At 74.8% G+C, this 57,132-nt stretch carries 47 protein-coding genes and 1 riboswitch (1 of these 48 only partly in view); of the genes, 17 read left to right on the plus strand and 30 right to left on the minus strand.

The window, feature by feature from the left end; translation table 11 throughout:
• Together GA0070603_RS12325 and GA0070603_RS12330 are read right to left on the minus strand one after the other, a co-directional pair.
• Positions 1-2,298: the 5' portion of a Na+/H+ antiporter subunit A gene (locus GA0070603_RS12325; RefSeq protein WP_091321884.1), read on the minus strand. It extends 537 nt beyond the left edge of the window; the window shows 2,298 of its 2,835 coding nt (coding positions 1-2,298); its start codon is at positions 2,296-2,298; the stop codon falls past the left edge of the window.
• Positions 2,299-2,419: 121 nt separating this feature from the next.
• Positions 2,420-2,788, minus strand: a complete 369-nt coding sequence (locus tag GA0070603_RS12330) for a hypothetical protein (protein WP_091312042.1) — start codon at positions 2,786-2,788, stop codon at positions 2,420-2,422.
• A gap of 170 nt (positions 2,789-2,958) precedes the next feature.
• Between GA0070603_RS12330 and GA0070603_RS12335 the strand changes: the two genes are divergently transcribed.
• The 5 genes from GA0070603_RS12335 to GA0070603_RS12355 all read left to right on the plus strand — a co-directional run bounded on the left by GA0070603_RS12335 (position 2,959) and on the right by GA0070603_RS12355 (position 14,108).
• Positions 2,959-7,686: an Lhr family helicase gene (locus GA0070603_RS12335; protein WP_091312045.1), complete on the plus strand. Its 4,728-nt coding sequence runs from the start codon at positions 2,959-2,961 to the stop codon at positions 7,684-7,686.
• Positions 7,687-7,996: 310 nt separating this feature from the next.
• Positions 7,997-8,503 (plus strand): GNAT family N-acetyltransferase, encoded by a 507-nt coding sequence (locus GA0070603_RS12340; protein WP_091312050.1) that lies wholly within the window; start codon positions 7,997-7,999, stop codon positions 8,501-8,503.
• Positions 8,500-9,294, plus strand: a complete 795-nt coding sequence (locus tag GA0070603_RS12345; protein WP_091312054.1) for an SAM hydrolase/SAM-dependent halogenase family protein — start codon at positions 8,500-8,502, stop codon at positions 9,292-9,294. Before GA0070603_RS12340 ends, GA0070603_RS12345 begins: the two co-directional genes overlap by 4 nt.
• 79 nt (positions 9,295-9,373) lie before the next feature.
• Positions 9,374-10,294, plus strand: a complete 921-nt coding sequence (locus tag GA0070603_RS12350; RefSeq protein ID WP_091312057.1) for a zinc finger domain-containing protein — start codon at positions 9,374-9,376, stop codon at positions 10,292-10,294.
• Positions 10,295-10,496: 202 nt separating this feature from the next.
• Positions 10,497-14,108, plus strand: coding sequence for a fibronectin type III domain-containing protein (locus tag GA0070603_RS12355; protein WP_091312061.1), 3,612 nt, complete (start codon positions 10,497-10,499; stop codon positions 14,106-14,108).
• A 2-nt stretch (positions 14,109-14,110) separates the two neighbouring features.
• Here GA0070603_RS12355 and pspM read toward each other — a convergent pair whose 3' ends face one another.
• The 7 genes from pspM to GA0070603_RS12390 all read right to left on the minus strand — a co-directional run bounded on the left by pspM (position 14,111) and on the right by GA0070603_RS12390 (position 20,431).
• Positions 14,111-14,890 (minus strand): phage shock envelope stress response protein PspM, encoded by a 780-nt coding sequence (gene pspM / locus GA0070603_RS12360; RefSeq protein ID WP_091312065.1) that lies wholly within the window; start codon positions 14,888-14,890, stop codon positions 14,111-14,113.
• A gap of 16 nt (positions 14,891-14,906) precedes the next feature.
• Entirely contained in the window at positions 14,907-15,758 is an 852-nt protein-coding gene (locus GA0070603_RS12365) for a PspA/IM30 family protein (protein WP_091312067.1), read from the minus strand.
• Between the two features lie 166 nt (positions 15,759-15,924).
• Positions 15,925-16,374: a helix-turn-helix domain-containing protein gene (locus GA0070603_RS12370; RefSeq protein WP_091312071.1), complete on the minus strand. Its 450-nt coding sequence runs from the start codon at positions 16,372-16,374 to the stop codon at positions 15,925-15,927.
• Between the two features lie 226 nt (positions 16,375-16,600).
• On the minus strand, positions 16,601-17,191 hold the full coding sequence (locus GA0070603_RS12375; RefSeq protein WP_091312075.1) for a CinA family protein: 591 nt from the start codon (positions 17,189-17,191) through the stop codon (positions 16,601-16,603).
• A 99-nt stretch (positions 17,192-17,290) separates the two neighbouring features.
• Positions 17,291-17,872, minus strand: coding sequence for a CDP-diacylglycerol--glycerol-3-phosphate 3-phosphatidyltransferase (gene pgsA, locus GA0070603_RS12380; RefSeq protein ID WP_091312078.1), 582 nt, complete (start codon positions 17,870-17,872; stop codon positions 17,291-17,293).
• A gap of 47 nt (positions 17,873-17,919) precedes the next feature.
• Positions 17,920-19,431, minus strand: coding sequence for a 30S ribosomal protein S12 methylthiotransferase RimO (rimO, locus tag GA0070603_RS12385; RefSeq protein ID WP_091312080.1), 1,512 nt, complete (start codon positions 19,429-19,431; stop codon positions 17,920-17,922).
• Between the two features lie 76 nt (positions 19,432-19,507).
• Positions 19,508-20,431, minus strand: coding sequence for an ornithine cyclodeaminase family protein (locus tag GA0070603_RS12390; RefSeq protein WP_091312082.1), 924 nt, complete (start codon positions 20,429-20,431; stop codon positions 19,508-19,510).
• A gap of 95 nt (positions 20,432-20,526) precedes the next feature.
• Positions 20,527-20,592: riboswitch (guanidine-III (ykkC-III) riboswitch) on the plus strand.
• 52 nt (positions 20,593-20,644) lie between these two features.
• Here GA0070603_RS12390 and GA0070603_RS12395 point away from each other — a divergent pair.
• The gene (locus GA0070603_RS12395; RefSeq protein WP_091312084.1) at positions 20,645-20,959 is read left to right on the plus strand and encodes a DMT family transporter; all 315 of its coding nucleotides are present in this window, start codon (positions 20,645-20,647) and stop codon (positions 20,957-20,959) included.
• 98 nt (positions 20,960-21,057) lie between these two features.
• Positions 21,058-21,303, plus strand: coding sequence for a hypothetical protein (locus GA0070603_RS12400; protein WP_091312087.1), 246 nt, complete (start codon positions 21,058-21,060; stop codon positions 21,301-21,303).
• A gap of 61 nt (positions 21,304-21,364) precedes the next feature.
• Here GA0070603_RS12400 and GA0070603_RS12405 read toward each other — a convergent pair whose 3' ends face one another.
• A complete protein-coding gene (locus GA0070603_RS12405; protein WP_091312090.1) occupies positions 21,365-23,809 on the minus strand; it encodes a DNA translocase FtsK in 2,445 nt (814 codons plus the stop codon).
• A 113-nt stretch (positions 23,810-23,922) separates the two neighbouring features.
• Here GA0070603_RS12405 and GA0070603_RS12410 point away from each other — a divergent pair, with 113 nt between their 5' ends.
• Both GA0070603_RS12410 and GA0070603_RS12415 read left to right on the plus strand, forming a co-directional pair.
• A complete protein-coding gene (locus GA0070603_RS12410) occupies positions 23,923-24,402 on the plus strand; it encodes a type III secretion system chaperone family protein (protein ID WP_091312094.1) in 480 nt (159 codons plus the stop codon).
• A complete protein-coding gene (locus GA0070603_RS12415; protein WP_091312097.1) occupies positions 24,399-25,976 on the plus strand; it encodes a type III secretion system chaperone family protein in 1,578 nt (525 codons plus the stop codon). Before GA0070603_RS12410 ends, GA0070603_RS12415 begins: the two co-directional genes overlap by 4 nt.
• Positions 25,977-26,063: 87 nt before the next feature.
• Here GA0070603_RS12415 and GA0070603_RS12420 read toward each other — a convergent pair whose 3' ends face one another.
• From GA0070603_RS12420 to GA0070603_RS12445, 6 genes are all read right to left on the minus strand, one after another.
• A complete protein-coding gene (locus GA0070603_RS12420) occupies positions 26,064-27,626 on the minus strand; it encodes a S1 family peptidase (protein ID WP_091312101.1) in 1,563 nt (520 codons plus the stop codon).
• A 174-nt stretch (positions 27,627-27,800) separates the two neighbouring features.
• Positions 27,801-29,489: a ribonuclease J gene (locus tag GA0070603_RS12425; protein WP_091312104.1), complete on the minus strand. Its 1,689-nt coding sequence runs from the start codon at positions 29,487-29,489 to the stop codon at positions 27,801-27,803.
• Positions 29,490-29,540: 51 nt separating this feature from the next.
• Entirely contained in the window at positions 29,541-30,467 is a 927-nt protein-coding gene (gene dapA / locus GA0070603_RS12430) for a 4-hydroxy-tetrahydrodipicolinate synthase (protein WP_091312107.1), read from the minus strand.
• Between the two features lie 52 nt (positions 30,468-30,519).
• Entirely contained in the window at positions 30,520-31,257 is a 738-nt protein-coding gene (gene thyX / locus GA0070603_RS12435; RefSeq protein ID WP_091321886.1) for an FAD-dependent thymidylate synthase, read from the minus strand.
• 92 nt (positions 31,258-31,349) lie between these two features.
• The gene (locus GA0070603_RS12440) at positions 31,350-31,937 is read right to left on the minus strand and encodes a DUF2752 domain-containing protein (RefSeq protein WP_091321887.1); all 588 of its coding nucleotides are present in this window, start codon (positions 31,935-31,937) and stop codon (positions 31,350-31,352) included.
• On the minus strand, positions 31,927-33,156 hold the full coding sequence (locus GA0070603_RS12445) for a winged helix-turn-helix domain-containing protein (RefSeq protein WP_091312111.1): 1,230 nt from the start codon (positions 33,154-33,156) through the stop codon (positions 31,927-31,929). The genes GA0070603_RS12440 and GA0070603_RS12445 overlap by 11 nt, the downstream gene beginning before the upstream one ends.
• Positions 33,157-33,239: 83 nt before the next feature.
• On the opposite strand from GA0070603_RS12445, the gene GA0070603_RS12450 reads away from it, so the two are divergent.
• Entirely contained in the window at positions 33,240-33,791 is a 552-nt protein-coding gene (locus GA0070603_RS12450; RefSeq protein WP_091312114.1) for a GNAT family N-acetyltransferase, read from the plus strand.
• Here the strand turns inward: GA0070603_RS12450 and GA0070603_RS12455 are convergent.
• On the minus strand, positions 33,690-35,000 hold the full coding sequence (locus GA0070603_RS12455) for a glycosyltransferase family 87 protein (RefSeq protein WP_091312119.1): 1,311 nt from the start codon (positions 34,998-35,000) through the stop codon (positions 33,690-33,692). The two genes, GA0070603_RS12450 and GA0070603_RS12455, sit on opposite strands and share 102 nt — an antisense overlap.
• 35 nt (positions 35,001-35,035) lie before the next feature.
• Between GA0070603_RS12455 and GA0070603_RS12460 the strand changes: the two genes are divergently transcribed.
• From GA0070603_RS12460 to GA0070603_RS12470, 3 genes are read left to right on the plus strand one after another with little or no spacing between them, the layout of a single operon-like run.
• Positions 35,036-35,602, plus strand: a complete 567-nt coding sequence (locus GA0070603_RS12460) for a GNAT family N-acetyltransferase (protein WP_091312124.1) — start codon at positions 35,036-35,038, stop codon at positions 35,600-35,602.
• A gap of 32 nt (positions 35,603-35,634) precedes the next feature.
• Complete coding sequence (locus tag GA0070603_RS12465) at positions 35,635-36,666, plus strand: sigma-70 family RNA polymerase sigma factor (RefSeq protein WP_091312127.1); 1,032 nt, start codon at positions 35,635-35,637, stop codon at positions 36,664-36,666.
• Between the two features lie 10 nt (positions 36,667-36,676).
• The gene (locus tag GA0070603_RS12470; RefSeq protein WP_091312131.1) at positions 36,677-37,057 is read left to right on the plus strand and encodes a VOC family protein; all 381 of its coding nucleotides are present in this window, start codon (positions 36,677-36,679) and stop codon (positions 37,055-37,057) included.
• A gap of 46 nt (positions 37,058-37,103) precedes the next feature.
• On the opposite strand, the gene GA0070603_RS12475 is transcribed toward GA0070603_RS12470, so the two are convergent.
• The 4 genes from GA0070603_RS12475 to GA0070603_RS12490 all read right to left on the minus strand — a co-directional run bounded on the left by GA0070603_RS12475 (position 37,104) and on the right by GA0070603_RS12490 (position 41,442).
• On the minus strand, positions 37,104-37,991 hold the full coding sequence (locus GA0070603_RS12475; protein ID WP_091312135.1) for a carbohydrate ABC transporter permease: 888 nt from the start codon (positions 37,989-37,991) through the stop codon (positions 37,104-37,106).
• A 1-nt stretch (position 37,992) separates the two neighbouring features.
• Complete coding sequence (locus tag GA0070603_RS12480; protein WP_091312138.1) at positions 37,993-39,111, minus strand: carbohydrate ABC transporter permease; 1,119 nt, start codon at positions 39,109-39,111, stop codon at positions 37,993-37,995.
• Between the two features lie 68 nt (positions 39,112-39,179).
• Positions 39,180-40,427, minus strand: a complete 1,248-nt coding sequence (locus tag GA0070603_RS12485) for a sugar ABC transporter substrate-binding protein (RefSeq protein ID WP_091312141.1) — start codon at positions 40,425-40,427, stop codon at positions 39,180-39,182.
• A gap of 25 nt (positions 40,428-40,452) precedes the next feature.
• Positions 40,453-41,442 carry a LacI family DNA-binding transcriptional regulator gene (locus tag GA0070603_RS12490; protein ID WP_091312144.1) on the minus strand — a complete coding sequence of 330 codons (990 nt, stop codon included), beginning with the start codon at positions 41,440-41,442 and terminating at the stop codon, positions 40,453-40,455.
• Between the two features lie 146 nt (positions 41,443-41,588).
• On the opposite strand from GA0070603_RS12490, the gene GA0070603_RS12495 reads away from it, so the two are divergent.
• Positions 41,589-43,688, plus strand: coding sequence for an amylo-alpha-1,6-glucosidase (locus tag GA0070603_RS12495; protein WP_091312148.1), 2,100 nt, complete (start codon positions 41,589-41,591; stop codon positions 43,686-43,688).
• 72 nt (positions 43,689-43,760) lie between these two features.
• Here the strand turns inward: GA0070603_RS12495 and GA0070603_RS12500 are convergent, their stop codons facing one another.
• The 8 genes from GA0070603_RS12500 to truB all read right to left on the minus strand — a co-directional run bounded on the left by GA0070603_RS12500 (position 43,761) and on the right by truB (position 52,884).
• Complete coding sequence (locus GA0070603_RS12500) at positions 43,761-44,237, minus strand: GNAT family N-acetyltransferase (protein WP_091312151.1); 477 nt, start codon at positions 44,235-44,237, stop codon at positions 43,761-43,763.
• A 282-nt stretch (positions 44,238-44,519) separates the two neighbouring features.
• On the minus strand, positions 44,520-45,446 hold the full coding sequence (locus GA0070603_RS12505) for a helix-turn-helix domain-containing protein (protein WP_091312155.1): 927 nt from the start codon (positions 45,444-45,446) through the stop codon (positions 44,520-44,522).
• 229 nt (positions 45,447-45,675) lie between these two features.
• Positions 45,676-46,443, minus strand: a complete 768-nt coding sequence (gene dapB, locus GA0070603_RS12510) for a 4-hydroxy-tetrahydrodipicolinate reductase (protein WP_091312158.1) — start codon at positions 46,441-46,443, stop codon at positions 45,676-45,678.
• Positions 46,444-46,502: 59 nt separating this feature from the next.
• Complete coding sequence (locus GA0070603_RS12515; protein WP_091312162.1) at positions 46,503-47,852, minus strand: M16 family metallopeptidase; 1,350 nt, start codon at positions 47,850-47,852, stop codon at positions 46,503-46,505.
• Positions 47,853-47,996: 144 nt separating this feature from the next.
• A complete protein-coding gene (locus GA0070603_RS12520; RefSeq protein WP_091312164.1) occupies positions 47,997-50,372 on the minus strand; it encodes a polyribonucleotide nucleotidyltransferase in 2,376 nt (791 codons plus the stop codon).
• Between the two features lie 219 nt (positions 50,373-50,591).
• Positions 50,592-50,861, minus strand: a complete 270-nt coding sequence (gene rpsO, locus GA0070603_RS12525; RefSeq protein WP_043962418.1) for a 30S ribosomal protein S15 — start codon at positions 50,859-50,861, stop codon at positions 50,592-50,594.
• Between the two features lie 183 nt (positions 50,862-51,044).
• Entirely contained in the window at positions 51,045-51,971 is a 927-nt protein-coding gene (locus GA0070603_RS12530) for a bifunctional riboflavin kinase/FAD synthetase (RefSeq protein WP_091312167.1), read from the minus strand.
• A gap of 28 nt (positions 51,972-51,999) precedes the next feature.
• Entirely contained in the window at positions 52,000-52,884 is an 885-nt protein-coding gene (gene truB, locus GA0070603_RS12535) for a tRNA pseudouridine(55) synthase TruB (protein WP_091312169.1), read from the minus strand.
• A gap of 145 nt (positions 52,885-53,029) precedes the next feature.
• Here truB and GA0070603_RS12540 point away from each other — a divergent pair, with 145 nt between their 5' ends.
• The 3 genes from GA0070603_RS12540 (at position 53,030) to GA0070603_RS12550 (ending at position 55,445) form a co-directional block, all read left to right on the plus strand.
• Positions 53,030-54,031, plus strand: a complete 1,002-nt coding sequence (locus GA0070603_RS12540) for a hypothetical protein (protein WP_091312172.1) — start codon at positions 53,030-53,032, stop codon at positions 54,029-54,031.
• Positions 54,032-54,156: 125 nt separating this feature from the next.
• Complete coding sequence (locus GA0070603_RS12545; protein WP_091312177.1) at positions 54,157-55,203, plus strand: hypothetical protein; 1,047 nt, start codon at positions 54,157-54,159, stop codon at positions 55,201-55,203.
• Between the two features lie 62 nt (positions 55,204-55,265).
• A complete protein-coding gene (locus GA0070603_RS12550; protein WP_244282508.1) occupies positions 55,266-55,445 on the plus strand; it encodes a hypothetical protein in 180 nt (59 codons plus the stop codon).
• A 114-nt stretch (positions 55,446-55,559) separates the two neighbouring features.
• Here GA0070603_RS12550 and GA0070603_RS12555 read toward each other — a convergent pair whose 3' ends face one another.
• The gene (locus tag GA0070603_RS12555) at positions 55,560-56,885 is read right to left on the minus strand and encodes an MATE family efflux transporter (protein WP_091312180.1); all 1,326 of its coding nucleotides are present in this window, start codon (positions 56,883-56,885) and stop codon (positions 55,560-55,562) included.
• Between the last annotated feature and the right edge of the window lie 247 nt (positions 56,886-57,132).

Below are 57,132 nucleotides of genomic sequence, written 5' to 3' on the forward strand. Positions count from 1 at the left end.
GCGCGACCGGACCGGGCCGGGACGGCGCGGCCGGGGCCCGGTGCGGGAGCGCTCGAAGATCAGGCTCGCCACGCCGGTCGCGGTCACCACCAGCACCGAGATCTCGCCCATGGTGTCCCAGGCCCGGATGTCGACGAGCGTCACGTTCACCACGTTGCGGCCGTAGCCCTGCGCCACGGCCAGTTCGGGGAAGGCCGCCGAGATCGACGGGGTACGCCGGGCGCCCGCCGCGGCCAGCGCCAGGCCCGCCATGACGAGGCCGGCGGCCACCCCGATGCCGCGGCGCACCCAGCGGCTGCGGCGCAGCGGGCGGGCCGAGAAGCGCTCCGGCAGCCGGCGCAGCACCAGCACGAAGACCGCGATGGTGGCGGTCTCCACCAGGAACTGGGTGAGCGCCACGTCGGGCGCGCCGTAGAGGACGAACATCATGGCGGTGCCGTAGCCGGTGACGCCGACCAGCAGCATGGCGGTGAGCCGGCGCCGGGCGCCCACCGCGAGCAGCGCGGCCACCGCGATCACCACGCAGACCACCAGCTGCGTCGGGTTGTCCCAGACGGCGATCCCGGCCCGCCACGGCCGGGTGGCCAGCATCGCGCCGCCCGGCACCAGCACGAGGACGACCAGCACGGTGCCGAGGTACTGCGGCAGGGCGCCGCGCTGGGTGGCGCCGGTGACCTCGATGGCGAACCGGTCGAACCGGTGGGTGACCCACTCGTATCCCTCGTTGCCGCCGACCGGCGAGCGCAGCCGCGTCAGGGCCGGGGCGAGCGGGCCGCGGACCAGGTGCAGCACCACCCCGCCGGCGATCACCACGGCGGAGAGGCCGAGCGCCGCGGTCGGCCCGTGCCAGAGCGCCAGTTTCTCCTCGACCGGGCCGAACAGCTCGGCGTACGGGCGGAGCAGGCCGCCCAGCCAGCCGGCGGCCGGACCGGCGGCGAGCCCGGCGACGGCGAGCAGTGCCGGGGGTACGAGCATCGCGGCGGGCGGCCGCTCCACGTCGGTCACCGGGACGTCCGGCCGCGAGCCGAACGCGCCCCAGAGGAACCGGATGCTGTACGCGACGGTCAGCGCGCTCCCCACCACCAGCACGGCGAGCACCACCGGCCGCCCGGTGAACGCGCCGAGCACCGCCTCCTTCGCCACGAAGCCGAACAGCGGCGGCAGGCCGGCCATCGAGGCGGCGGCCAGCGCGGCGACCGTCGTGAGCACCGGCGCGCTCCGGCCCACCCCGGACAGGTCGCGCAGGTCCCGGCTGCCGGCGCTGTGGTCGAGGATGCCGACGACGAGGAACAGCGCCGCCTTGAACAGGGCGTGCGCCAGCAGCATGGCCACGCCGGCGAGGGCCGCCTTCGGGGTGCCCGCGCCGAGCACCACGGTGAGCAGGCCGAGCTGGCTGACCGTCCCGTACGCCAGCAGCAGTTTGAGGTCGGTCTGCCGCAGCGCCGCCCAGCCCCCGGCGACCAGGGTGACCAGACCGGCGACCACGGTGACCGGCCGCCAGGGCCCGGCCGGCGCGAGCGCCGGGCCGAGCAGCCCGACCAGGAACACCCCGGCCTTCACCATGGCGGCCGCGTGGAGGTAGGCGCTGACCGGGGTGGGCGCCGCCATCGCCACCGGCAGCCAGGAGTTGAACGGGAAGACCGCGGACTTGGCGAGGGCGCCGGTGAGCACGAGCAGCACCGCGACGGCCAGGTAGCCGCCGCCGGGCAGCGGCGCGGCCGTGACGACCGACCAGCGGTAGCTGCCGACGTGGTGGCCGAGCAGCAGGAACCCGACCAGCATGGCCAGCCCGCCCAGGGTGGTGACGGTCAGCGCCTGGGCGGCCGCCCACCGGCTGGACCGCCGCTCGGTGCTGTGCCCGATCAGCAGGTAGGAGAAGACCGTGGTCAGCTCCCAGAAGACGTAGAGCAGCAGCAGGTCGTCCGAGACGACCAGGCCGAGCATCGCCCCGGCGAAGGCGACCATGACGGCCGCGAAGCGGGCCAGGCCCGCCGAGCCGGCGTGGAAGTAGCGGGCCGAGTAGACGAGCACCAGCGCGCCGACGCCGCCGACCAGCAGCAGCATCAGCCAGGACAGGGTGGTGACCCGCAGCGCCACGTCGAGGTGGAGTTCCGGGATCCACGGGTACGTCTCGACGACCGCGCCGCCGTCGCGGACCGCGCCGGTGTGCGCCACCGCCCAGCCGAAGGTGGCCGCCGGGGCGAGGGCGAGCAGCAGGCAGGCACGCGGACCCCACCGGCGGACCAGCAGCGGGGCGGACAGGGCCGCCACCAGGTGCAGGATCAGCAGGACGAGCACGCGCACTCCCGGTCGAGGTGACAGCGCGCGGGGGCACGCTGCGGCCAGGACCGATCACACGCCACATCCCCGCCCAACCGGGCGGTTTTCGGGAAACCCGCCCGGCGACCGGGCCTCCCGCTCAGCGCAGGGCAGGGTCGGCGGTGGACCGGTCCCGGCGCGGCGTCTCGACCAGCAGGTCCGGCCGCCCGAGCTGGCGGACGGCCTTGTTGACCACGCGCTGGGCGGCGGCGAGGGAGCGCACCGGCAGCAGCTTGCCGCGGCTCTCGCGGCGCAGGACGAAGTAGTGCACCGCGGCGCGGACCAGCCCCCGGTCGGCGGCGCTGGAGTGGGCGGTGGCGACGACCAGCTCACGCAGGCAGCGGGCCAGGTCCTCGGCCAGCTCCAACTCGGGGCCGTGCAGGCCGGCGCGGAGCGCGGCGAGGTGACTGTCGACCTTGCGGATGAGCACGTCGGTCCCGGACTCGGCGCCTCGCCCCTGCACGGTCATCCAGGCCCTCCACCCCACGCTGCGTTGCGGGTGAAGTTACTTTATGTTGCGCGGTAGAAGCAAGCAGTTAAGTAAGACTTAACGCATTCAAGGCCACATCCGTCGCTTAAAGCCCCGTCCCGGACAGAACAGCGTCCGGCGAGGACTGGTTGTCACACCGGCGGGGCAGGATGGAGGGCGTGGCGGACGAGGTGACCCGGGGCGCGGCGGTCCTGGCGGATTTCGGCGCGGCGACCCGGGAGTGGTTCACCGCGGCCTTCGCCGCGCCCACCGCCGCCCAGGAGGGCGCCTGGCGGTCGGTCGCCGCCGGGCGCAACGCGCTCGTCGTCGCACCGACCGGCTCCGGCAAGACCCTCGCGGCGTTCCTCTGGTCACTCGACCGGCTGGCCAAGGAACCGCCACCGGCCGACGCCCGGCAGCGCTGCCGGGTCCTCTACGTCAGCCCGCTCAAGGCGCTCGCCGTCGACGTCGAACGCAACCTGCGCGCCCCGCTCACCGGCATCCGGCAGGCCGCCACCCGGCTCGGCCTCACCCCGCCCGACATCACCGTGGGCATGCGCACCGGCGACACCCCGGCCGACGAGCGGCGGGCCTTCGCCCGGACTCCGCCGGACATCCTGATCACCACGCCCGAGTCGCTGTTCCTGCTGCTCACCTCCGCGGCCCGCGACTCGCTGCGCGGGGTCCGCACGGTGATCGTCGACGAGGTGCACGCCGTCGCCGGCACGAAGCGCGGCGCCCACCTGGCGCTCTCCCTGGAACGCCTCGACGCGCTGCTGGAGACGCCCGCGCAGCGGATCGGGCTCTCCGCCACCGTCCGGCCGATCGATGTCTGCGCCCGCTTCCTCGGCGGAGCCCGCCCGGTCGACGTGGTGCAGCCGCCCACCAGCAAGACCATCGAGGTCAGCGTCCAGGTGCCGGTGGAGGACATGACCCGCCTCGACGAGCAGGAGCCGCCGGAGGACGCGCTGGGCGGGATCGGCCCGCGCCGGGCCTCGATCTGGCCGGCCGTCGAGGAGCGGGTCTTCTCGCTGATCCGGTCCCACCGCTCGACAATCGTCTTCACCAACTCCCGGCGCAGCGCCGAGCGGCTCTGCGCCCGGCTCAACGAGCTGGCCGCCGAGGAACTGGAGGCGGCGACCGCCCCGGACGGCGGCCGCATGGCCCGGGGCGGCGAGCCGGTGGGCGTATCCGAGCTGCTGGCGGGAATGGACGGCCCGCCGGCCGGCGACGGCGGTGCAGGGGACGGGCCGGGCCCGGCGCGGCGCGGGGCCGACGCGTTCGGCGGACCGGTGGGGCCGTTGCGCGCGCCCCGGCAACCGGCCGAGGTGATGGCGCAGTCCGGGGCGGCGGCCGGCGCGCCGCCGGTGATCGCCCGGGCCCACCACGGCAGCGTCTCCCGCGAGGAGCGCAAGCACATCGAAGAGGCGCTCAAGTCCGGGCAGCTCCCGGCCGTGGTCGCCACCTCCAGCCTGGAGCTGGGCATCGACATGGGCGCGGTCGACCTGGTCGTGCAGATCGAGGCCCCGCCCAGCGTCGCCGCCGGCCTGCAACGGGTCGGCCGGGCCGGGCACCAGGTCGGCGCGGTCTCCCGGGGCGTGGTCTTCCCGAAGCACCGCGGCGACCTGCTCTCCTGCACCGTGGTCGCCGAGCGGATGGGCGCGGGCGCGATCGAGGAGCTGCACTACCCGCGCAACCCGCTCGACGTGCTGGCCCAGCAGATCGTGGCCATGGTGGCCCTGGAGCCGTGGCGGCTCGGTGACCTCGCCGTGCTGGTCCGCCGCGCCGCGCCCTTCGCCGAGCTGCCCGACTCGGCGCTGCACGCGGTGCTCGACATGCTCTCCGGGCGCTACCCGTCGACCGCCTTCGCCGAGCTGCGGCCCCGACTGGTCTGGGACCGGGCCGCCGACGTGCTCACCGGCCGGCCCGGCGCGCAGCGGCTCGCCGTGACCAGCGGCGGCACCATCCCCGACCGGGGCCTGTTCGGGGTCTTCCTGGCCGGCGCCGAGCGGGCCGCCCGGGTCGGCGAGCTGGACGAGGAGATGGTCTACGAGTCCCGGGTCGGCGACGTGTTCCTGCTCGGCTCGTCGTCCTGGCGGATCGAGGAGATCACCCCCGACCGGGTGCTCGTCTCCCCCGCGCCCGGCCAGGCCGCCCGGATGCCGTTCTGGAAGGGCGACCAGCTCGGCCGTCCGGTCGAGCTGGGCCGGGCCATCGGCGCCCGGGTCCGGGCGCTGCTGCGCCAGTCCGACGCCGACGCCGTGGCCGCGCTGCGCGCCGGCGGGCTGGACGACTGGGCCGCCGGCAACCTCATGAGCTACCTGCGCGAGCAGAAGGAGGCCACCCGGTCGCTGCCCGACGACCGCACCGTGGTGGTCGAGCGGTTCCGCGACGAGCTGGGCGACTGGCGGCTCGCCGTGCACTCGGTGCTCGGCGCCCGGGTCAACGGTCCGTGGGCCCTCGCGATCGGCCGCCGGCTCGCCGAGCGCTACGGGGTAGACGCCCAGGTGATGCCCTCCGACGACGGCATCGTGGTCCGGCTGCCCGACACCGCCGAGGAGCCGCCCGGCGCCGACGTGGTGGTCTTCGACCCCGAGGAGATCGCCCAGCTGGTCGAGGAGTCCGTGGGCACCTCCGCGCTGTTCGCCTCCCGGTTCCGCGAGTGCGCGGCCCGGTCCCTGCTGCTGCCCCGCCGCGACCCGCGCCGCCGGCAGCCGCTCTGGCAGCAGCGCCAGCGCGCCGCACAGCTCCTCGACGTGGCCCGCGAGTACGCCGACTTCCCGGTCACCCTGGAGGCCGCCCGCGAGTGCCTCCAGGACGTCTTCGACCAGCCCGCCCTGGCCGAGCTGATGCGCGACCTCGGCGCCCGCAAGGTCCGCCTGGTCGAGGTGGAGTCCGAGCGCCCGTCGCCGTTCGCCCGCTCGCTGCTCTTCGGCTACGTGGGCGCGTTCCTCTACGAGGGCGACGCACCGCTGGCCGAGCGGCGGGCCGCCGCCCTGGCCCTCGACTCCGGGCTCCTCGGTGAACTGCTCGGGCGGGTCGACCTGCGGGAACTTCTCGACCCCGCGGTGCTGGCCGAGACCGAACGGCAGCTGCGCTGGCGCACCGAGCAGCGCCGCCCCCGCGACGCGGAGGACGTGGTCGAGCTGCTCCGGGTGGTCGGCGACCTGAGCGAGGGCGAGCTGGCCGAGCGGGGCGCACCGGTCGAGTGGCTTGCCGAGCTGGAGGCGGCCCGCCGGGTGCTGCGGGTCCGCGTCGCCGGCGAGGACCGTTGGGTGGTCGTCGAGGACGCCGCGCGGCTGCGCGACGCGCTCGGCGTGGCGCTGCCCGTCGGGATCGCGGAGGCCTACCTGGCCCCGGTGGCCGACCCCCTCGGCGACCTGGTGGCCCGCTACGCCCGCACCCACGGCCCGTTCGCGGCGGCCACCTGCGCCGCCCGGTTCGGGCTGGGCGTGTTCGTCGTGGAGCAGGCGCTGCGCCGGCTCGCGGCCACCGGGCGGGTGGTCTCCGGTGAGTTCGCCCCCGACAGCGTCGGCACCCAGTGGTGCGACGCCGAGGTGCTGCGACTGCTGCGCCGCCGGTCCCTCGCCGCCCTGCGCCGGGAGATCGAGCCGGTGCCGCCCCGCGCGCTCGCCGCGTTCCTCCCCCGCTGGCAGCAGGTCGGCTCGTCGGCCCGGGGCGTCGAGGCGGTCGCCGCCACCGTCGAGCAGTTGCAGGGCACCGCCGTGCCGGCGTCCGCGCTGGAACGCCTCGTGCTGCCCGCCCGCGTCGCCGACTACTCCCCCGCCCAACTCGACGAACTCTGCGCCAGCGGGGAGGTGGTCTGGGCCGGGTCCGGCGCGATCTCCGGGGGCGACGGCTGGGTCACCCTGGCGTACGCCGACGTCGCGCCGCTGCTGCTGCCCCCGCCGGACGAGGCGCTGGCCCTCACCCCGCTGCACGAGGCGGTGCTCGACGCGCTCGCCGACGGGCAGGCGCTCTTCTTCCGGTCGCTCTCCGACCGGGTCGGCTCCACCGACGACACCGCCCTGACGGCGGCGGTGTGGGACCTGGTGTGGGCCGGTCACCTCACCAACGACACCCTCGCCCCACTGCGGGCGGCACTCGGCGGCGGCGGCGCGCACCGATCCCGGCCGACCGCCCCGCGCACCCGCTACCGCCGGCCCGGCCGGGTGGCGCTGCCCAGCCGCGGCGGCCCGCCCACCGTGGCCGGCCGCTGGTCCCGGCTGCCCGACCGTGACCTCGACCCCACCAGGCGGGCCGCCGCCCTCGCCGACCTGCTGCTCGAACGGCACGGCGTGGTCACCCGGGGCGCGGTGATGGCCGAGCAGGTGACCGGCGGCTTCGCGGCGGTCTACCCGGTGCTGTCCGCGCTGGAGGAACGCGGCGCGGCCCGGCGCGGCTACTTCGTCGAAGGGCTGGGCGCGGCCCAGTTCGCCGTGCCCGGTGCTGTCGACCGGATCCGCGCCCTCGCCGACCCCGCCGACGACAGCCGCGGCCGGGGCGGGCCGACAGTCGTCCTCGCCGCCACCGACCCGGCCAACCCCTACGGCGCGGCGCTGCCCTGGCCCGACCGGGTGGTCGACTCGGGCGACGGCGCGGCACCGGCCACCGGGCACCGGGCCGGGCGCAAGGCCGGTGCGCTCGTCGTGCTGGTCGGCGGCGACCTGGTGCTCTACGTCGAACGGGGCGGACGGACCATCCTCTCGTTCACCGACGACACCGACGCCCTCGCCGCGGCCGGCAAGGCCCTCGCCGACGCGGTGCACTCCGGGGCGCTGGGCGCGATCTCGGTGGAACGCGCCGACGGCGAGGCGGTGCACTCCTCGCCGCTGCGGGACGCGCTGACCGCCGCCGGCTTCCGCGCCACCCCACGCGGCCTCCGCCTCCGCGGCTGACCGCAAGCGTCGGCGTCGGCGTCGGCGTCGGCCGCCCGAGATCTTGGACGGAAAGGGCCCCTATGGGGGCCGTTTCGTACCAAGATCTTGCGGGTGTCCCGGGATGCGGACGAGCTTTCCGAATGGCGGAAGGCCAGCTGCGACGGGTCGGTCTGGTCGGGATCGGTGGACCGGATGCATCCGGGTCGGTGCCGGCCTACCTCCCGCGCCTCGGAACCGGTGTGTCGAGGAGTGCCGGGCGCCGGGGGAAGTGTGTGGAGGGAGGTGTCGTGGTCGTTAGGGTGTGCTGCGCGGACGACGAGGGGGACGGATGGCCTCGATCCAGGTACGACCCGCCGAAGCGGGCGACCACGCCGACGTCGCGGCGCTGCACCGGCGCGAGTGGGGCGGCCCGTACGTGGTGGTCCACGACACCCGCTACGACCTGCGCGAACTGCCCACCCTCGTAGCGGTCGACGGGGCGGGCGGGTTCGCCGGGGCGCTGGTGCACCGGCTCGCCGACGGCGGGCTGGAGGTGGTCAGCGTCGCGGCGACGGTCCCGGGAAACGGCGCCGGCAGCGCCCTGCTGACCGCCGCCGAGGCGGTGGCCACGGCCGCCGGGGCGGACCGGCTCTGGCTGGTCACCACCAACGACAACCTCCGGGCGCTCCGCTTCTACCAGCGCCGGGGACTGCGGATCGTGGGGGTGGACCCCGGCGCGGTGGACCGGGCGCGGGCGGTCAAGCCGAGCATCCCGTACCTGGGTGAGGACGACATCCCGCTGCACGACGAGCTGCGGCTGGAGCGGCGGCTGACCGCGTCGGGAGCCCGGGCATGACCAGCCCCACCGGCGGTCCCTGGATCTCGCTGACCACCGACTACGGCCTGGCCGACGGTTTCGTGGCGGCCTGCCACGGCGTGCTGGCCCGGCTCGCCCCGGCCGCCCGGGTGATCGACGTGACGCACCTGGTACCGCCGGCCGACGTACGCCGGGGCGCGGCGGTGCTCGCGCAGACCGTGCCGTACCTGCCGGTGGGCGTGCACATGGCGGTGGTCGACCCGGGCGTCGGCACGGCCCGGCGGGGTGTCGCGCTGGCCACCCCGGGCGGGCTGCTGGTCGGCCCGGACAACGGGCTGCTGCTGGACGCCGCCGAGGCCCTCGGCGGGATCGCCGCGGCCGTCGAGCTGACCAACCCGGCCTGGCTCGCCCCGGCGGTCTCCCGCACCTTCCACGGGCGGGACGTGTTCGCCCCGGTCGCCGCGCGGTTGGCGCTCGGCGCGCCGCTCGCCGAGGCCGGTCCGGCCGTGGACCCGGCCACGCTGGTCCGGCTGCCCGCGCCGCTGGTCCGCGCCGACGACACCGGCTTCACCGCCGAGGTGCTGACCATCGACCACTTCGGCAACGTCCAGCTCGCGGCACCCGGTGAGCTGCTGTCCGGGCTGCCGGCGCGGGTACGGGTGGCCGGCCGGGCGGCGGTGCACGGGCGCACCTTCGGCGACGCGCCGGCCGGTGGGCTGGTGGCGTACGTGGACTCGGCCGGGCTGGTGGCCCTGGCGGTCAACACCGGGCGCGCGGTCGACCTGCTCGGCCTGCGGCCCGGCGACGTGGTGACGGTGACGGGCGACTGAGCGCCCGGCGACGTGGTGACGGTGACGGGCGACTGAGCGCCCGGCGGCGCGACACCGCCGGGCGAGGGAGGATGGAGGGGTGCCCGAAGGCGACACCGTCTGGAACACCGCCCGCGTCCTCCAGCGCGCCCTGGCCGGCGCCCGGCTCACCGGCTCCGACTTCCGCGTGCCGCAGCTCGCCGCGACCGACCTGACCGGCTGGACCGTGCGCGAGTCGGCCAGCCGGGGCAAGCACCTGCTGCTCCGCCTCACCGCACCGCCCGACGCCGCCGCCCCGCCCGGTGCCACCACCGCCACGAGGACCGACGCGACGCGAGCAAACACCACGCGGGCCGGTGCCGCGGAGGCCGACGCGACGCGCGCCGACACCACGCGTGCCGCGGCCGCAACCGGGCGGGACTGGACGTTGCACTCGCACCTGCGGATGGACGGCGCCTGGCGGGCGTACGCCCCGGGCGAGCGCTGGGCGGCCCGGCCCGCGCACCTGATCCGGGTGGTGCTCCGCTCCCCCGGCGCGGTGGCGGTGGGCTACCACCTGCACGAGCTGGCCCTGATCCCGACCGCCGAGGAGGAGTCCCTGGTCGGCCATCTGGGCCCGGACCTGCTCGGCCCCGACTGGGATCCCGACGAGGCGGTCCGCCGGCTGGCCGCCCACCCGGACGAGACCATCGGCGAGGCGCTGCTGGACCAGCGGAACCTGGCGGGGGTGGGCAACCTCTACAAGTGCGAGGTGCTGTTCCTGCGCGGGGTCTCCCCGTGGACGCCGGTGCGGGCGGTGCCGGACCTGGCCGGCACGGTCGGCCTCGCCCAGCGGCTGCTCGCGGCGAACCGGGGCCGCTGGACGCAGAGCACGACCGGCTCACTGCACCGGGGGCAGACCAGCTACGTCTACGGCCGCCGGGCCCAGCCGTGCCGCCGCTGCGGCACCGCGATCCGCAAGGAGGAGCTGGGCGAGCGGGTGACCTACTGGTGCCCGGCGTGCCAGCCGGACCGCTCCTGACGCCGTCCGCGCGGCGGCCGGCCACGAACAAGCGTGGAACTTCCACGAACCATCCAAGATCGCCCGAGATAGGGACGATTGGGTAGTTCCCTCCCGCACGTTCGGCGTCGCATGCTGCGGTGGAGTGCTCACCGATCGTCAGCAGCGCGTACGCCCGCCACGTCGGGGTGACGGCAGGCGCGCCCCGACCCCGGGGAGAGCCATGGTGCTGTTCCGCAGACTCCGGCCGGGATGGACGGACCGGTTCGCCCGGACCGCCGAGGACCACGCGCCGACGGTGCCCGCCGCCCGCGCCGCCGAGGAGGAGACCGGTCCGACCCCGGCCAGCCTCGACCCGGCCGCCGTGCCGCGCTGCTTCGGCCCGGTGCCGAACTTCGCCGCCAGCCCGCTGCCGGCGCTCGACCGGGACGGCCGGCCGGTGCCCGGCACCGGCATCCGGAAGTTCGTCGACCCGCTGCCGGTGCCCGGCCCGCTGGCCACCGCCGGGCTGGGCGCCCGCCTGCCCGTCGCGGTCCCCGACACGATCACCTGGCCGGGCTGCGACTACTACGAGATCGGCCTCCAGGAGTACGCGCAACGCCTGCACCGCGACCTGCCGGCCACCCGGCTGCGCGGTTACCGCCAGCTCAACCTGGGCACCGACGCGTCCGGCCACAACACGGTGAGCCCGCCCGACCGGCCCTGGCACCTCGGTCCGATGATCGTCGCCCGGCGCGGCCGGCCGGTCCGGATCAAGTTCATCAACCAGCTGCCCACCGGCCGGGCCGGCGAGCTGTTCCTGCCGGTCGACGAGACGGTCGACGGGGCGGGGACCGGGCCGCTGGACGGGCCCGCGCCGTACCCGGGGAACCGGGCCGTGCCGCACCTGGCCGGGGCGCAGACGGCGTGGATCAGCGCCGGAAACCCGTGGCAGTGGGTGACCCCGGCCGGCGAGATCACGCCGTACCCGACGGGGGTGGGGGTGACCCCGGTGCCGGACATGCCGCCGCCGGGCGCCGGCGCCACCACGCTCTACTTCCCCAACGAGCAGAGCGGCCGGCTCATGTGGCTGCACGACAACACCCTCGGCCTGTCCCGGCTCACCGTCTACTCCGGGCAGCTGGCGCTCTACCTGCTGATGGACCCGGCGGAGGAGCGGCTGGTCGACGAGGGTGTGCTGCCGGCCGACCAGCTTCCCCTGGTGATCGAGGACAAGACCTTCGTGCCGGACGACGCCCAGCTCGCCGCCCAGGATCCCACCTGGGACCGGGACCGCTGGGGCGCCAAGGGCAGCCTCTGGCATCCGCACGTCTACCAGCCGAGGCAGAACCCGTACCGGAGCAGCGGCGGGAACCCGACCGGCCGCTGGGACTACGGCCCGTGGACCCACGACCCGGACGGCGGGGCCAGCCCCTGGGTCGCCCCGGTCCCGAACCCGCACCACGACCCGGTCACCGAGCCGGACGAGCCGCCCCTCGCCCCGGGCGTGCCGCACCCGTCGGCCGTGCCCGAGGCGTACGGGGACACGCCGCTGGTCAACGGGGTCGCCTACCCGTACCTGGAGGTGGCGCCGCGGGCGTACCGGTTCCGGATCCTGAACGCCTGCGCCGATCGGACGCTCAACCTCCAGCTCTACCGGGCCGCCTCGGACCGGCCCATGTGGACCGAGAGCGGCGCGCCGGGCGACCCACGCGCCGGCGAGGTGCCGATGGTCGACGCGGCCCGGGCCGCCGGGCGGCCGGCGTACTGGCCGGTCGACGGGCGCGAGGGCGGGGTGCCCGACCCGGCGGCCGCCGGCCCCGAGCTGGTCCAGATCGGCAACGAGGGCGGCCTGCTGCCCGCCCCCGTGGTGCGTCCGAACCGCCCGATCGGCTACCGGTACGACCGCCAGGACCCGACGGTGCTCAACGTGGACGGGCACACCCTGCTGCTCGCCCCCGGCGAGCGGGCCGACGTGGTGGTGGACTTCGCGACCGTCCCGCCGGGGAGCACGCTGATCCTCTACAACGACTGCCCGGCACCGCTGCCCCGGTTCGACAGCCGCTACGACCACCACAGCGACGCCCCGGACCGCACCGCCACCGGCGGCCTCCCCGCCTCCCGCCCCGGCTACGGGCCCAACACCCGCACGCTGCTCCAGTTCCGGGTCACCGGCACGCCGGCCGCGCCGTACGACCGGGAGCGGCTGGCCGCCCGGCTGCCCGGCGCGTACGCGGAGAGCCAGCGACCGCCGATCGTGCCGCAACCGGCCTACGACGCGGCCTTCGGCACCCGCACCCCCGGCGAGACGCTCGTGCCGGCGCGCGTCACCTCGGTCACCTTCACCCCGGCCGGCGCGGTCGCCCCGGTCACCCTGCCGCTGGCCGTGAAATCGGTCGGGCAGGTCTTCGAGCCCCGGCACGGCCGGGCGGTGGGGCGGCTCGGCGTGGGCCACCCGAACGCCGGGCCGCGCACCCCGGCCACCCTGCCGCTCGGCCCGGTCGACCCGGCCACCGAGGTGCTGTACGCGACAGATCCCACCGTGCCGGTGGGCGCGCCGGCCGACGGCACCCAGCTGTGGCGGATCGTGGGCGACGCGCCCCGCACCCATCCCGTGCACATCGAGGGCTGCGACGTGCAACTGGTCAACCGGGTCGGCTGGGACGGCACGGTCCGCCCGCCGGACGCGGGCGAGCTGGGCTGGAAGGACACCGTCCGGGTGAACCCCCGGGAGGACGTGATCGTCGCCCTGCGCCCCGTGCCACCCACCCTGCCGTTCAAGATCGGCGACAGCGTACGGCTGCTCGACCCGACCCGGCCGGCCGGCGCCCGGCTGGACGCCAGCCCGGTGAGCCCCGTCGACGGGCGGCCCGCCGTGGTGGTCAACCAGTTGGTGAACCTGGGCTGGGAGTACCGCTGGCAGACCCGCTCGGCGGGGCTGCGTGACCAGGGCATGAGCCGGCCGCTGGTGCTGCGGGTGGCGCCGAAGGCGCCGACGGGGCTGACGGCCACGCCCGCGCCCGGCTCGGCCACCGCGCTGCCGGCCATCGCGCTGGCCTGGACCGGCAACGGCAGCCGCCCCCCGGCCACCAGCCACCGGCTGCAACGCGCCACCGACGCGTCCTTCACGGCCGGGCTCACCGAGATCACCGTGGCGGCCGCCGCCACCCGCTACACCGACGCGACAGTCACCCCGGGGGTCACCTACCACTACCGGATCCGGGCCGAGAACGCCGTGAGCTGCTCGGCCTGGTCGAACAGCGTCCCCGCCTCGGTGCAGCTCACCGCGCCGGCGAAGCTGGCCGCCGTGGTGCCGCCGGCCGCGCCGCTGCGGGTCGCGCTGCGCTGGGCCAACCGCTCCTTCGCCACCGGCGTGGACGTGCAGCGGGCCACCAACCCGACGTTCACCAGCGGGCCGGGCACCACCGCCATCGCCGTGGGCGAGGCCCACCTCGACCCCGCGGTCGCCCCGGACACCACCTACTACTACCGGGTACGCACCACCTACCTGGGCGCGGCGTCACCCTGGTCGACGGTGGCCACCGTGACCACCCCGCCCCGCCCCGGCCTGCCGACCGGGGTGCTCGCCACCGCCACCGCGCCCGCCCCGGACACCGCCACGGTGATCCTGAGCTGGTCGGCCAGCACGCCCACCGGCGCGGGCGCCGGTTTCGTGGTGCAGCGCGCCACCGATGCCGCGTTCACGAACGACGTGGCCACCTTCAGCGTCACCGGACGGGGCTTCACGAACACCGGCCTGACCCGGGGCACGACGTACCACTACCGCATCCGCTCGACGAACGTGGTCGGCACGTCCCCCTGGACCACCCCCACCCAGGTGACGACCCCCGACTGACGTCAGGGGGTGCGGAGGGGGGTCTGGGTGGCCCGGAGTTCGGCCAGGGCGCCGGCCACGCCGTGCAGCAGGTCGGTGGCCTCCGTCAGGCGGGCGGCCGAGGGGTCCTGGGTGCTCGGGTGGGCGTCCTCGGCCACGTAGCCGGCGGCGGCCACCACCAGCCGCTCGTACGCGGCCACCCCGCTGTCGAGCTGGCCGACGAGGGTGGCGTGCGCCTCGGCGAGCGACCCGCGCGCCTCGGCCGGGGCGAGCTTCAGCGCGCGTTCCACGCCGGCCACCCGGTTGGCCAGGTCCCGCAGGGAGCGGTCGGCCTCGGCCGCCTCGCGGACGGCCGGCTCGGCCAGCCCGGTGAGCCGGCCGGCCAGCCCGGCCAGGGTCAGCGCGGCCCGGTCGAGCCGGGCCCACGCCTCGGCCGCGGTGGTGCCGCGTAGCGCGAGGCGGGAGCGGACCCGGCGTACCTCGGCGAGGACGCCCGGGCCCACGGGCAGCCGCTCGACGGCGGCGACCAGCCGGGCCCGGGAGCGGGCGGCGGCCTCGGCCGGGTCGAGGGCCGGCGGGGCCGGCACGGCGGCGAGGGCGCGCAGGTCGACCCAGCGCCAGGCGGCGACGGCGATGGCGCTGCCCGCGGCGCCGGCCCAGGCCGCGTCCGGCAGGCCCAGCCCGGCGTACGGGGTCAGCACGGCTGCGGCGCCGCCGAGCCCGCCGGCCAGGACGCTCCAGCGCCGCGCGGACCGGCGCAGCCTGCGCAGCCGGCGGAAGTGCCGCGCCCGCTCGTCCACCATCGGTCTCCCCCGTCCCCTAGCTCGTGGTGCTCTCCCCGGTGCCGCGCTCGCGGCTCATGCTGGACCGGATCTGGTCGAGCCGGGCGGCGGCCGCCGGGTCGGCCGGCTGCTCCACGGCGGGGCGCTCCTGCCGGCCGCCGAGCTGTTCGCCGGCCATGCTCGACCGGATCTGCTCCAGTCTGGCCGATCCGGCCGAGTCGAGGGTCGCCTTCTGGATCTCCAGCATCCGGCCCTCGACGGAGTTGCCGGCCAGCTCGGCCCGGCCCATGGCGTCGGCGTAGCGGCGCTCGATCCGGTCGCGGACCTCGTTGAGCGACGGGGTGGTGCCGGGCGCGGTGAGGGCCGACATCGACTCCAGCGAGCGGGCCACGGTCTCCTGCATCTTGGCCTGTTCGAGCTGGCTGAGCAGCTTGGTGCGCTCGGCCAGCTTCTGCTGGAGGATCATCGAGTTGTTCTCGACCGCCTTGCGGGCCTGGGCGGCCGCGCCGAGCGCCTGGTCGTGCAGGGTCTTGAGGTCCTCCATGGCCTGCTCGGCGGAGACCAGCTGGCTGGCGAGCAGCTGCGCGGACTGCTCGTAGCGCCCCGCCTCGGCCTCGTCGCCGCGGCCCCGGGCCTGGTCGGCCAGGACCAGGGCCTGCCGGGCGTTGCCCTGGAGCTGCTCGACCTCGGTCATCTGCCGGGACAGCTTCATCTCCAGCTGGCGCTGGTTGCCGATCACCGCGGCCGCCTGCTGGACCAGCGCCTGGTGCTGCCGCTGGGCCTCCTCGATGGCCTGCTGGATCTGCACCTTCGGGTCGGCGTGCTCGTCGATCTTCGCACCGAAGAGCGCCATCAGGTATTTCCAGCCCTTGACGAACGGGTTCGCCATCTCCGCCTTGTCCCCTCAGTAGCGTCGCGTCGCCTCGACCGGGGTCGACCGGCGAGTCGCGCGGTGTGCCTCCATCGTCCCAGTCGGACGCCGAACCGGCACCCGTACGACCCTGATCAACAGTACGACCCGGTCGCCACCGGCGGCCACGGCGCGGCGGGCGGGATCAGGCGGCGCAGACCACGTCCCGGTCGGCGGGGCGGACCCGGGTGCTGCGCAGCGTCGCCTTGAGCGGCGAGTCCTGGCGGACCTGGACGGCCACCGAGCCGTCGGAGGTGACCTGGCGGACGCCCCGGTTGGTCGCCTTGCGCACGGCCGCGGGCGCGACCGGCGTCGACTCGACCGGCTCGTCGGCCATCGGGACCAGCACGCCGGGCATCTGCTCCGCCAGCGCGACCGTGTCGCTGACCTCGCGGAGCAGCTCGGAGAGGCGGGCGCCGAGCGCGTCGCAGATGGCGGCCAGCAGCTCGCTGGAGGGCTCCTTCTGGCCGCGCTCGATCTCGGAGAGGTAACCCAGGCTCACGTTGGCGGCGGACGAGACCTCGCGGAGGGTGCGGTGCTGCCCCTGCCGGCGCGCCCGCAGTGCGTCACCGATCACGCGGCGTAGCAGGACCATCGCACCTCCCCCTGTACGGGAACACCATCTCCGGCCGCACGTGCCGCGCCGGGCGCGGTGGACCGGCCCGGCGCCGGCGTCGCCCGCCGGAGCCTTCCCGCAACCGTACCCGTTGGTCGCCCCGACGACATCCCACCCCGCCTCTCCAATCCTGCGGAACCGGGCGCGGGGGCCGATCCACTGCCCCGGGCCGGTGTTCCCGCAATCGGGCGGGTCGGTGGACGGCTCACCGCTGGCCGGCCCCCGCCCGGTCGGCGTCGCCAGCGGATTCGGTCTCGCCGGCCTCGCCGGCGGATGCCGCCTCGTCGGCCTCGACCGCGGCGTGGATCCGCTCGGCGAGCAGGCGCAGCGCCTCGATCACCGCGGCCGCGCGGATGTGGTCCCGGCCACCGTCGAGGTGCAGTTCGCGTACCTCGGTGCCGTCGGGCCCGGACGCGGCGACGTAGACCAGGCCGACCGGCTTGCCGTCCTGGGGCTCCGGCCCGGCCACGCCAGTGGTGGCCAGCCCCCAGTCGGCGCCGCACCGCCGCCGCCCGCCCTCGGCGAGGGCGGTGGCCACGTCCGGGTCGACCGGCCCGCGCTCGGCCAGCAGGTCCTCCGGTACGCCGGCCAGCTCCGACTTCAGCTCGGTGGCGTAGACCACGAGGCCGCCCCGGTAGATCCCGCTCACCCCGGCGATCTCCACGATCGCGGCGGAGAGCAGCCCGCCGGTCAGCGACTCGACGGTGGCCAGGGTCTCCTTGCGCTCGTGCAGGCTGTGCACCACGGAGGCCGCCGGACTGCCGGCGGGCCGCTCGTGATTCGCATCCGTCCCCATGCCGGCCCCTTCTTCCCCCACCGCCCCGACCTACTCATCCTGGGCGCGGATTCGCCGATCACGAGGTTAGCGCCGGAGACGCGCCGCGCCGGCGGTGGCTCAGCGGGTGGGGCGGCGCAGCCGGAGGGCCTGGGCGATGTAGTCGAAGCCGGTGACCACGGTGACCACCACGGCGGCGCCCATGATCCAGGGGCCGACCGGGGCCAGCGCGTCGGGCATCGGCCAGAGGTACCAGGTGATCGCCAGGATCTGGAGCGCGGTCTTGATCTTGCCACCGCGGCTGGCCGCGATCACGCCGTGCCGGATCACCCAGAAGCGCAGCGCGGTGATGCCCAACTCGCGCGCGAGGATCACCACGGTCACCCACCAGGGCAGCCGGTCGTACCACGAGAGCAGCACCAGGGCGGCGCCGGTGAGGGCCTTGTCGGCGATCGGGTCGGCCACCTTGCCGAGCGGGGTGACCAGCCCGAACCTGCGGGCGATCCAGCCGTCCACCAGGTCTGTCGCCGAGGCGACCACGAAGATCAGGCACGCCGCCATCCGCCAGCCGGCGTGGCTCATCGCGGAGGCGACGACGGTGACCGCGAACACCGGAACCAGGACGAGCCGCACCGCGGTCAGCACGTTGGCCGCGTTGAGCAGGGGCACGGGGGCCGCCACCGTCGACTCCGCCCCGGTCATGTCCGGCACCGCCCCACGTGGCCTCCCCGTTCTGTCCGGACCCGCCGTCACCGTGCCGCGCCGGGCGCCGCCGAGATCATCTCATCCGGTACGGCGACCAGGTCGACACCCTCGGTCGCGGTGACCGTGGCCCGGACCAGGTCGCCGGGGCGCAGCGCGGCCAGGTCCACACCGCCGCCGGCCGGGGCGACCAGGGTGGTCGAGCCGTCGACCTCGGGTGCCTGGTGGGCGGCCCGCCCCTCGACCACGCCGTCGGCGACCGAGTCGACAAGCACCTCGAGGGTCGAGCCGAGCCGCTCCTCGGCCCGCTGCGAGCACAGCTCGTCGGCGAGCGCCGCGAGCCTGTCGTAGCGCCGCTTGATGGTGGCGGCGGAGACCTTGCCGGGCAGGCCGGCGGCCTCGGTGCCGTCCTCGTCGCTGTAGTCGAAGACGCCGATGGCGTCGAGGCGCGCCTCGGTGAGGAAGCGGGTCAGCTCGGCCACGTCCTGCCGGGTCTCGCCCGGGAAGCCGACGATGAAGTTGCTCCGTGCGCCCGCCTCGGGGGCCAGCGCGCGGGCGGAGGCGAGCAGCTCCAGGAACCGGTCGGTGGAGCCGAACCGGCGCATCCGGCGCAGCACCGGCTCGCTGGAGTGCTGGAACGACAGGTCGAAGTACGCGGCCACGCCGGGCGTGGTGGCGATCACCTCGACCAGGCCGGGCCGGGTCTCGGCGGGCTGGAGGTAGCTGGCACGCACCCGCACGATGCCGTCGATCGCGGCGAGCTGCGGCAGCAGCTTCTCCAGGGCCCGGGGATCGCCCAGGTCCTTGCCGTAGGAGGTGGAGTTCTCGCTGACCAGCACCAGCTCACGGACGCCGGTCTTGGCCAGCCACTCCGCCTCGGCGAGCAGCTCGTCCGGCGTACGGGAGACGAACGCCCCACGGAACGCCGGAATGGCACAGAACGCGCAGCGCCGGTCGCAGCCGCTGGCCAGCTTGAGCGAGGCCACCGGCCCGGTGTCGAGCCGGTGCCGCAGCACCTGCCGCAGGTGCGCCGGGGTGTGCTCGTCGGCCTCGGCGGCGATCCGGGTCGGGGTGCCGTGGCCGGGCAGCGACACGGCCGCCTCCCGGCGCTTGACGGGGGTGAGCGGCAGCAGCTCGCGCCTGTCGCGTGGGGTGTGCGCGTCCAGCGCCTCACCCGCCACCACGGCGTCCAGCCGGGCCGCGATGTCCGGGTAGTCGTCGAAGCTGAGCACCGCCTGCGCCTCGGGGAGGCTGTCGGCCAGCTCGCGGCCGTACCGCTCGGCCATGCAGCCGGCGGCGACCACCTTGGCGCCGGTGTCGGCGGCGGCCAGCAGCGTCTGGATCGAGTCCTGCTTGGCCTTCTCCACGAAACCGCAGGTGTTCACGACCACCACGTCGGCGCCCTCGCCGTCGGTGGTCACCTGCCACCCGTCGGCGTGCAGCCGGGCGGCCAACTCCTCCGAGTCGACCTCGTTACGGGCGCAACCCAGGGTCAGCAGGGCGACGCGACGGCCGTCGGCGCCGGCGGCAGGAGAAGAAGGGGAGGTGGCAGACACCATCCGAGGGTACCGGGCCGGGGCGGGAACCCCACGACGGCGGGCCGCGGGCATCGGCGGGCTCACACCGAGCCGCGGGTCAGCGGGCGGACGCGCCGACCCGGGCCAGGCGGTCCAGCAGGAAGACCTCCGTGCCGGCCAGGCCGGTGGAGCAGAAGACCGAGATCTGGTCCGCGCCGGTCCGTCCCGGGACCGCCCCCGCCAGCACCGCGCCCAGGTCGCGCAGCCGGTCCGCGTACGGCTCGACGGCGGCGAGCATCGGCGGGGCGTACGCGGCGGCCTGCGCGGGCGAGTCGGTGATCAGCAGGTCGGCGGCGTCCAGCAGGTCGGGGCCGAACTCGTGCCGGTCGACCTGCTTGAAGCCGACGGTGTTGACGTGGGTGCCGGGGGCGAGGTCGGCGGCGGCCAGCACCGGGGTGGTGCTGGTGGTGGCGAGCACCACGAGGTCCCGGTCGCGCACCGCCGCGGCGGCCGAGTCGACGGCGCGGGCCGGCACGCCCAGCTCGGTCCGGACCCGGGCGGCGAACGCCTCCCGGCGGGCCGCCGAGCGGCTGTGGACCGTCACCTCGCGCAGCGGGCGCACCGCGGCCGCGGCCCAGACCTGGGTCCACGCCTGACGGCCGGAGCCGACCACGCCGAGGGTGGCGGCGTCGGGGCGGGCCAGCGCGTCCACGGCCACCCCGCCCAGTCCCCCGGTGCGCCGCGAGCCCAGTTCCTCGCCGACGGCGATGGCGCGTACCGCCCCGGTGGCCGCGTCGTGCAGCACCACGAGCTGCCCGCTCTCCGGGTGCCCGAACGTGTCGTACGAGCGGAAGCCGTACCACTCGCCGGTGAGGTGCCCGGCCGTGAGCACCATCCGGCCGCCGCCGAGCGGTGCGGACGCCCGGGGCGGGGCGATGAGCCGCCCCTCGTGCGCGGCCAGCAGCGCGTCCCGCATGGCCGCGACGGTGAGCGGGGCGTCCACGGCGGCGGCGACGTCCTCGTCGGAGAAGAGCACGGTCATGCCGACAATGGTGCAACCTGAAGTTCGCGTGAACTCCAGCGAGGGTGGGGTTCGTCACCGTGCCGGCCCGCCGGCCCCGGCGGTGCTAGCGTCGGCCTCGGCGGCCCCGTGCCGCCCCGGACGAGTGGTGGGCGTACCCGGTCAGGCCAAGACGCCCCGTGTGACCGCCCGTCCCGGCCCCGGTGGCCGGGCCCGTCCCGTCAGAGGTGACCCATGGCCTGGCTCGTGCTGGTGCTCTCCGGACTGCTGGAAACCGCGTGGGCCATCGCCCTCGACCGCAGCGCCGGCTTCACCCGCCCGCTCCCCTCCGCCGTCTTCGCCGTCTCGCTGGTCGCCAGCATGGCCGGCCTGGCGTACGCGCTGCGCGACATACCGGTCGGCACCGGCTACGCGGTGTGGGTCGGCATCGGCGCGGTCGGCACCGCAGTGGTGGGCATGGTGGCGCTGGGCGAGTCGGCCAGCCTGCCCCGGATCGCCTGCCTCCTGCTCGTGGTCGCCGGCGTGGTCGGCCTCAAGCTCTTCCACTGACCGCCTCCGGCCTGCCCGGACGTCCGGTTTGGACGGCGGGCCGATCCGGGTAGTTCTCCCCTCGCCCCACCCGAGGAGACCCACTTACGGAGGACACCATGGCCGACATCCACGCCACCGCCCGCCCCCGCAGCAGCGCCGCCCGCGTCTGCACGATTCTCGCGTTCGTCTTCGCGGTCATCGCGATCTTCTTCCTGCCGCCGCTGTTCGGCCTGGTCGGCCTGGTCCTCGGCATCGTCGGCGCGGTGCTCGGCGACAAGCCGCTCGGCTGGTACGCCGCCGCCGCCAGCGTGGTCGGCGCCGTGATCGGCATGATCATCGGCTACGCCATCTACAACTCCTGACCCGGTACGCGTCAGGGCCCGCCGGGAGCACCGGCGGGCCCTGACGTCTGTCCAGGTGGGATCAGTCCTCGCCGCCGCGCAGGCCGGCCAGGACCTCCTCCAGCTCGTCCGGCTTGACCAGCACGTCGCGGGCCTTGGACCCCTCGGACGGGCCGACCACACCCCGGGTCTCCATGAGGTCCATGAGCCGGCCCGCCTTCGCGAAGCCGACCCGCAGCTTGCGCTGGAGCATCGAGGTCGAGCCGAACTGCGACGTGACCACCAGCTCCACCGCCTGCACGAGCAGGTCCAGGTCGTCGCCGATGTCCTCGTCGATCTTCTTCTTGCTGTCCTGCGCGACGGTCAGCACGTCCGACCGGAAGTCCGGCTCGCGCTGGTCCTTGCAGAACTTCACCACGTCGTGGATCTCGCGCTCGGTCACCCAGGCGCCCTGGATCCGGATCGGCTTCGACGCGCCCATCGGCAGGAACAGCCCGTCGCCGCGCCCGAGCAGCTTCTCCGCGCCGGGCTGGTCGAGGATGACCCGCGAGTCGGCCAGCGAGGAGGTGGCGAAGGCCAGCCGGGACGGCACGTTCGCCTTGATCAGGCCGGTGACCACGTCCACCGACGGACGCTGGGTGGCCAGCACCAGGTGGATGCCGGCGGCCCGGGCCAGCTGGGTGATCCGGACGACCGAGTCCTCCACGTCGCGCGGCGCGACCATCATGAGGTCGGCCAGCTCGTCCACGATCACCAGCAGGTACGGGTACGGCCGGATCTCCCGCTCGCTGCCCGGCGGGGCCTTGATCTCGCCGTTGCGCACCTTGCGGTTGTAGTCGTCGATGTGCCGGACCCCGTTGGCGGCGAGGTCGTCGTAGCGCATGTCCATCTCGCGGACGACCCACTCCAACGAGTCGGCCGCCTTCTTCGGGTTGGTCACGATCGGGGTGACCAGGTGCGGGATGCCCTCGTAGCCGGTCATCTCGACCCGCTTCGGGTCGATGAGCAGCAGCCGCACCTCGTCCGGGGTGGCCCGGGTGAGGATCGACACGAGCAGGGAGTTGAGGCAGGACGACTTGCCCGCGCCGGTCGCGCCGGCGATCAGGATGTGCGGCATCTTGGCCAGGTTGGCCACCACGTAGCCGCCCTCGATGTCCTTGCCGAGCGCCACCACCATCGGGTGGTGGTCGCTGGTGGCGGCCCGCGAGCGCAGCACGTCGCCGAGCGCCACGTTCTCCGGGTCGGTGTTCGGGATCTCCACCCCGACCGCGCTCTTGCCCGGGATCGGGCTGAGGATCCGCACGTCCGGCGACTTCACGGCGTACGCGATGTTGCGGGAGAGCTGGGTGATCCGCTCGACCTTGACGCCCGGCCCCAGCTCGACCTCGTAGCGCGTGACCGTCGGGCCGCGGGTGAAGCCGGTGACGGCGGCGTCCACGTCGAACTGCTCGAAGACGCCGGTCAGCGCGGCGATCACCTCGTCGTTGGCCTTGCTCCGGGTCTTCGGCGCGGCCCCGCTGCCCAGCATGTTGGCCGGCGGCAGGGTGTAGTCGCCGGCCAGCCCGGTGAGCGCGAGCTGCTCGGCGCGGGTGGGCAGCGGCGAGTGCTCCGGCGGCTCGACCGGCTTGCGGCTCGCCGGCACCTTCTTGCGCGGCAGCACCAGGGTGTCCTGGAGGTCGACACCGTCGAGGTCGTCGTCCGCGTCCGGCGGGTCCACCGGCGGCGGGAGGCGCTTGGCCGCCCGCTTGCGGGCCGGCTTGGCCGGCGCCTCGGCCTCGGCCTCCTCCGTCTCCGACGGCGGGACCGGGGCGGCGCGCAGCCCGAGCCGCTCCGGGATCTTGTTGATCGGGGTCGCGGTGACCACCAGCAGGCCGAAGACCAGCAGCAGGAGCAGCAGCGGCATGGCCACCCAGGCGGTGACCGCCGACTTGAGCAGGTCGCCCACGCCGGCGCCGAGCAGGCCGCCCGCGTAGTCGCGCTGGACCTCGTCGACCGGGTCCTGTCCGATGTGCAGCATGGCCGCCGTGGCGAGCAGCATGGAGCCCCAGCCCACCAGGCCACGCCCGCGGTGCGCGGGATCGGCCGGGGTCCGCATCAGCCGCCAGGCGCCCACCATGAGCAGCACCGGCAGCACGATGGCGATCGCGCCGACGAAGAGGCGCACGGTGTCCGCGAGGTGCCGGCCCACCGGCCCGGCGCCGCCGGACCAGATGCCCACCGCGCTGAGGATGGCCAGGCCGAACAGGAGCAGCCCGGCGCCGTCGCGGCGGTGCTCCGGATCCAGCTCACGGGTGGTGGCGGCCTGCCGCCCGGCGGCCCGGAACGCCCAGCCGACGCCGTGCGCCAGCCCCATCCACAGGGCGCCCAGCGCGCGGCCGAGGAACGCCGCCGGGCTCGGCCCGGGCGCGGGGCGCCGGCGGGCGGTCGCCCGGGTGGTCTTCTTGGCCGGTTGGCGGGCACGGCTGTTCGTGGTTCCGCGCGGCGACGCGCCGCGCCGCCGGCTCGCCTGAGAGGTACGGCCCGCCATAGAGTCACCGTAACGGCGGGACCCGGCAGATCGCCGCTTTTCCGGGTCGTGTCCGCGCGTCGCGGCACGAATCCGCCGCCGTTTGTGTTATTCGCCTCAGAAGGGATGCCCTCATGGCGTCGCCGGAGATCGAGGACGGTCCGGACGGCCCCCTGGCCGGACACCCGCAGGCGCTGCGACCGCTGACCGGCGAGCTGATCGCCGCCGTGCTGGCCAACCGGGGGTACGCGGTGGCCCGGGACGACGACGGCGACCTGGTCGGCCGCTGGGACAGCAGCCTCATCTGGTTCTCCCGGCGGGGCGGCTCCGGTGAGCTGCTCCAGGTACGCACCGTCACGGCACACCGGTTCGGCATCGAGCGCGTGCCCGACCTGCACGCCTTCTGCAACGCCTGGAACCACGACCGGCTCTGGCCGAAGGCGTTCGTGCACGTCGCCGACGACGGGCTGGCCCAGGTCTGCGGCGAGGTGACCACCGACCTGGAACGCGGGGTGACCCCGCACCAGCTCGACCAGCTCGTCGACTGCGGCGTCACCACCGGCTGCCAGCTCGCCGCCGCCGTGGCGGACCTGCCCGGCGGGGCGGTCCGGTGACCACCTCCCGGGACCGGGGGCTGGCCGACGCGCTCGCCGACGCCCGGGACCTGCCCGACGGCGAGGCCCGCTGCGCCGAGCTGGAACGCATCGCCGCCCGGGCCGACGCCACGGGCGACCCGCGCACCGGGCTGGCGGCGCGGTTCGCGCTGGTCGAGGCGTACCTGCACCTGGGCGAGCGGTGGCGGACGGTGGAGCCGGTGCGCCGCTGCCTGGCCACCGTGGACCGGCAGCCGGGGCTGCTCGACGGCCCCGACGTGGCCGAACGGCTGCGCCGGCACCAGCGGCAGGCCGTGGAGGCGCTCTTCGGCACCCCCCGGGTGGCCCTGGACCAGGCCCGGTCCCTGTTGGACGACCTCGCCGACCGGCTCGGTCCGGACGCCGGGCCGGTGGCCGAGCTGCGCTGCCGGATCGCCGACCACCTGGGCGACGAGCCGACCGCCCGCCGGGAGTACGACCGCTGGTCCGCCGGCGACGGGTCCGACCCGGTGGCCGGCTGTGCCGGCTGCGCCCCGGCGCGCCGGGCCGAGCTGCTGGTCGGCTGGGGTGAGCCGGCGGCCGCCCTGGCCGCGCTGGAGCCGGCGCTCGACGGCGAGCCGGGCTGCACCGACCAGCCGGAGCGGGCCCTCGCCGCGGGGTTGCTGCCCTGGCTGCGAACCGGCGAGGCGGCGCGCGCCGCCCGGGCGCACGTGCGGGCGTACCGCCGGCACCGCCGGGAGCGGGCGGCCTTCCCGCAGCTCGCCGCGCACCTGCGGTTCTGCGCGCTGGGCGGCCACCTGGCCCACGGGCTGGACGTGCTGGCCGAGCAGCTGCCCCGGCTGGACCACCCGGCCGACGACCTGTCCGCCATGGAGTTCGCCGCGGCGGGCGCGCTGCTCTGCGGGCTGGCCGTCGAGGCCGGTCTCGGCGGGCGGCGGATCCACCGCCCCGGGCACGGGCCCCGGCCGGCCGCCGAGGTGGACGTGGCGACGCTCGGCGGCCAGCTCCAGGCGCTCGCCACCACGCTGGCCGGCAGCTTCGACGCCCGCAACGGCACCGGTCACCAGTCCGGCCGGATCGCGTCCTGGCTGGCCGAGCGGCCCCTCGCCGACCCCGTGCCGCTGCCCGGCGAGGACGACCTGGCGGCCGCCGACGACACGGCCGAGCCCGGGCCGCCCGGCGAGGAGGAGGTCGCCCCGCTGAGCCTTCGGCTGCTCACCGCCGCCCTCGACGCGCGCGGCGACGCGTACACGCTGGAGCCGGACGGCACGGTGGTGGGGCGCTGGGGCGAGGCCGTGGTCCAGTTCCGCCGGCTCGGGCCGCAGGGCGAGGTGCTGCACGCCCGGGCCGTGGCGCTGCGCCGGCTGCCGGCCGACCGGCGGGCCGAGGCGTACGCGTTCTGCAACGCCTGGAACCACGACCGGCTGCTGCCGGCGGCGTACGTGCACGACCCGGGCGACGGGACGCTGCTGCTGGCCGCCGACGTCACCACCGACCTGGCGTACGGGGTGGCCCCGGCGCAGCTCGTCGTCCTGGTCACGTCGGCGGTGAGCACCGGGGCCGCGTACGCCGAGGCGGTCGCGGCGCTGCCGTGAGCCCGGGACGTGGCGCGGCCCCCGGCCACCGGGCGGTGGTGGACGGGGGCCGCGGTCCGGGGCCGCCGGGGTCGACCCGGCGGCGGCTCAGCGGGCGGAGAACGCGAGGGTGTACTCGCCCGCGCCGGCCAGCCCGACCACCCGGTAGCGGTAGGCGCCGGCCGGGGTGTCGGCGGTCAGCCGGGCGAGCCCGTCGGTGCTGTCGGCGCGCGCCACGGTGCGGAACCCGGCGCCGGTGAAGCGTTGCAGCTCCAGCGCCACGCGGGCGCCCGACGGCGCGGACACGCACGCCTCCTGGGCGCCGCCGGACACCCGGAAGAAGCGGCCGTCCGGCTGGACCTGCGCCCGGCCGGCGGCGATCCGGCCGGTCCGGCTCACCTGCCCGGTGCAGTCGGCCGCGTCGCCGGCCGGCGGGGTGGCCGGCGCGGTGCTCGCCGGCGGCGCGGTGGAGCCGCCGCCGGCCGGCGGCGCGGACGGTGCCCGCTGGTCGCCCGCCGTGACCAGGGTCAGGTTGTTGCGCTGGAGGATCTCGTTGACCGGCTGGAAGAACGTCACCCCGCCGCGCGTGCAGTCGCCGGAGCCGCCGGACGTGACGCCCTGCGCCTGGTCGCCGGAGAGCCAGGCCCCGCCCGAGTCGCCCGGCTCCGCGCAGACGTTCGTCCGGGTCAGCCCGGTGACCGTCCCCTCCGGATAGTTCACCGTGGCGTTCTTCGCCTGGATCACCCCGCAGCGGGTGCCGGTGGTCGAGCCGGAGCGGCACACCGAGGCGCCCACCGGAGCCTCGGTGGAGCCGTTCACCGGCACCGTGCCGCCGTTGAAGTCGTTCACCACGCCCTGCGGCGTCCACTGGCCGTTGACCTCCACGACGGCCCAGTCGTCGCCGGGGAACGAGGACGCGGCGAAGGTGCCCTGCGCGACCCGGTTCGCGCCCGTGGTCCGGTCCCCCGGCCGGCCACAGTGCCCGGCCGTGACGAAGCCGCCGACCACCGAGAAGCCGACCGAGCAGCGCCCGGCGTTGTTGATGAAGTACGCGTCGCCGCCCCGCACGTCGAACAGCGGGCGGGGCGCCTCGTCGGCGGTCCGGACCCGTACCGCGCCGGCGGGCACCCCGCTGGCCTCGGCGAAGCGGCGGCCGGCCGCCTCGGCGCCGGGCTGGGCGACCACCACCACCGTGTTGGTGGGCACGTCGACGTACCAGCCGGCGACGTCCGGGGTGGCGTCGTCGCCGGCCTTGTCGAGGCGGGTCTTCACGGCGTCGAGTTCGGCGACCCCGCGGTCCACCGGCTTCGGCACCGCGCCCGCGGCGGTCACCCGGGCCGCCTGCGCGGGATCGGCCACCGCCACGTTCAGCGTCGTCCCGTCGGCGCCGAGCCAGCTTCCGCCGTAGTCGGCGCCCAGTTCGGTGCGGAGTTTCGCGACCGTGCCCGACGCCCACCTCTCGGTCTTCAGCCGCCGGGCCGCCTGGTCCCGGGTGAGGGAGAGGTCGCGGCTCAGCGCGTCCAGCACCTCGGGCGCGACGCCGTCGGACGCCGCCGGGGCGGTCCGCCGGGTCGCCGGGTTCTCGCCGGCGAACGACGGCACTGTCACCGCCGCCGCCGTGCCCGCCGCCGCCACCAGTACGCCGATGGCTGTCAACCGTCTGCGGTCCATCCGCCACGCTCCTCCCGGCCGGCGCGGGTACGCCTGCCGGAGCGGTATACGGAGACGGACGCCGATCGGTTGAAGGCGAGCGGCCGGAATCGGCGGAGTGTGTCCGGGCGTACCCGGAGAGCGACGACGCCGGCCCACCGCGGACGGTGGGCCGGCGTGCGGTGCGTGCGGCGGTCAGACCTCGACGACCGTCGGCACGATCATCGGCCGGCGGCGGTACGCGTCGTTGACCCAGCGCCCGACGGTGCGCCGGACGATCTGCTGGAGCTGGTGCGGGTCGGTGATGCCGTCCGCGGCGGCCCGGTTCAGCGCCTCGGTGACCAGCGGGATGACCGGGTTGAACGCCTCCGGGTCCTCGGAGAAGCCCTTCGCCGAGAGGGTCGGCCCGCCGACCACCTTGCCGGTGACCGAGTCGACCACCACCGTGGTGGCGATGAAGCCGCCGTCGCCGAGGATCCGGCGCTCGGTGAGCAGCGACTCGCTGACGTCGCCGACGGCGAGGCCGTCGACGTAGACGTAGCGGCTCTTCACATGACCCACCAGGCTGGCGCGGCCGTCGACCAGGTCGACCACGTCGCCGTCCTCGCAGAGCACCACCCGGTCCGGCGCGACGCCGGACTCGATGCCGAGCCGGGCGTGCGCCCGCAGGTGCCGCCACTCGCCGTGCACCGGCATGAGGTTGCTCGGGCGGGTGACGTTGAGCAGGTAGAGCAGCTCGCCGGCGGGGGCGTGACCGGAGACGTGCACCTTGGCCACGTCCTTGTGGATCACCGTGGCGCCGGCCCGGGCCAGCCGGTTGATCACCCGGTAGACCGAGGTCTCGTTACCCGGCACCAGCGACGAGGCGAGCACCACGGTGTCGCCGGGGGCGATGGTGATGTGCCGGTGGTCGCCGCTGGCCATCCGGCCCAGCGCGCTCATCGGCTCACCCTGCGAGCCGGTCGACATCAGCACGATCTGCTCGGGCGGCAGCGTGGTGGCCTCCTCCAGCCCGACCACGAGGCCCGGCGGGATGTTGAGCAGGCCCAGGTCGCGAGCGATGCCCATGTTGCGCACCATCGACCGGCCGATCAGCGCCACCTTGCGGCCGTGCTCGACCGCCGAGTCGAAGACCTGCTGCACCCGGTGCACGTGCGAGGCGAACGAGGCCACGATGATCCGGCCGCGCGCCTTCGCGAAGATCGAGTCGAGCACCGGCCCGATCTCCCGCTCCGGGGTGACGAAGCCGGGGATCTCCGCGTTTGTGGAGTCGGAGAGCAGCAGGTCCACGCCCTCGGCGCCGAGCCGGGCGAAGCCGGCCAGGTCGGTGATCCGGCCGTCCAGCGGGAGCTGGTCCATCTTGAAGTCGCCGGTGTGCAGCACCAGGCCGGCGGGGGTGCGGATCGCCACCGCGAGCGCGTCGGGGATCGAGTGGTTCACCGCGAAGAACTCGCACTCGAACGGGCCGAGCCGCTCGCGCCGCCCCTCGGCGACGGTCAGCGTGTACGGCTGGATCCGCCGCTCGGCCAGCTTCGCCTCGACCAGCGCCAGGGTGAACTGCGAGCCGACCAGCGGGATGTCCGGCTTGTGGGCGAGCAGGTACGGCACCGCGCCGATGTGGTCCTCGTGGCCGTGGGTGAGCACGATGGCCTGCACGTCGCCCAGCCGGTCCAGGATCGGCCCGAAGTCGGGCAGGATCAGGTCCACGCCGGGCTGCTCGACGTCGGGGAAGAGCACCCCGCAGTCGACGATCAGCAGCTTGCCGTCGTACTCGAAGACCGTCATGTTCCGGCCGATGGCGCCGAGTCCGCCGAGCGGGATGATCCGCAGGCCGCCCTCCGGCAGCGGCGGGGGCAGCTCACCCTCGATGTGCGCCTCGGTCACGCGTCACCTCATTCTGCGACGCCGTCGCGCGGCGTCCGTCGTGTCGTTCGATCATTCGGGTAGGGGCAGGCCCGCCGCGGCGCAGTCGGCGCGCAGCTGGGCCAGTTCGTCGCCGGTGGCGTCCACCAGCGGGGATCGCACCGGGCCGGCCGGCAGGCCCTTGGCCGCCAGGCCCGCCTTCACCAGGATCACGCCCTGGGTCCGGAAGATGCCGGTGAACAGCGGCAGCAGCCGCCGGTGCAGGGCGAGCGCCGTGGCGGTGTCGCCCGCCTCGTACGCCTCGATCATCTGCTTGGTCTGCACGCCCGTGAAGTGCGTGGAGGTGCCGACCACGCCGACCGCGCCGACCGCGAGGGCGGGCAGGGTCAGCGCGTCCTCGCCGCTGTAGAACGCCAGGTCGCTGCGGGCCAGCACCCACGACGTGGCCGTGAGGTCGCCCTTGGCGTCCTTGACCGCGACGATCCGGCCGTGCTCGGCCAGCTTCACCAGGGTGTCGGTGGCGATCGCGGTGCCGGCCCGGTGCGGGATGTCGTACAGCATGACCGGCAGCCCGGTGGCGTCGGCGACCGCGGTGAAGTGGCGCAGCAGGCCGCTCTGCGGCGGCTTGTTGTAGTACGGCGTGACCACCAGCAGGCCGTGCGCGCCGGCCTTCTCCGCCTGCGCGGCCAGCTCGATGGTGTGCCGGGTGTCGTTCGTGCCCACCCCGGCGACGATCCGGGCCCGGTCGCCCACCGCCTCCGCGACGGCGCGGATCAGGGCCTCCTGCTCCGCGTCGGTGGTGGTCGGCGACTCGCCCGTGGTGCCGTTGAGCACCAGCGCGTCGTTGCCCTGCTCGTCGACGAGGTGGCTGGCCAGCCGGACGGCGCCGTCGAGGTCGAGCGACCCGTCGGCGGTGAACGGGGTCACCATGGCCGTGATCAGTCGTCCGAACGGGCGCGAGGCGCCCCGGTTCGTGGCGGCAGGGAGGTCGTGCGTCATGTTCACAACCTAGCGGACGACCACCGGGGCCCCGGCGGCGAAGGGCGACGACTCACTCGGCGTGCGGAGACGCCGCCACCTCGGTGCCGTCGGGCAGCGTGGAGATCACGAAGTCGGCGAAGACGTTCGGGGCGACCCCCTGGAGCTGCCGCAGGCACTCGACGGCCAGCTCGCGGATCTCCACGTCGGCGTGCTCGGTGGCGCGCATCTTGATGAAGTGCCGCCACGCCCGGTAGTTGCCGGTGACCACGATCCGGGTCTCGGTGGCGTTGGGCAGCACCGCGCGGGCCGCCTGCCGGGCCTGCTTGCGGCGCAGCGTCGGGTTGGGCTCGTCGGTGAACCGGGCCTCCAGGCCCTCCAGCAGCTCGGTGTACGCCCGGACCGCCGCCTCGCTCGCCTCGACGAACTTCTTGTGCAGCTCGGGGTCGTCGGCGATCACGGCCGGCTCGACCATTGCCGCGTCCCGCTCGGGGACGTAGCGCTGGGAGAGCTGCGAGTAGGAGAAGTGCCGGTGCCGGATCAGCTCGTGGGTGAAGGACCGGGACACCCCGCTGAAGTAGAAGCTCACCGAGCCGTGCTCCAGCACCGACAGGTGCCCCACGTCCAGGATGTGCGCCAGGTAGCCGGCGTTGGTCGCGGTGGCCGGGTTCGGCTTCTTCCAGCTCTGGTAGCAGGCCCGGCCGGCGAACTCGGCGAGCGCCTGGCCGCCCTCCGCGTCGGTCGACCACGGCACGTCGTCCGGGGCCTGGAACTGGGTCCACGCGATCAGCTTGACCTGGGGCTGCACCATCTCCGGCATTCCTGCGACTGTAGTGGCCCCTGGGCCTCCGGGGAAACTCGGACGCGCGGACGTGAACCAGCCCACCAGCGGCGGGCGGGCGGTCAGACGTAGAGCGAGGTGAACGGCGCCCAGGGCAGATTGCGGGCCACCGAGAAGGCGAGCCAGAGGGCCAGGAAGCCGCCGATCACCTTGGGGCTGATCCGCAGCTCCGGCAGCCGCCAGCCGAACGCCCGGTTCCCCGCCCAGCTCACGAAGAGCCAGGCCAGGAACGGCAGCGAGAAGACGAAGAGGAAGTGGTGCCGGGCGGCGGCCGGGAGGTCGGCGTGCAGCACGTACCAGAGGGCACGGGTGCCGCCGCAGCCCGGGCAGTCCAGCCCCGTGGTGAGCTTGAGCAGGCAGGTCGGCCGGGCGTCCGGGTCGCTGTGGGTGGGGTCGCTGAGCAGCGCGTACGCCATGCCCAGGCCGACGCAGCCGAGCGCCGCGAGGGGCACCGCCCAGCGCGGGGCCCGGGCGTGCAGCCGCAGCACCAGGCGGGTGAACCGGTCCGGCTCGACCGGCGGGTAGGCCACCCCGGCGGGCCAGGCCCCGTGCTCGGCGTGCGGCCCGTGGTGGGCGTGCGGCCCGGCGGGCGGGTGCGGGTCGGGCGCGGCGGCCGGCCGGTCAACGCTCGTCACGCGCTCACCGTACACCCGCCACACCCACCAGGGCGGCGGCCAGCGGAGCGGCCAGGTCCCCGGCGGCGGGCGGGGCGACCGCGTCCAGGCCGAGCCAGCCGGCGAGCCGGTACAGCTCGGCGGCCAGCGCCACGGCCGTCTCCCCCGGGTCGGCGCCGGGCTCGACCCAGGCCGCCGGCACCAGCAGCACCCCGGCCTTCCGGTCCGCCTTGAGGTCGACCCGGGCGGTGAACCGCTCGCCCTGGAGGAAGGGCAGCACGTAGTAGCCGTGGACCCGCTGCGGCGCGGGCACGTAGATCTCGATGCGGTACGTGAAGTCGAACAGCCGCTCGGCGCGGGCCCGCTCCCAGACCAGCGGGTCGAACGGGCTGACCAGGGTGTTGCCGCGGACCCAGCGGGGCAGCCGGGCCTGGGCGTGCAGGTAGGCGGGCTGCCGCCAGCCGGACACGGTGACCGGGGTCAGCTCACCCGCCTCGACCAGCTCGGCGATCGCCTGCCGAGCACCGGCCACCGGCAGGCGGAAGTAGTCGCGCAGCTCCGGCTCGGCCGCCACGCCCAGCGACCGGGCGGCGATCGCCACGAGCGTGCGGTGGGCGTCGGCGGCGCTCGGGGTGGGCGCGTCGAGCACGGCGGCCGGCAGCACCCGCTCGGGCAGGTCGTAGCGGCGGGCGAACGACGTGGTGCGGTCGGCGGCGGTCACCTCGCCGGCCCAGAACAGGAACTCCAGCGCCCGCTTGACGGTGGACCAGTTCCAGCCCCAGTTGCCGGTCTCGCGCGGCGCGTCGTGCTCGATCTCGGCGGCGGTCAGCGGGCCCCGGGCCGCCACCTCGTCGCGCACCCACGCGACCAGCTCGGGCTGCTCCTGGGCGATCCGGCGCATCCCGCCCCACGCCTCGTCGTGTGCCTTGGCCATCCGCCAGCGCAGCGCCGGATGCAGCCCCACCGGCACCAGCGACGCCTCGTGCGCCCAGTATTCGAACAGCTCCCGGGGGCGCCGGTAGGCGGCCGTGTCGAGCAGTGTGGTCGGGTAGGGCCCGAGCCGGCTGTAGAGCGGCAGGTAGTGCGCGCGTTGCAGGACGTTCACCGAGTCCATCTGGATGAGCCCGACCCGGTCGAGCACCCGGCGCAGGTGCCGGCGGGTGGGCACGCCGGTGGGCGCCGGGTCGGCGAAGCCCTGGGCGGCCAGGGCGATCCGGCGGGCCTGGGCGAGGGAGAGCGATTCCGGTGCGGCCATCGTCGGGGACCCTAATCCACCGGTCCGACACGACACGGGAGCGGCGGCTGGACCGATCGCCCGGCGCGGCATAGAACGGACGGATGCCCATCATCCGCCGGGAGGAACCGGACGACGCCGAGGCGATCGCCCGGGTGCACATCCGCGGCTGGCAGGCCGGGTACGCGGGGATCATGCCGGACGAGGTGCTGCACCGGCTGAACCCGGCCGCCTGGGCGCAACGCCGTCGGGATCTCGGCACTGCCGACCCGGAGCACCCGTTCACCACGCTCGTCGCCGAGGTCGACGGGGTGGTCGCCGGGTTCACCACCTTCGGGCCGTACCGGAACAACCAGGACCGGGGCGACCTGGACCCGCGGTACGGCGAGGTCGTGGCGCTCTACCTGGAGCCGGCGCACTGGAGCACCGGACTCGGGCGGGCGCTGCACGCGGCGGCGCGGACCGGGCTGGCGGAGCGGGCGTGGACCGAGTACCGGCTCTGGGTGCTCGCCGACAACGCCCGGGCCCGCCGCTTCTACGAGCGGGCCGGGCTGTCACCGGACGGGGAGGAGTCCACCTACGCGGTCCCGCTGCACGGCGGGCGGGACCCGGTCCGGCTCCGCGAGCTGCGCTACACCGCCCGGCTCGACGGCTGACCCGGCCGGCCCGCCTCGCCCGGCGGGACCGCCGCCGGTCGGCGTGGCCCAGTGGCGGACCGGCAGGGCGAGCAGCAGTGCCAGGCTGATCCAGACGTAGGTGTTGCTGCCCAGGAAGCCGTCCACCCCGGTGAAGTCCTTCTCCCAGGCCCAGACGATCCGGCTGGTCAGGAAGGCGTACCCGACGAGCGCGGCGGCCAGCAGCAGGCGGCGCCGCCGGCTGCGGGCGGGCGCCGCCATGCCGTTGTCGACAAGCAGGATCAGGCCCGGCAGCAGCCAGACCAGGTGGTGCACCCAGGTCACCGGGCTGACCAGGCACATGGTGGCGCCGGTCAGCGCCAGGCCGGTGGCCTCGTCGCCGGCGGCCACCGCGGCGCGGGAGCGCCAGCCCCAGACGACGAGGGTGGCGAGGACCAGCGCCAGCCACGCGACGGTGCTGGGGTGTTCCGGGTCGAGCCGGGCCACCACCCCGCGCAGCGACTGGTTGGAGACGAAGGCCAGCTCGCCCACCCGGTCGGTGTTCCACAGCGCCTCGGTCCAGAACTCACGGGAGGCGTCCGGGAAGAGCGCGGCGGCCACCAGCGTCGCGGCGGCGGCCCCGCCCATGGCGGTGAACGCGGCCCGCCAGCGGCCGGTGACCAGCAGGTAGACGATGAAGATGCCGGGGGTCAGCTTGATCGCGGTGGCCAGGCCGATGCCGACCCCGGCCCAGCGGCTGCGCGCCGGCAGCAACCGCAGCAGGTCCACCGCCACGAGAAAGAGCAGCAGCATGTTGACCTGGCCGAAGTTCACCGTCTCGCGCATCGGCTCGTAGGCGGCGGCCAGGCAGAGCGCCACGGCGAGGACGAACCAGCGGGTCCAGCCGGCGCGCCGGGCGACCGGGTCCAGCAGCCACCAGATGACCACGGCGCTGACCACCACTGTGGCGGCCACGCTCACCGTGATCGCCGCCGTCCACGGCAGGTACGCCATCGGCAGCATGACGAGCGCGGCGAACGGCGGGTAGGTGAAGCCGTACTGCGTGCCGCCCTTGAGGAAGTCGTAGATCTCCCCGCCGTCGTGCACCCAGAAGGTCAGCGCGCCGTAGTAGACCTTGAGGTCGAAGAAGCCGTGCCGCACGGCCGCCACGGAGAGGAAGGCGGTCACCGCGACGGCGAGCGCCAGCACGGCGACGACCTGCGCGATCGTCCGCCTGGCACCCTGCGCCACCGTCGCCCTCCTCGCCCTGCGTAGGCTCACGTGCCATGGCTCTCGGGTACGTCCGCCCCGCGCGTCCGGAGGACGCCGGCGAGATCGCACGCCTCCAGCTCGCCACCTGGCGGGCCGCGTACCGCCGGATCCTGCCCCGGCACGTGCTCGACAACCTGGACGAGGCGTACCTCGCCCGGCGGTGGAGCGCCGCGGTGCAGGAGCCGCCCTCGGGCGCGCACCGGGTGCTGGTCGCCGTCGAACAGGCCGAGCAATCGTATCTGGTGGGGTTCGCCGCTTCCGGTCCGGCCGACGCCGAGGCGCTCGCGCCGGGCGAGCCGGCCGAGGCGCTCGCCGACGGTGTGGCGGCGGTGACCGACCTGCTGGTAGAGCCGCGCTGGGGCCGGCGCGGGCACGGCAGCCGGCTGCTCGCCGCCATGGTCGACAACTGGCGGGAGGACGGCTTCACCCGCGCGGTGGCCTGGGCGTTCGACGCGGACGCGGCGACCCGGAAGTTCCTCACCTCGACCGGCTGGGAGCCGGACGGCGCGGGCCGCGCGCTGGACGTGGACGACATGCTGGTCCCCCAGGTCCGCCTGCACGTCGGCGTCCCCGCCGAGTAGGCGCTGTCGGGGGTAGCGCCTACCGTGGCGGGATGACGACCGCACCGGCGCCCGCGACGAGCGACCTGGAGCCGTTCCGGGTCGAGTTGACGGGCTACGCCTACCGGATGCTCGGCTCGGTGTTCGACGCCGAGGACGCGGTGCAGGAGACCCTGCTGCGGGCCTGGCGCGGCCGGGACGGCTTCGACGGCCGGTCCAGCCTGCGCACGTGGCTCTACCGGATCGCCACCAACGTCTGCCTCGACCTGCTGCGCGGGCGCGGCCGGCGGGCCCTGCCCGTCGACCTGGGCGGCCCCGCCGCGCCGGTGGTCGAGTCGCTCGGCACGCCGGCCGGTGGCTGGGTCGAGCCGGTGCCGGACACGGCGGTGCTGCCGGCCGACCCGGCCGAGCTGGCGGTGGCCCGGGAGTCGGTGCGGCTGGCGTTCGTGGCCGCGCTCCAGCACCTGCCGCCCCGGCAGCGCGCCGTGCTGATCCTGCGGGACGTGCTGCGCTGGCACGCCGACGAGGTCGCCGACCTGCTCGACGCCACCGTGCCGGCGGTCAACAGCGCGCTCCAGCGGGCCCGGGCGACCCTGTCCGGGGTGCGCGCCGAGCGGCGTGTCGGTCCGGATCTGGACCCGGTCGACCGCGACCTGCTCGACCGCTACGTGGACGCCTTCGCCCGCTACGACATCGACGCCCTGGTCGCGCTGCTGCGCGAGGACGCGGTGCAGAGCATGCCGCCCTATCCCATGTGGCTGCGCGGTGCGGCGGACATCGGCCGCTGGCTGGGCGGGCCGGGCGCCGAGTGCCGGGGCTCCCGGCTGGTGCGGGTGGCCGCGAACGGCGTACCGGCCCTGGCGCAGTACCGGGTCGACCCGGCCGGAGGTCACCAGGCCTTCTCGATCACCGTGCTGGAGTGCGCCGAGGGGCGGATCGCCCGGCTCACCCACTTCCTGGAGCCGCGGCTCTTCCCGCGCTTCGGGCTGCCGACCCGGCTCGATTCCCGACCCGCCGATGAGTTTCCGTCCCCCGCGGCGTCCACCCCTGGTAGGCACGACGAAGGCGGCGCACCGGCGGAGTGAGGAGCGGGTCATGTTCAGGGACACGAAGGCGTTCAGCGGGTTCTCGGTGGACGACGCGGACCGCGCGGAGCGGTTCTACACCGACGTGCTGGGGCTGCGCGTGTCCCGGGACGACGCGATGGGCGGCCTGCTGACCCTGCACCTGGCCGGCGACCGGCCGGTGCTGGTCTACCCGAAGTCCGACCACCGCCCGGCCACCTACACGGTGCTCAACTTCCCCGTCCCGGACATCGACCGGGCGGTGGACGAGCTGGTCTCCCGCGGGGTGCGGTTCGAGCGCTACGAGGGCATGCCGCAGGACGACAAGGGCGTCATGCGGGGCAACGGCCCGTCGATCGCCTGGTTCACCGACCCCGCCGGCAACGTGTTCTCGGTGCTCCAGGAGAGCTGAGCCGGGGCCGGCGGTCCCGGCACGGGGCGGGACCGCCGGCCTCCGGTCAGCCCTTGTCGGCGCCCTCGTTCGCGCCGCGGACGAAGTAGCGCTGGAAGATCACGAAGAGCACCGCCACCGGGATGGTGGCGAGCAGCGCGGCGCCCAGCTTGAGCGGATACTGGGTGCCCTTGCCGAGCGATCCGCTGACCAGGTCGGCCAGACCGCGGGGCAGGGTGAACAGGTCCGGATCCTGCACCGAGACCAGGCTGTGCGGGAACTCGTTCCAGGAGCCCTGGAACGACAGGATGGTCAGCGTGATGAGGGCCGGCCGCGCCATCGGCAGCACCACCGACCAGAAGGTGCGGAACACGCCCGCGCCGTCGATGCGGGCCGCCTCCTCGACGCTCACCGGCACCGACTCGAAGAACTGCTTCATGATGAAGACCCCGGCCGCGTCGGCGAGCAGCGGCACCACCAGGCCCGCGTAGCTGTCGTAGAGGCCGAGCTGCTTGAGCACCAGGAACTTCGGGATGAGCAGCACCACGCCGGGCACCGCCATCACCGCGATGATCGCGGCGAAGAGCCCGGCCCGGCCGCGGAAGCGCAGCCGCGCCAGCGCGTATCCGGCGAGCGAGTCGAAGAAGACCCGGCCGAGGGTGACCAGCACGGTGACCAGCAGCGAGTTGCCGAGCCACAGCGGGAAGTTGGTGCCCGCGAAGATCCGCTCGAAGCCGGCCAGGGTCAGCGGGTCGGGAATCGGCGAGAGCGGGTTCGCCGCGGCGTCCGGCTCGGTCTTGAACGAGTTGCCGAGCTGGATGACGAACGGGTAGAGGAAGACCAGCCCGAAGGCGATCAGGACGGCGTACCCCAGGATGCGGTTGACCCTGGCGCGCGGCCCGCGGTCGGCGCGGCGCGTGACGGGCGCCGCCGGCCGGTCGGTGAGCACGGCCATGTCAGGACCCCTCCGGTACGCGTCGCCGCCACCACCGGGCCCGCCGGGGCTCGTCCCGGTCGGCCATCACCCGGCGTTGGAGCACTGTCAGCAGGATGATGATCAGGAACAGCACGAACGAGATGGCCGCGCCGGAGCCGTAGTCGAAGTCCCGGAAGGCGGTCCGGTACGACAGGTACGCCGGCGTGAGCGTGGTCTTGGCCGGGTCGCCCTGGCTCATCACGTACACCTGGTCGAAGACCTGCCAGGAGCCGATCAGGCCGAGGGTGAGCACCAGGAAGGTGGTCGGCTTGATCAGCGGCAGGGTGACGTGGCGGAAGCGCTGCCAGCGGGTCGCACCGTCGAGGGTGCTGGCCTCGTCGAGGGCCACCGGGACGTTCTGCAACGCGGCCAGGAACATCAGCATGAACGTGCCCGACGTGGTCCAGATGACCAGGCAGATGATCGAGACCATGGCCACGCTCGGCCCGGCGAGCCAGTCCCACCAGGTCAGGCCGAACGGGCCGCCGGAGGTGAGCGCGCCGGGTGGGGTGTCCACGCCGACGGCGCCGAACAGCAGGTGCAGCACGCCGCGCGAGTCGGCGAACCACTCCGGCCCGTCGACGCCGAGGAGGCCGAGGAGCTTGTTGACCGCGCCGGAGTTGGCGAACAGGAACAGGAACACGACGCTGATCGCCACGGAGCTGGTGACCGAGGGGAAGTAGAAGGCGCTGCGGAAGAAGCCCTTCCCCTTGAGCAGCCGGTTGTTGACCACGAGGGCGAGGCCGAGGGCGAGCACGGTCTGCACCGGCACCACGATGCCCACGTAGTACATGTTGTTGCGGATGCTGGTCATGAAGTCGCGGCGGTCCAGCCCGTCCTCGGCGAACAGCCGGGTGTAGTTGTCGCCGCCCACGAACGGCACGTCGGCGGTGAACGGGCTGCCCTGGCCGTTCCAGTCGGTGAGGCTCACCCACAGCGCCATGAGGATCGGCAGCAGCAGGAAGAGCCCGAGGATCACGATGACCGGCGCGACGAAGAGCCAGCCCGCGATGTTCTCGTTGCCGCGGATGCCGCCGCCGCGACGGCGGCGCGGCTTCGCCGGCGTGGTCGCCGGGGCGCGCAGCGCTTCGGTTGCCATCTCGTCCCTCCCTCCTTGTCCGTGCGAGCAGGCGCGGAGGGGCCCGGTCCGGACCCCTCCGCCACCGCTCAGCCGCCGAGCGCCGCCTTGGCGTTCTTGTCGAAGTTGGCCAGGATCGTCTTCGGGTCACCGGTGGCGAGCCCCTGGAGGCCGGCTTCCAGGTCGCGCAGGACGCTGTCCATCTTCGGGGCGTTCACCGGGCCCTGGGCGTACGCGGCGCCGTCGATGAACGGCTTGTCCGCCGGGAAGGCGCCGGTGTACTGGTCGCGGACGGACTGCCGGGACGGCATCACGCCGAACGCCTTGGCGAAGGTCATCTGCTGGTCGCCCGCGGTCATCGCCTCGACGAACTTGATCGCCTGGTCCTTGAACTTCGACTTGGCGGCGACGCCCCAGCACTGGGTGAAGGAGAGGGTGCCCTGCCCCTTCGGGCCGGCCGGCAGCGGCACGACCTTGTACTTCACGTTCGGGAAGTCGTTCTGGAGGGCGCCCTTGATCCAGTTGCCCTCGATGGTCATGACGGCCTTGCCCTTGCCGAACGCCTCCCCGGACCAGCCGGCGTCGAGCTGCTTCGGGAACTTCGCGTAGCCGTTGGTGAGCAGCGACTTCACGTACTGGAGGGCCTGGAGGTTCTCCGGGGTGTCGGCGGTGGGCTGCTTGCCGTCCTTGCTCATGAGCCACCCGCCGTTCTGCACCATGAAGGCGCCGATCCGGTCGCGGGTGTCGCCGAGGGCGAGCGCCACCATCTTCTTCGCCTTGATCTTCTCGCTGACCGCGGTGAGCTGGTCCCAGGTGGTCGGCACGTCGGCGTCGGTCAGGCCGGCCTTCGCCCAGAGGTCGGTGTTGATCTCCAGGGCGAGGGTGGAGAAGTCCTTCGGCGCGCAGTAGAGCTTGCCGTCGTAGGTGAAGGTGGTGCGCAGGCTCTCGTAGAAGTCGTCCTTGTTGCTGATCTTGTCGCCGTACGGCTCCAGCGCGCCCACGCTGGCGTAGTCGGCGAAGCGGCTCGCGTCGACGTAGAAGACGTCCGGCGGGGTGCCGCCGGCGAGGGCCTGCCCGAGCTGCTGGGTGAGGTCCTGGGCCGGGGTGACGGTGGCGGTGTTGCCGCTGGACGAGGCCCACCTGGCGGCGGCGTCCTGCACCGCCTTGGTCTCGGCCTCGCCAGAGGAGCCGATCAGGATCTGGAGGCTGGCCGGGCCGCCGGACTGCTTGGTGTCGTTCGCGGAGTCGTCGAAGCCGCTGCCGCACGCGGCAGAACCGAACAGGGCGACGGCGGCGAAGCCGGCCACCGCCGCCCGGGTGAGGGTGCGAGGTGTCATCTGACTCTCCTGGTGGGGGATGTGGTCACGCCGTGTGCCGGAGCACCAGCGCGGGAGTGAGCAGCACGTGGGGGTCGGTGGGCTGGCCGTCGAGCAGGCCGGTGAGCAGGTCGACGCAGCGGGCGGCGGCCGCGGAGAGCGGCTGGCTGACGCTGCTCAGCCCGACCGCGGCGGCCACCGGGGTGTCGTCGAAGCCGACGACGGCGACCGGCGCCGCGGCGCCGCGCGCCGCCTGGAGCGCGCCGAGGGCGAGCGAGTCGCTGGCACACACCACCGCGGTCGGCGGCGCGTCGCGGGCGAGCAGGTCGCGTAGCTCCCGCTCACCCTCGGCGATGCCGTCCTCGGTCTCCCGGCGCAGGCCGGCCACGTCGAGGCCGGCCGCCGTCATCGTGGTACGCCAGCCGGCGCACCTGTCGTCGCCGACGCCGGAGCCGGTCGGCCAGCCGAGGAAGGCGATCCGGCGGTGGCCGGCGTCGAGCAGGTGCCGGGTGACCTGGGCGGTGCCGGCGGCGCCGTCGACGTCGACCCAGGGGTGCCCGTCGAGGGCGTCCCAGGGCCGGCCGAAGGTCACGAAGGGCACCTCGCGCTCGGCCAGCCACGCGGTGCGCGGGTCGCCGTGCTTGGTGCCGGTGAGCACGAACGCGTCCAGGTCGTACGCGCCGAGCAGGTCGTCGTAGGTGGTGATCTCCTGGTCGTCGTCGCGGGCCGTGTACAGCAGGACCCGGTAGCCGGCGGCGTCGGCGGTCTCGGTGAGGCCGTGCAGGAACCGGTCGAGCACCGAGCCGTTGATCCCGTCCCGGGTGGGTTCGATGCGGACCGCGATGAGGCGGGACCGGCCGGTCCGCATCTGCCGGGCGGCCTGGTTGGCGCGGTAGCCGAGCGCCGTGATCGCCTCCTGGACCCGCTGCCGGGTCTCCTCGCGGACGATGTGCGGGGCGTTGAGCACGTTGGACACCGTCTGCCGGCTCACCTGGGCGTGCCGGGCCACCGTCGCGATGGTCACCTTTTCAGCCACGAAATCCCTCTCGCCGCCTTGAACGATCCAACTCCGATGCGGCAGGATTAGATCGTTCAAAGTTTCTGGAATGTTTCGCACTTTGCACCGGCCGGAGCCATCTGTCAAGAGATGGCCCGGGCCACCGATCAGCACCGGGAGTTCCCTTGTCCGAACGCCACCTGCAACCGCTGCTGCACGACCTGGTCGGCGTGGTGCACGCCCCCACCAGCGCGCTGGGCGACGCGGCGGGCCAGATCCGGCCGCACGGCGTCCAGGGCGCCTTCCACGCCGACGCCCGGGTGCTCTCCCGCGCCGAACTGCGCCTCGACGAGCGGGAGCCGGAGCCGCTGACCCGGGGGCCCGCCGGCCCGCACGGCGCCCGCTTCGTGGCCCTGGCCCGCTGGCTCGGCGACCCCACCCCCGACCCGACCGTGCGGGTCGAGCGCACCCGGCAGGCCGGACCGCACGGCCTCACCGAGGACCTCGTCGTGTCGTCCACCGCCACCGGCCCGGTCCGGTCCACGGTCAGCGTCGACCTCGGCTGCGACCTCGCCCCGATCGAGCTGGTCAAGTCCGGCGGCAGCGGCACGCCGCTGGAGGCCAAGGCCGGCGAGCCGGGCCGGGTCCAGTGGGCCGCCGAGGGGCTCACCGTGACCGTTACCGGCGAGGCGGCCACCGTGGACGCCACCGGAGACCGTGCCACCGCACCCCGGCTGAGCTGGCCCGTCACGCTCGCCCCCGGCGAGTCGGCGACCCTGCGCTGGCGGCTCGCCGTCACCGACCCGAAGGCCGTGGTGACCGCCGCCCCACCCGGCCCCGGCTGGTCCGAGCCGGCGGTACGCGCCGACGACCGCCGCCTGGTCCGGCTCCTCGACCGCTCCCTGGCCGACCTGCGCGGGCTGCGGCTGGCCGAGCCCGCCCACCCCGAGGACGTCTTCCTCGGCGCCGGAGTGCCCTGGTTCCTCACCCTCTTCGGCCGCGACAGCCTCTGGGCCGCCCGGATGATGCTGCCGCTCGGCACCGACCTGGCCGCCGGCACGCTGCGCGTGCTGGCCCGCCGGCAGGGCGCCCGGGTCGACCCGGCCACCGGCGAGGCACCCGGCAAGATCCTGCACGAGCTGCGCCGGCACGAGTTCACCCTGGACGAGGGGCTGCGGCTGCCGCCCGCGTACTACGGCACCGTCGACGCCACGATGCTCTGGATCGGGCTGCTGCACGACGCCTGGCGCTGGGGACTCCCCGCCGACCAGGTCGAGCCCCTGCTCCCCCACCTGGAGGCGGCGCTCGGCTGGCTCGGCGAGCACGCCGACGCCGACGGCGACGGCTTCGTCGAGTACATCGACACCACCGGCCACGGCCTCGCCAACCAGGGGTGGAAGGACTCCGGCGACGCCGTGCGCTTCCGGGACGGCCGCCTGGCCGCGCCGCCCATCGTGCTGGCCGAGGTGCAGGGGTACGCGTACCAGGCGGCGGTCAACGGCGCCGACCTGCTCGACGCCTTCGGCCGCCCCGGCGCCGACCGCTGGCGCTCCTACGCCGACCGGCTCGCCACCCGGTTCCGCGGCGCGTTCTGGGTCGACGGCCCGTACGGCCCCCAGCCCGCCCTGGCGCTCGACCGGGAGAAGCGCCCGGTGGACTCGCTGACCAGCAACATCGGCCACCTGCTCGGCACCGGGCTGCTCTCCGACGCCGAGTCGGCGCAGGTCGCCGCCCTGCTCTCGACCGAGGCCATGGCGGGCGGCTTCGGGCTGCGCACCATGTCCACCGACGACGCCGGGTTCAGCCCGCTGTCCTACCACTGCGGGTCGATCTGGGCGCACGACACCGCCATCGTGCTCGGCGGGCTGGCCCGGGCCGGTCACCGCGAGGCCGCGCTACGGCTCGCCGACGGCCTGCTGGCGGCCGCCGAGGCGTTCGACTACCGCCTCCCCGAGCTGTACGGCGGGGACGACCGGTCGACGCTCGGCCGACCGGTGCCGTACCCGGCGGCGTGCCACCCGCAGGCCTGGTCGGCGGCGTCCGCGGTGCTCCTCCTCCAGGCCGCCCTCGGCGTCTACCCCGACGTGCCCGCCGGCCGAGTCGACCTCCGCCCCCTGGCCGGCGAAGAACTGGGCGCGCTCGCGGTGAACGGCCTACGCATCGCCGACACCCCGGTGAACGTCACGGTCGACCACTCAGGCCACCCAACCCTGACCGGCCTCCCCGGCTCCCTCACCATCCCGACCCCCCGCCGCCCCACCACCCCCACCCACTCCCCCACCTGACCCGCCCTCCCGAGCGGGTGATCATGAAGTTGTTGTCACGACACGCCGTGCGCGGTGACAACAACTTCATGATCAGCGGGGTGGGGCGGGGGTGAGTTCGGCGATGAGTTCGTCGTCTTCCATGGCTCCGGTGGGGTGGAAGCCCAGGGAGGTGTACAGGGCTGCTGCGGAGGTGTTGTCGGGGTGGTAGCTGAGGCGGATCGGCTGGCCGGCCTTCGCCAGCCAGTCCGTCAGGGTCTTCACCGCGGCGCGGCCCACGCCTCGGTCCTGCTCGGCGGCGTCGATGACCATGCCGCCGATCCAGCGGGAGCCGTCGTCGTCCACACCCCACATGACGTGGCCGACCACCGTCTCGTCGGCGTGGACGGCGAGTGAGGTCCAGACGTCCGACCGCATGGTCAGCACCAGGTAGCGGGCGGCCAGCGCCGGCACGAAGGTCCGCTGGTCGTCGCGGGGCGCGATGTCGGCCACCGCCCGCCAGTTGTCGTCGTCCACCGGCCGCAGGGTCACCCGTCGGCCGGCGCGGTCACACTGCCCGGAATCGATCACGGCGGTCAGCCTAGGGCCGGCCCGCCCACCCGGCCATCGCTTTCGCCGCAGGCGCCACCCCGCACCGGCACACGGCACCCGGCCCGGGAAGGTCGCCGGACCGCCGGCCCGAGCCGCGCCGGACCGCCGGCCCGAGCCGCGCCGGACCGCCGGCCCGAGCCGTGCCCAAGGGCCGGCCGCACGGCCCCCTGATCGACTCCAGCTCGCCGAGGTGGCGGTGTCGGCGGGCGCCGGACACCGCCACCTCGGCGAACCGGGGTCGGTCGACCCTGGCCGTGGTGGTCAGGCGGTCGCGGCCGCGTCGAGGTAGGGGCGGGGGTCGCCGGCGCCGAGGTCGGTGATGCCGGCGCTGTGCAGGGCGCCGATGGCCAGGGTGCGGCGCACGGCGGCGAAGGTGATCACATGACCGATGGTGCCGCCCAGCGTGTGGGTGGTCGGGGGCGTGCAGGTGGTGTCGACGAAGGTGTCCGCCAGCGTGCCGGCGGCCAGCGTCCGGGCCACGAAGGCCCGCCAGTCCCGGCCGGCGACCGCGTGCCGCGCGGCCAGCCCGGACACCGACCGGTCGCTCTCGTCGGGCCACTCCCCGCCCCGCAGCGCCGAGAGCCAGTGCTCCTCCTGGGTGACCATGGCGTTGATCAGCGAGCGGAGCGTCGGCTGCTCGTCGATGGTCTCCACGGACACGGTGACGGGCCGGTCGAGCACGGTGTCGTCGAGGGTGCCCGCGCGGTCGATGATCGCGGTGAGGGTCTCGACGTGGTGGTCGACCAGGTGCTGGAGAACGTTCATGGGAGTCTCCTGACGTGCCGCCGGCAGCCGCAGGCCACCGGGCGGTTGGAAGTGGACGCCGCTGGGGCAGGGCAGCTCCAGCTCGCGGAAGGTCAGCGGCGGGCGCCGCCGGACCGCGGTCGGCGGGATGCCGTACGACCGCTGGAAGGCGCGGGTGAACGCCTCGTGCGAGCCGTACCCGGCCTCGACGGCGATGTCGAGGACGGTCCGGTCGCTGGTGATGAGCCGGTGCGCCGCGCGTTCCAGGAGCAGCCGGCGGCGCAGCGCGCCCGGCGGTTCCCCGGTGGCCGCGGCGACCAGCCGGTCGAAGTGGAACCGGGACAGGTGGGCCCGGGCGGCCAGACCGGCGGGGCCGGCTTCCGGATCGTCCAGTGCGACCTGGATCACGTCGAGGAGGCCGGTGAGTCCGTCCGTCGTGGTCATGTGGACAGCCTGCACCCGCCGGCGGCAGTGCCGCTTGATCGCCGTTGCGCACCTGCGCGCGGCCGGCCGCCGACAGCTACGGCCGACCCGGCGGGAAGCCGTCGCCCTCACGGACGGCAGCGGCGGAAGCCGTCGCCCTCACGCACAGCAGCGGCGGAAGCCGTCGCTCTCACGCACGGCCGCTCGGCAGGGCCGACGCGGCGGGGCGGACGCCCGCCTCCGGAGAGGGTCAGTCGAGCAGGGCGTCCAGGCCGACGGTGAGGCCCGGCCGGCGGCGCACCTCGCGCACCGCCAGCAGCACGCCGGGCATGAACGACGCCCGGTCGTACGAGTCGTGCCGGATGGTCAGCGTCTCGCCCGTGGTGCCGAACAGCACCTCCTGGTGGGCGACCAGGCCGGCGGCGCGGACGGCGTGCACGCGTACCCCGTCGACCTCGGCGCCGCGGGCGCCGGGCACCTCGTCCCTGGTGGCGTCCGGCGTGGGGCCGAGGCCGGCCTCGGCGCGGGCCTGGGCGACGAGCCGGGCCGTGTGGGTGGCGGTGCCGCTGGGCGCGTCCAGCTTGCGCGGGTGGTGCTGCTCGATGATCTCGACGGACTCGAAGTGCCGGGCCGCGCGGGCGGCGAACTGCATCATCAGCACCGCGCCGATGCCGAAGTTGGGGGCGATCACCACGCCGACGCCGGGCCGGCCGGCCAGCCAGCCGCGCACCTGGTCGAGCCGCTGCTCGGTGAAGCCGGTGGTGCCGACCACCGCGTGGATGCCCTGGTCGATGCACCACTGAAGGTTGTCCATGACGACGTCGGGGGTGGTGAAGTCGACGACCACCTCGGCGCCGGCGACGGCGGAGCGGTCGTCGCCCTGGTCGATCGTCGCCACCAGGTCCAGGTCGCCGGCCGAGTCGACGGCCTTGCAGACCTCCATGCCCATCCGGCCGCGGGCGCCCAGCACGCCGACCCGGACCGCCTCGGCCGGGTTCTTCTCCTGCTCGTCAGTCACGGGGCACAACCTATCCCAATCGGGACGGGGCCACCCCGACGGACCGGGAAGCGGGACGGTCAGCGCGCGGCGAAGGCGGACTCGTCGAACGGGCCCACCACGGCGAGGGACATCGGCCGGCCGAGCAGGTCGGCGGCGAGGGCGTTGACGTCGTCCAGGGTCACCGCGTCGACCCGGGCCAGCAGCTCGTCGACGGGCATGAGGTTGCCGTAGAGCAGCTCGCCCTTGGCCAGCCGGCTCATCCGGGAGCCGGTGTCCTCCAGGCCGAGGACGAAGGAGCCCTTGCTCATCCCCTTGCCCCGGGCCAGCTCGGCCTCGGTGATCCCCGTGGCGGCCACCCGGGCCAGCTCGGCCCGGGTCAGGTCCAGCACCTCGTCCACCTTGCCGGGCGCGCAGCCGGCGTAGACGGCGAAGAGGCCGCTGTCGGCGTACTGGCTGGCGTAGGAGTAGACCGAGTAGGCCAGGCCGCGCTGCTCGCGGATCTCCTGGAACAGCCGGCTGGACATGCCGCCGCCGAGCACGTTGTTGAGCACGCCGAGGGCGAAGCGGCGCTCGTCGAGGCGGTCGATGCCGGGGCAGCCGAGGATGACGTGCGCCTGCTCGGTCTCCTTCGGCTCGACCACGGTGGCGGCCGGCCTGGTGCGTACCGCCGGGGTGGCCGACCGGTGCGGGGCCGGCGCGGCCGGGTCGGTGTCCAGCGGGGTGCCGCGCAGCGCCTGCCGGACCAGCTTGACCACGGCGGCGTGGTCGAGGTTGCCGGCGGCGGCGATGACGATCTGCGGCGCGGTGTAGCGGCGGCGGTAGAAGCTCTGGATCTGCCGCCGCGTCATCGGGGTGACCGTCTCCTCGGTGCCGGAGATCAGCCGGCCGAGGGGGTGGTCGCCGTAGACGGCGCGGGCGAAGAGGTCGTGCACCTCGTCGCCGGGCTCGTCGTCGTGCATGGCGATCTCTTCGAGGATGACGCCCCGCTCGGTCTCCACGTCGGGGGCGGCGAGCACCGAGTCGGCGACCAGGTCGCACATGACGTCGATGGCCAGCGGCAGGTCCTCGTCGAGGACCCGCGCGTAGTAGCAGGTGTATTCCTTGGTGGTGAAGGCGTTGGTCTCGCCGCCCACCGCCTCGATCTCCGAGGAGATCTCCAGCGCGCCGCGCTTGTTGGTGCCCTTGAACAGCAGGTGCTCCAGGAAGTGTGCGGCGCCGGCCTGCGGCCCGGTCTCGTCGCGCGAGCCGACCGCCACCCAGATGCCGAACGAGACGCTGCGCATGGCCGGGATCGCCTCGGTGAGCACCCGCAGGCCGCTGGGGAGCACGGTCCGGCGGACGGTGCCGCCCAGCGGGTCGTCGCTGAGCGTGCGGGTGACCGCCCGGGCGGCTCCGCCCGCGGGGCGCGCGATCCCGGACGACGTCACCCCCCGTCGAGCCGCCGGGGAGGACGAACGCCGGGTCCGACTCACGAGGAACCTGCTCTCAGTTCGACGAGGGGTGGGTGGTGCGGGGGTGACGAACGAAGCCGGCCGGGTGACGCCGTGGGCGTCACCCGGCCGGTCGATGGATCAGCTGTGCCGGGTCCGGCGCCGCGGACGGCCGTCGCCGCCGCCCTCGCCGCCGCCCTCGCCACGCTCCGGGCCCCGGCCACCGCGCTCGCCGCCACGCTCACGGTCGCCGCGGTCCCGCGGGCCACGGTCGCCGCCGCGGTCCCGGCCGGCCGGACGCTCGCCGGCGGCGGCCTCCTCGGCGGCCGGCGCCTCGGCGCCCTCCGGGCGGACCTTGTCCAGGTAGATCTTGCCGCGCTGGTCGATGTCGGCGATCTCGACCTCGACCTTGTCGCCGACGTTGAGGAAGTCCTCGACCTTCTCGACCCGCTTGCCGTCGCCCACCTTGGAGATGTGCAGCAGGCCGTCGCGGCCCGGGAGCAGCGAGATGAAGGCGCCGAACGCGGCGGTCTTCACCACGGTGCCGAGGAACCGGTCGCCGACCTTCGGCAGCGTCGGGTTGGCGATCGCGTTGATCCGCTCGACCGCGGCCTGGGCCGACGGGCCGTTGGTCGCGCCGACGTAGATGGTGCCGTCGTCCTCGATGGAGATCTCGGCGCCGGTCTCGTCCTGGATGGCGTTGATGGTCTGGCCCTTCGGGCCGATCACCATGCCGATCTTGTCGACCGGGATCTTCACGGTGGTGACCCGCGGGGCGTAGTCCGACATCTCGGCCGGCGCCTCGATGGCCCGCTGCATCACGTCGAGGATCGTCTGCCGGGCCTCGTTCGCCTGCTGGAGCGCGGCGGCCAGCACGTCCGACGGGATGCCGTCGAGCTTGGTGTCGAGCTGCAGCGCGGTGACGAAGTCCCGGGTGCCGGCGACCTTGAAGTCCATGTCGCCGAACGCGTCCTCGGCGCCGAGGATGTCGGTGAGCGTCACGTACTGGGTCTTGCCGTCGACCTCGTCGGAGATGAGGCCCATGGCGATGCCGGCGACCGGCGCCTTCAGCGGCACACCGGCCGAGAGCAGGCCCAGCGTCGAGGCGCAGACCGAGCCCATCGAGGTGGAGCCGTTGGAGCCGAGGGCCTCGGAGACCTGCCGGATCGCGTACGGGAACTCCTCGCGCGACGGCAGCACCGGGATGAGCGCCCGCTCGGCCAGCGCGCCGTGGCCGATCTCGCGCCGCTTCGGCGAGCCGACCCGGCCGGTCTCACCGGTCGAGTACGGCGGGAAGTTGTAGTTGTGCATGTAGCGCTTGCGGTTCTCGGGGGACAGGGTGTCCACCATCTGCTCCATGCGCAGCATGTTCAGCGTGGTGACGCCCAGGATCTGGGTCTCGCCCCGCTCGAACAGCGCCGAGCCGTGCACCCGCGGCAGCACGCCGACCTCGGCGGTCAGCGGGCGGATGTCGCGCGGGCCGCGGCCGTCGATGCGGACCTGCTCGCGCAGCACGCGGTTGCGGACCTCGGACTTGGTCAGCGACCGGAAGGCGGCGGACAGCTCCTTCTCGCGGCCCTCGAAGCGACCGCCGAGCTCCTCGGCGACCTTGGCCTTGACCCGGTCCAGGGCCTCCTCGCGGTCCGCCTTGCCGGCGATCTTGAGGGCCTCGGCCACCTCGGCGCGGGCCACGTCGGCCACCGCCTCGTAGGCGTCGTCCTGGTAGTCCAGGAAGACCGGGAACTCGGCGACCGGCTTGGCGGCCACCTCGGCCAGCTCGCTCTGCGCGCGGCACAGCTCGCGGATCGCCGGCTTGGCGGCCTCCAGGCCGCTGGCCACGATCTCCTCGGTCGGGGCGGTGGCGCCGTCGGCGATCAGGGCCACGGCGTGCGGCGTCGCCTCGGCCTCGACCATCATGATCGCGACGTCGCCGTCGGGCAGCGCCCGGCCGGCCACGACCATGTCGAAGGTGGCGCGGGCCAGCTCCTCCAGGGTCGGGAAGGCGACCCACTGGCCGTCGACGTGCGCGACCCGGGTCGCGCCGATCGGGCCGGAGAACGGCAGGCCGGAGAGCTTGGTGGACATGGAGGCGGCGTTGATCGCCACCACGTCGTACGGGTGCTGCGGGTCGAGGGCCAGCACGGTCTCGACGACCTGGACCTCGTTGCGCAGGCCCTTGACGAACGACGGGCGCAGCGGCCGGTCGATCAGCCGGCAGGTGAGGATGGCGTCCTCGCTGGGCCGGCCCTCGCGGCGGAAGAACGAGCCGGGGATGCGGCCCGCGGCGTACATCCGCTCCTCGACGTCGACGGTCAGCGGGAAGAAGTCGAACTGCTCCCGGGGCTGCTTGCCGGCGGTGGTGGCGGAGAGGACGACCGTCTCGCCGAGCTGGGCGATGACGGAACCGGCGGCCTGGCGGGCCAGTCGGCCGGTGGAGAAGGTGATCTCACGGGTGCCGAACGACCCGTTGTCGATCACGGCGGTGCGGGATTCGGTGCCGAGGTTGGTCTCGGTCATGTGCTGTGGTGCTCCTTCGCGTCGTCGGCCCACGACACGGGGAACTGCTCAGGCGGCCGGTCTTCGATCGAAGCGCCCGGGTGGCCGGCATCATGCCGGGATTCCGGGGGCCACTACCGGAGACCGGTGCTGACCGGCTCCCTCTCGGGTTGTCGCGCGGCCGGGTTCTTCGGTGGTACCGGAACGGGGGAGCGGCCGACCGGCCACTCCCCCGTCACGTCATCGGCGCAGACCGAGCCGCTCGATGAGCGACCGGTAGCGGTTGATGTCCTTCTTCTGGACGTAGTTGAGCAGCCGACGGCGACGGCCGACCAGCAGCAGCAGCCCACGGCGGCTGTGGTGGTCGTGCTTGTGCACCTTCAGGTGCTCGGTGAGCTCGGCGATCCGCTTGGTGAGGACCGCGACCTGCACCTCCGGCGAACCGGTGTCGCCCTCGGCGGTCGCGTACTCCGCGCGGATCTTGGCCTTGGCTTCCTGGTCGAGCGCCATGTTCTCCCTGTTTCGTGGAACGTTCGATGAGGTCCGTCGGATCGGTCGGAGCGACCGGGAAACGGACCGGTTCCTCGCACCCGCGGCGTCGTGCAGGCACGCGAGGCCCCACGTCGGTCAGCCGACGTCACCGCAAGACTACCAGCCCGGCGGGGAAGCGCCCGGTGAAGGGCCACGAAGCGCTCAGCCGACCGCCCGGCGGGTCCGCTCCACGTCCTCGGCGATCTGGGCCACCAACGGTTCGATCGCGTCGTACGTCCGTTGTTCCCGCAGGTGCGCCACGAAGTCCAGGGCCAGCCGCTCGCCGTACAGGTCGCCGGTGAAGTCCAGCGCGTACGCCTCCACCCGGCGCTCCCGCCCGGAGAAGGTCGGGTTGGTGCCGATGGAGACCGCCGCCGCCAGGGGCTCCCCACCGCGGCGCACCAGCCGGGCCGCGTACACCCCGTCGGCGGGGACCGCCGCGTACCTGTGGGTCAGCAGGTTGGCGGTCGGATAGCCCAGCTCACGCCCGCGCTGGTCGCCCCGGACCACCACGCCCTCCACCCGGTGCGGGCGGCCCAGGGCGGCGGCCGCCGCGGCCACGTCGCCCGCGTCGACGCACGAACGGATGTACGTGGAGGAGAAGACCGTGCCCGCCTCGGCGACCAGCGGGGCGCCCTCCACGCCGAAGCCGAAGGTGCGGCCCAGCCGCTCCAGCAGCGCCACGTCGCCGGCCGCCCGGTGCCCGAACCGGAAGTTGTCGCCGACCACCACCAGCGCGGCGTGCAGGTGCTCGACCAGGATGTCGTGCACGAACGCCTCGGCCGGCAGCCGGGAGAACTCCGGGGTGAACGGCACCACGCAGAGCACGTCGGCGCCGAGCGCCTCGATCAGCTCCGCCTTGCGGGCCGGCTCGGTGAGCACGGCCGGGTGCGAGCCGGGACGCACCACCTCGGCCGGGTGCGGGTCGAACGTCACCACCACCGACTTGACACCCAGCTCGCGGGCGCGCGCCACGGCGTGGCCGATGGTGGCCTGGTGGCCCTTGTGCACCCCGTCGAAGACGCCGATGGTGACCACCGAACGCCCCCAGCCGCCGGGCGCCGCCTCGTACCCCCGCCACCGCTGCATGCCGCTCCTCCCCTGTCCGCCCACGCCGTCAGGCGGGGGCCAGCACGATCTCCGCGCGGGCCCGGCCGTCCCGCTCGCTGACGATAGCGATCAGCCCGCCGTCCGGGCCGAAGACCGCGTACGGCCCGGCGATGCCGGCCGGGTCCAGGGGCCCGCCGTGGGACAGCACCCTGGCCTCCTCCGGCGTGGCGTCCCGGCGCGGGAAGAACCGGCCGGCGGCCGTGTCCAGCGGCAGGTTCACCACGTCGGGCGCGCGCTGCTCCAGCGTGTCGAGGGTGGCCGCCTCGGCCAGGGTGAACCCGCCGACCGCGGTGCGGCGCAGCGCGGTGAGGTGGCCGCCGACCCCGAGGGCCAGGCCCGCGTCCCGGGCGATGGCCCGGATGTACGTCCCGGACGAGCAGGTCACGTCCACGTCCACGTCCACCACGTCCGGGGTGTCCCGGCGGATCGCCAGCACGTCCAGCCGGGAGATGGTGACCCGCCGGGCCGGCAGCTCGACGCTCTCGCCCTCGCGCACCCGCTTGTACGCCCGCTGCCCGTCGATCTTGATGGCGCTGACCGCGCTGGGCACCTGGTCGATCTCGCCGGTGAGCGCGGCGAGCGCGGTGCGGACCGCCTCGTCGGTGACCGCCCCGGCCGGGGTGCTGGCGATGACGTCGCCCTCGGCGTCGTCGGTCACCGTCGCCTGGCCCAGCCGGATCGTGGCGGTGTAGCTCTTGCCGGCGCCGATCACGTAGGTGAGCAGCCGGGTGGCCCGGCCCACCCCGATCACCAGCACGCCGGTGGCCATCGGGTCCAGCGTGCCGCCGTGCCCCACCCGTCGGGTCCGGGCCAGCCGCCGGATCCGGGCCACCACGTCGTGCGACGTCATGCCGCCGGGCTTGTCGACAACGATCAGACCGTCTGTGCTCACGACCGCAAAGCCTGCCAGACGGCCGCGATCGGCCCTGCGGGGGATACCGCCCTGATCGAGCCGGATGTCAAGATCGTGAGCCCCTCGCCGCACTCGTGCCCGCGAGCACGACGAGCAGCGACGACATGAACCGCTGGGAACCGAGATGACCGAGCACCCCCCGACCGTCGAACCCCACCGTCCCGACCAGCCGTACCCGCCCGGCGACGGGCTGGGGACGGTCCCCGACTGGCTCCGCCAGCCGGCCACGGCGGCCGAGCCCGACCGCTCCGACCGGTTCCGCATCTGGCTGGCCGACCACTCGGGCAAGCTGCTCGGCGGCGTGGCGGCCCTGCTGGCGCTCGTCTTCTTCGGGCTCGTCGCCACGGGCGGCTACCTGGGCGTCCAGCGCTGGGCGGACGGGCCGGCGGCGTACCCGACGATCAGCCAGCCGGTCGGCGAGCAGGCCGTCTCGTCGGCGTCGCCGCCCCCGGCCGCCGGCGCCTTCGACGGCACCCCGGCCGCCGACTTCCCGGAGGGGGCGGCGGGGATCGCCCTGCCCGCAGCGAAGCGGACCGGGCCGTTCACGGAGAAGCAGGTGGCCGCCGCGCTGGCCAAGGTCCGCAAGGCACTGGTGACCGCACGGCTGGACCGGACGTTCATCACCTCGAAGGATCCGGACCGGCTGCTGCGGCAGTTCGCGCCGGACGCGCGAGCCGACCTGCGCAAGGACTTCGCCTCCGACGTCTTCGCCACCTACGCCACCCGGCTGGCGCCCGGCGCGCGGATCACCGCGGACCCGCCTCGGGTGAAGGGGCGGATCAGCTACCGGGCCACGAAGGACGCCGGGGGCATCCGCATCCTCGAGATCACCAGCAACTTCGTCTGGGCGTACGCCTTCCACACCGCCGGCGGGGTGCCCGGCGACGGGGTGGTAGTGGTGCACGACACGGTCGTCTGGAGCGTGCCGCACAGCGGCGACGTGCGGAGCGGCTCCAACGGGCTCTGGATCGAGAAGGCCGACTCGTACGGCTCCAACATCGACTGCGCGGCCTTCGACAAGGGCCTGCTGGACGTCGGCAGCCCCACCTACGGCGGACCGGAGGACCCGGACCCGGACGCCGTCTTCGACCCCGACCGCACCCTCGACATCCCGGACACCTGCTGAGCTCACCCGGGGAGCACTGCACCGATTCGTTCCAGCCCTGCTGAGGAGGGAGTCGGGGGCTACCGCGTCGGGCGACAAGGTGGGACACTCACTGACATCTCGCCCACTCCTGACCGGAGGCCGCGATGACCGACGACCGGCCGGACTCCGCACCACCGCGCCACCCCACGCCCGCCCAGCGGCCCGGACCGCCGGCGGCGGCGCCGGAGTGGCCGCGCCGCCCCCCACCCGGCGCCTTCGGTCCGCCTGGCGCGGCCGGTCCGCCCGGCGGGGCCGGTCCGGGCCGCGACGGCGGCCGGCGGGGCTGGCGGAACTCCGGTTCCCTGCTGACCGGCGTCACGGCACTGCTGCTGCTCGCCTTCGTCGGGGTGGTCGGCGGGGCCGTCCTGGTGTCGATGCCGTCCGCGCGCGGGCGGCCGGTGGTGTTCCCGACGTTCGGCCCGCCGTCCGGCGCACCGTCCCCCACGTCGGCCGCGCCGGCCGCCACGTCCGCCGCGCCACCCCGGGCCGCCGACCCCTTCGACGGCACCCCGGCCGCCGCTTTCCTCCAGGGGGAGGCGGGGATCGTCCTGCCGGCCGCGAAACGGACCGGCCCGTTCACCGAGAAGCAGGTGGCGGCCGCACTGGCGAAGGTCCGGAAGGTCCTGGTGACCGCGCGGCTGGACCGCCAGTTCATGACCGGCGACGACCCCGAGCCGCTGGTCCGGCAGTTCGCCCGGGACGCCCGAGGCGGCCTGCGCAAGGCCTTCGCGTCCGACACCTTCGCCGCGTACGCCACCCGGATGGCGCCCGGCGCCCGGCTCACCGCGGACCAGCCCAGGGTGCGGGGTCGGATCAGCTACCGCGCCACAAAGGACGACGACGGGATCCGCATCCTGGCGGTGACCACGAACTTCGTCTGGTCGTACGCCTTCCGCACCACCAGCACGGTGCCGGGCGACGCGCTGGTCGTCGTGCACGACACGGTGGTCTGGAGCGTGCCGCATCCCGACGACGTCGAGAGCAGTTCGACCGGGCTCTGGATCGAGGACGCGAACGCGTACGCCGCCAACGTCGACTGCGCGGCGTACGACAAGGGCCTGCTCGACCTGGGCACCCGCAGCTTCGACGGCCCGGAGCTGGACGCGGTCTTCGACCCCGCCGCGACGCTGGACCTTCCCGACACCTGCTGAGGGGGAACCCGGAGCCGCCGCGGCGCACCCTCGGCCGCCGCCTCTCCGACCTCGTCGACGGCGTGCCGGCGCTGGCCGCGGCACGGCGCCGGCTCTGGGCGTGGCGGGGGCGCACCCGGTTCAGCGAGCGGCACCCGGTGGTCTCCGCGATCGCGTCCTTCGTGGTGGTGGCCGTGGTGGCCACCGTCCTGGTGGTGGGCACGCTCTACCTCTTCCACAAGATCAGGCAACAGGAGATCTGACCGGACGCGCCGCTCCCGAAGGATCCGCAGGCCCTGGACGACCCGGACCACCCGATCGCCGTGCCGACCCACTGCTGACCGGCGACTCCACCTGCTCCAGTTGCGGAGGGGGCGTCAGCGGACCGCGCCGACCACCGCCCAGCCGCCGGAGCGCAGCCGCAGCAGCAGGGCGACGAGCCGGAGCACCACGAACAGGGTCAGCCCGGCCCAGATCCCACCCAGCCCGAGGTCGAGCCCGTAGGCCAGCCAGATGGCCGGCAGGAAGCCGCCGAGCGCCGCCACGATGGTGAGGTTGCGCAGGTAGCGGACGTCCCCCGCGCCGATCAGCACGCCGTCGAGGGCGAACACCACGCCGCCGATCGGCTGGAGCGCCACGAACCACGGCCAGGCCACCATGGCCTGCTCGCGTACCTGCGGATCGGAGCTGAACCACGACGGCACCAGGCCGGCGCCGGCGGCGATGAGCAGCGCGAACGCCACGCCGCAGAGGCCGCCGAGCAGGGCGATCCGCCGGGCCAGGGCGCGCGCCGCGGCGGCCTCCCCGGCGCCGAGCGCCGCGCCGATCAGGGACTGCGCGGCGATCGCCAGGGCGTCGAGCACCAGGGCGGTGAAGAACCAGAGTTGTACGGCGATCTGGTGCGCGCCGACCGCGGCGGCGCCGAACCGGGCCGCCACGGCGGTCGCCGACAGGAAGCTGGCCTGGAATGCGACGCCACGGATGAGCAGGTCGCGGCTGAGCGCGAGCTGCTGGCCGATGAGCCGGGGCCGGGGGCGCAGCGGGACCCGCTCGCGGACCAGGGCCGCCGCGAAGAGGCCACCCGAGATGGTCTGCGCGACGGCGTTGGCCACGGCCGACCCGGCCAGGCCGAGCCCGGCCGGGTAGACAAGCAGCGGGCAGAGCAGCGCCGAGAGCAGGTTGGGGCCGAGCACGAAGAGCAGCGGCCGCCGGGTGTCCTGGATGCCGCGCAACCAGCCGTTGCCGGCCGCCGCGAGCAGCAGGCCGGGCGCGCCGAGCGCCGCGATCCGCAGCCAGGTCGCGGCGGCGTCGGCCACCTCGCCGGGGCCGCCCACGAGGGTACGCGCCAGCCAGCTACCACCGACCTGGATGGCGAGCGCCACCAGCACGCCGACGCTCAGGGCGAGCCAGGACGCCTGCACGCCCTCGGCCACGGCCGCGGCCCGGTCCCCCGCGCCGAACCGCCGGGCCGACCGCCCCGTGGTGCCGTACGCGACGACGGTGCCGAGCCAGGCGGTCAGCGTCAGCACGGTGCCGCCGACGGCGAGCGCGGCGAGCGGAACCCGGCCCAGGTGCCCGACCACGGCGGTGTCGACGAGCACGTAGAGCGGCTCGGCGGCGAGCACCACGAGGGCCGGCAGGGCGAGCGCGGCGATCCGCCGAGCCGTGGCGGACGGGGCGGCGGGCGCGACAGTCTGACTCATCGCCGCCGATCCTGGCACGCTAGCCGTAAGGTACGCAACCCCGGGCACTACTTACCGTCCCGGCCGCCCCCCGCGGCGATCATGACGTTGGCGGCGGCTCCGGAGACGACGAACGCCGCCAACCTCATGATCGAGGCGGCGGCGCGGGGGCGAGGGAGGGAGGGGGTCAGCCGGCGGTGACGTCGTGGGTGCGGCGTCACCGCCGGGCGGCCACCGTCACTGACGGGTGTCCATCGAGGTCTGCAGA

This window comes from Micromonospora chersina (genome assembly GCF_900091475.1).
GTDB lineage: Bacteria > Actinomycetota > Actinomycetes > Mycobacteriales > Micromonosporaceae > Micromonospora > Micromonospora chersina.

Coding starts and splice junctions, on each gene's coding strand:
- pspM (WP_091312065.1), bottom strand. CDS start 14,890: ATGGTGGACGAGCGGGCGCGGCACTTCCGCCGGCTGCGCAGGCTGCGC.
- GA0070603_RS12505 (WP_091312155.1), bottom strand. CDS start 45,446: ATGACCACGACGGACGGACTCACCGGCCTCCTCGACGTGATCCAGGTC.
- GA0070603_RS12370 (WP_091312071.1), bottom strand. CDS start 16,374: ATGGTCCTGCTACGCCGCGTGATCGGTGACGCACTGCGGGCGCGCCGG.
- GA0070603_RS12530 (WP_091312167.1), bottom strand. CDS start 51,971: ATGCAGCGGTGGCGGGGGTACGAGGCGGCGCCCGGCGGCTGGGGGCGT.
- GA0070603_RS12475 (WP_091312135.1), bottom strand. CDS start 37,991: ATGGCCGTGCTCACCGACCGGCCGGCGGCGCCCGTCACGCGCCGCGCC.
- GA0070603_RS12330 (WP_091312042.1), bottom strand. CDS start 2,788: ATGACCGTGCAGGGGCGAGGCGCCGAGTCCGGGACCGACGTGCTCATC.
- GA0070603_RS12335 (WP_091312045.1), top strand. CDS start 2,959: ATGGAGGGCGTGGCGGACGAGGTGACCCGGGGCGCGGCGGTCCTGGCG.
- GA0070603_RS12450 (WP_091312114.1), top strand. CDS start 33,240: ATGCCCATCATCCGCCGGGAGGAACCGGACGACGCCGAGGCGATCGCC.
- GA0070603_RS12520 (WP_091312164.1), bottom strand. CDS start 50,372: ATGACCGAGACCAACCTCGGCACCGAATCCCGCACCGCCGTGATCGAC.
- GA0070603_RS12480 (WP_091312138.1), bottom strand. CDS start 39,111: ATGGCAACCGAAGCGCTGCGCGCCCCGGCGACCACGCCGGCGAAGCCG.
- GA0070603_RS12445 (WP_091312111.1), bottom strand. CDS start 33,156: ATGGCCGCACCGGAATCGCTCTCCCTCGCCCAGGCCCGCCGGATCGCC.
- GA0070603_RS12485 (WP_091312141.1), bottom strand. CDS start 40,427: ATGACACCTCGCACCCTCACCCGGGCGGCGGTGGCCGGCTTCGCCGCC.
- GA0070603_RS12545 (WP_091312177.1), top strand. CDS start 54,157: ATGACCGACGACCGGCCGGACTCCGCACCACCGCGCCACCCCACGCCC.
- rimO (WP_091312080.1), bottom strand. CDS start 19,431: ATGGTGTCTGCCACCTCCCCTTCTTCTCCTGCCGCCGGCGCCGACGGC.
- GA0070603_RS12470 (WP_091312131.1), top strand. CDS start 36,677: ATGTTCAGGGACACGAAGGCGTTCAGCGGGTTCTCGGTGGACGACGCG.
- GA0070603_RS12345 (WP_091312054.1), top strand. CDS start 8,500: ATGACCAGCCCCACCGGCGGTCCCTGGATCTCGCTGACCACCGACTAC.
- GA0070603_RS12555 (WP_091312180.1), bottom strand. CDS start 56,885: ATGAGTCAGACTGTCGCGCCCGCCGCCCCGTCCGCCACGGCTCGGCGG.
- GA0070603_RS12460 (WP_091312124.1), top strand. CDS start 35,036: ATGGCTCTCGGGTACGTCCGCCCCGCGCGTCCGGAGGACGCCGGCGAG.
- dapA (WP_091312107.1), bottom strand. CDS start 30,467: ATGACGCACGACCTCCCTGCCGCCACGAACCGGGGCGCCTCGCGCCCG.
- GA0070603_RS12420 (WP_091312101.1), bottom strand. CDS start 27,626: ATGGACCGCAGACGGTTGACAGCCATCGGCGTACTGGTGGCGGCGGCG.
- pgsA (WP_091312078.1), bottom strand. CDS start 17,872: ATGACCGGGGCGGAGTCGACGGTGGCGGCCCCCGTGCCCCTGCTCAAC.
- GA0070603_RS12400 (WP_091312087.1), top strand. CDS start 21,058: ATGGCCGACATCCACGCCACCGCCCGCCCCCGCAGCAGCGCCGCCCGC.
- GA0070603_RS12390 (WP_091312082.1), bottom strand. CDS start 20,431: ATGACCGTGCTCTTCTCCGACGAGGACGTCGCCGCCGCCGTGGACGCC.
- GA0070603_RS12365 (WP_091312067.1), bottom strand. CDS start 15,758: ATGGCGAACCCGTTCGTCAAGGGCTGGAAATACCTGATGGCGCTCTTC.
- rpsO (WP_043962418.1), bottom strand. CDS start 50,861: ATGGCGCTCGACCAGGAAGCCAAGGCCAAGATCCGCGCGGAGTACGCG.
- GA0070603_RS12340 (WP_091312050.1), top strand. CDS start 7,997: ATGGCCTCGATCCAGGTACGACCCGCCGAAGCGGGCGACCACGCCGAC.
- GA0070603_RS12355 (WP_091312061.1), top strand. CDS start 10,497: ATGGTGCTGTTCCGCAGACTCCGGCCGGGATGGACGGACCGGTTCGCC.
- GA0070603_RS12540 (WP_091312172.1), top strand. CDS start 53,030: ATGACCGAGCACCCCCCGACCGTCGAACCCCACCGTCCCGACCAGCCG.
- thyX (WP_091321886.1), bottom strand. CDS start 31,257: ATGGTGCAGCCCCAGGTCAAGCTGATCGCGTGGACCCAGTTCCAGGCC.
- GA0070603_RS12410 (WP_091312094.1), top strand. CDS start 23,923: ATGGCGTCGCCGGAGATCGAGGACGGTCCGGACGGCCCCCTGGCCGGA.
- GA0070603_RS12375 (WP_091312075.1), bottom strand. CDS start 17,191: ATGGGGACGGATGCGAATCACGAGCGGCCCGCCGGCAGTCCGGCGGCC.
- GA0070603_RS12395 (WP_091312084.1), top strand. CDS start 20,645: ATGGCCTGGCTCGTGCTGGTGCTCTCCGGACTGCTGGAAACCGCGTGG.
- GA0070603_RS12465 (WP_091312127.1), top strand. CDS start 35,635: ATGACGACCGCACCGGCGCCCGCGACGAGCGACCTGGAGCCGTTCCGG.
- GA0070603_RS12405 (WP_091312090.1), bottom strand. CDS start 23,809: ATGGCGGGCCGTACCTCTCAGGCGAGCCGGCGGCGCGGCGCGTCGCCG.